Origin of the sequence: Halorubrum sp. CGM4_25_10-8A (genome assembly GCF_005435025.1) — an archaeon.
Lineage (GTDB): Archaea > Halobacteriota > Halobacteria > Halobacteriales > Haloferacaceae > Halorubrum > Halorubrum ezzemoulense.
Genome location: NZ_SGTX01000003.1, coordinates 218,218 through 272,558, shown reverse-complemented (window position 1 = coordinate 272,558; position 54,341 = coordinate 218,218). Strand labels below are relative to the sequence as shown.

Genomic DNA, 54,341 nt, shown 5'->3' with positions numbered 1-54,341 from the left:
TCCGGGAGGACCGCCCGCTGTTCCTCGACGCGGAACTCCCCCTCCCGAACGACGCCGACGGCGCGGGCGCCGACGCCGAGATCGACCGCGGCGTCCTCGAAATCTCCCTCCCCAAGCGAGAGCGCGACGTCTCCCGGACCATCCCCGTCGACGACGCGGACGACGAGGGCGACGCCTGACGGGTGGTCACGCTGGTCAACCTTCACGCCTACTGGCGGTTCGTCGTCGTTCTGCGGCAGTTCTCGCCGCTCATCGTCGCCTACTGGCGTGACCGTCGCCGGTACTTCCTGTTCGGCGGGAGCCGAGAGGTCGACGCCGAGACCCAGCGCGAGCGCGCCGCGGTGCTGCTCGACATCCTGCTCACGCTCGGGCCGACGTTCATCAAACTCGGACAGATCCTCTCGACGCGTCCCGACATCCTTCCCCCGGCGTACATCGAGGTCTTGGAGGGACTCCAAGACGACGTTCCCCCCGCGCCGTGGGAGGAGTCGCGGGTCGTCCTCGAAGACGAGTTCGGGCCGATCGACGAGACGTTCGACGACTTCGACCGCGACCCGATAAGCGGCGCGAGCCTCGGACAGGTGTACACCGCCACCTACGAGGGCGACGAGGTCGCGGTGAAGGTGCGTCGGCCCGGCATCGAGTCGCTCGTCGAGGCCGACCTCCGCACGATCCGCTGGTCGATCCCGCTGGTCAAGCGGTTCACCGGCGCCGGCCGGTCGTTCTCCCTGGAGAACCTCGCCGACGAGTTCGCCAAGACGATCCGCGAGGAGATGGACTACGCCCGCGAGCGGACGATGCTCGAGGAGATCCGCGGCAACTTCGCGGACAACGATCGGATCCGGATCCCGGAGACGTACGAGTCGGTGTCGGGGCCGCGGGTGCTCACCATGGAGTACGTCCCGGGCACGAAGATCAGCGACATCGACGCGCTCGACGAGGCTGGTCACGACCGGACGGCGATCGCGGAGATCCTCCAGGAAGTGTACCTCCAGATGATCATCGACGACGGCGTGTTCCACGCCGACCCGCACCCGGGGAACCTCGCGGTCGCGGACGACGGGTCCGTGATCTTCTACGACTTCGGCATGGCGGGGCGGGTGGACCCGTTCGTCCAGGAGAAGATCGTCGAGTTCTACGTCGCGGTCGCGCGGCAGGATATCGACGCCATCCTCGACACGCTCATCTCGATGGGGACCCTCTCGCCGGAGGCCGACCGCGAGGTGATGGGGAACGTGATGGAGCTCGCCATCGCCGACGTCCGGGGCGAGGACGTCGAGCAGTATCAGGTGAACCAGATCATCGAGCAGGTGGAGTCGTCCATCTACGAGTTCCCGCTCCGGCTCCCGCCGAACCTCGCCTTGGTCCTCCGGGTCGCCACCGTCGTCGAGGGGGTCTGTGTCACCTTAGACCCCGAGTTCGACTTCATCTCGACGGCGACCGACTACCTCCGCGAGGAGGGGTACTACGAGCAGACCGCCCGTGACCTCGCCGAAGACGCCGGCCGACAGGTACAACAGACCACCGAGGCGCTGTTCACGGTCCCGCCGAAGGCCGACGAGTTCCTCGACCGCGCCAACCGCGACGACCTGACGGTCAACGTCGTCTTAGAGGATGACACGAAGGTCTTAGAGAAGCTGGCGATGCGGATCGCCTACTCGGTGCTACTCGCCGTCGGCGTCCTCTCGGCGACGATCCTCTACTCGTTCGCGAACAACTGGCGGCTCGCGCTCGTCGTCCTCGCGCTGGCCTCGCCGCTCGCGATCGCCTTGTACCGATCGTTCCGGAAGAAGCGGGGACTCCGCACCACGCCGCAGTTCACCCGCCAGGGGATGAAACAGCGGCGCGACGACTGACTCGGCGACGGGGCGCCACTCAACGGCACAGCGACCGGACCGGCGGCGCGGCGACCGACTCAGCGGCCTTTTATCGACTCTCCTGTCGCCCGACAGATCCACACATCTTCCGCTTCCTCGACCGCGTACTCCCGCGCCGTTAGCCACTCGCGGAGGGCGGCGGGGTCCGGGCTCATCGTCCCCTCGTCCGCCGCGCCTCCCTCCGCTGACCCCGACTCGTGGACCTCCACGACGAGCAGCGGACGGTACGTCGCGAGCGTCTCCGCCGCGCCCCGGAGGACCGCCCCCTCGCGCCCCTCGACGTCGACCTTCACGGCGTCCGGCGGCGGGACTGTCCCGCCCCCGTCGGCTCTCTCGTCGCCGACGCCCTCGACGAGTTCGTCGAGCCGTCGGACCGGGACCGACTCCGTCCCGGCGACGCTCGCGCCCCACCTCGTCGCCAGATCGCGGTCGAACGCCGAGCACTTCGAGAACGTCGATCGATAGAAGGTAAGCGTCGCGTTCGCGTCGCCCGCGCCCGCCCGCCTGAGGTCGAGCCGATCGCCGAGCCCGTTCCGCTCGGCGTTCCGCGCCAGCCGGTCCGCGCTCTCGCCGTTCGGCTCGAACGCCACTACGCGACGGTCGGTCCCGCGGGTCAGCGGGATCGCGTGCTCGCCGACGTGCGCGCCCACGTCGAGGATCACCGCGTCCTCCGGGAGACGGTCGAGCGCGGCCAGTCCGGGGTCGTCGCCGTGGGGGTTCGTCGGCTCGTAGCTCCAGTACGTGCCGGCGACGGTCCGCTTCGGCGTCGCGACGCCGAGCGCGTACGTCAGGTCGGCGAGCCGGTACAGGGTTCGAAAGCCGAGCCGCTCGACGCGCGACCGAACCAGCGACGGCAGCCGTGCTATCGAGGGCATCGCGGTGTCACGCGCCGATGACCTGAATCGGGACGAGGAGGAAACAGAGCGCGCCGACGGCGAACGTGACGGCCCCGACCGCGATCCGCGGCAGCCCCAGCCCGTCCTCGTCGGCCGGATTCGCGGGTCCGTTGAACGCGATGACCGTCGCGAACACGCCCCAGAACGCCCACAGCCCCACCGACTCGTTCAGGCCGAGCCCCCGCCAGAAGTAGAGGTAGGCGGCGATGGCGAACAGCGCGCCGGGGACGAGCGCCGCCACCGTCTCCTGTCGCGGCCCGAGCATCGCCCGGACCATGTGGCCGCCGTCGAGTTGGCCGACCGGGAGGAGGTTCAGGACGGTGAAGAACATCCCGACCCACCCGCCGATCACCACGGGGTGGGCGGTGAGCCGCGGGTCGCCGTAGCTCGTCGGCTGGCCGAGGGCGCCGGCGATGAAGTCCAAGAGTGGCGGGTTGTTGAACCGGATCACCGCGCCCGACGAGTTCGCGAGCTCCGCCGGCACCTGGATCGGGTCGAGCGAGAGACCGATCGCGGTCACGACGACGGTCGCGAACAGCCCCGCGATCGGTCCCGCCGCGCCGATATCGAAGAGGACCTTCCGCGACGGCATCCGGCCGCGGATGCGGATCACCGCGCCGAGCGTGCCGAACGGGAAGATGAAGGGGATAACGTACGGCAACGAGACGGGGACGCCGTGGTAGCGACCGGCGGCGTAGTGGCCGAGTTCGTGGGTCATCAACACCCCGAGAACGGCGGCCGTGAACGGCCACGCCCGGAGCAGCGTCAGGGGGTTCGACTGGATCTCCGCGAGCGGCACGTAGTACCAGCCGTACGCGCCGACGAACAGTGTCGACAGCAGCGTGGCCGCGAACATGGCGACGTTCACCCACGGGATCCCGTCCCGGCCGCGGTCGAACGGCGTCGCGACGACGACGTGGCCGCCGTCGACGACCTCCACGTCGACCTCGTACCCCGCCTCTCGAAAGTGGGGGGTCAGCTTGCGCAACAGCGTCCGCTCCGGGACGTACGACTCGCCGCGGTATCGCACGCGACCGTCCTCGCGGCGGACCTCGTCGATCCGAAAGAACGTCCGGAGCGGCTCCGGACGCGGCGCGCCGTCGCCGGCCGTCGCCGCGTCCTCGTGTTCTGGCATCGTGGGGTCGTAGCTGGTCGGCGAGTATAAACCCCGCGTCGGCGGGCACGGGTACCGCAAACACGGCGCGGCGCGTGGGCTGGCGGAACTCGACGCGGACGCGCTCGCGGTCAGAAAAGCGCGGGACGGGGACCGGTTCGTGAACCGAGTGCGCCTCGGAGCGGTACTGCGTTCGTCGGTCGGCGGAGCGCGTCCCTCAGGCGGGTTCGACGCGCCAGGTCGTCGCGCCCGTGTACGACCACTTCTCGACGGTGAGCTCCGTCGCCGAGTCGCGGAGCTTCACCATCAGGGCGCCGATCTCCTTCGGCGAGAGGTCGACGTCGTCGGAGATGAACTTCCCCTTGAAGTACATCTCGCCGTCTTGTGCGCGGTCGAGCAGGTACTGCTTCAGCCGCTCTTCCTTGCTGCGGTCGTCGTTCGCGCTCGCGTTCGTGGAGGGGTTCGCAGTCGCGCTCATAGTACACCTCACCCTTGCTCCCGGAGGGTGTTATAAAGGCGTCACCGTTGGGCGACGTTCAGGGGGTTTCAGGGCGTTTCACCGAACTCGCCGGGGTAAAACGTGTCTGACGGACTCTTTACAACGCTTCTAGAACACGCTAGAAATTTTATAACCCGTTTTGAACACGTTTTCTCCGTCGCTGACTCGGTACGCGAGTAACTCGCCGCCGTCCGGTCCGACGGCCGGAAAGAAACAAAAAGCGCCGCGTATTCTCGGTCTCGGCGCGCTCGCGCGTCCTCCCCGCGACCGCCGAGACGACCTCTTGGGACCGATCGCGGCCGCGACGAAACCGGAAGCGGCGACGCCACGCGCCGGTCAGTCCCGGCGGTGGACCCAGAACGTCTCCGACTCCGTCGCCTCTTTCTTGAAGATCGGCACCTCGTCTTTCAGCCGGTCGATCCCGTCTTCGACCGTCCGGAACGCCTCCCCGCGGTGCCCGGCCAGCACGACCACGAAGACGATGTCCTCACCCGCCTCGATCACGCCGGTGCGGTGGTGCATCCGCACGTCGAAGACCCCATCGCGGGCCGCTAGCTCCTCCGCGATGGCGGCCATCCGATCCTCGGCGACCCCGTCGTACTTCTCGAACGCGAGGTGCGTCGTCCGGTCGTCGTCCGGGCTGTCGCGGGCGCGCACGCGGCCGGTGAACGTCGCTATCGCCCCCGCCCGGTCCGCGTCCGGCGACGCCTCGGCGCGGCGCACCAGCGTCTCACGGGTGATCCACGGCTCCGCGCTGTCGAGGTCGGCGACGACGTCGCCGAGGTCGACCCCGTCGGGGGCGGTCGCGCTCGCGACGACCGTCCCCGGGACGCGCTCCGGGTCCGGGTCGGACCCGAGGAGGACCGCGGGCACGCGCAACCGCGGCTCGCCGACCGCCAGCAGGTAGTCGTGGTCGGGGGCGAGCCCGTCGAGCAGGTCGTCGAACCCCTCGACGCTCCCCCGACCGCGCCAGTTCCCGTCTGCGTCGAACGCGACGGCGGTGTCCGCGCCCGAGCGCTGCGCCGGACCGACGACCCCCCCGTCCGCGGCCGGGTCGCTCCGTGTCGAGTCGCTCTCGGGGGCGCCGTTCGGGTCGTCGTCGCGCTCCACGACGGCGACTCGCCCGTCGAGTCGGTCCGCGAGCCGCCGGGCCAGCGTCGCCGCCCCGTCGCCGACGATCGATATCGGTTGCATACCCGAGAGCGGGCCGCGACCGATTTAGGCGTTTCCCGCCCGACGCGCCGGGCCGGATCGGGCTCGGGGCCGCTTCCACCGCGTCCGGGCTTGACAATCCTTAAGACTGCGACAGGGGTACTCCTCGGCAATGAGAATCGTCGTTTCTGTCGGCGGGAGCGTGCTCGCGCCCGACCTCGACCCCGAGCGCGTGGCCGCGTACGCCGAGGCGATCGAACGGCTGGTCACCGACGGCTGTGAGGTCGGGGTCGTCGTCGGCGGCGGCGGCGTCGCCCGCGAGTACATCGAGACGGCCCGCGAGATCGGGGGCAACGAGGTCGAGCTCGACCGGCTCGGGATCGGGACGACCCGGCTCAACGCCCGGCTGCTGATCGCCGCCCTCGGCGAGCGCGCGAGCCTCGCGCCCGCGGTCGACACCGAGGAGGCGGCGGCGGCCCTCCGCCGCGACGAGGTGTCGGTGATGGGCGGCGTCACGCCGGGGCAGACGACCGACGCGGTCGCCGCCGCGTTCGCCGAGTCCGTCGACGCCGACCTGCTCGTGTACGCGACGAGCGCCGACGGGGTGTACGACGCCGACCCCAACGCCGACCCCGACGCGGCGCAGTTCGCGGAGCTGTCGCCGGCCGAGCTCGTCGAGGTCGTCCTCCCGATGAGCCGCGACGCCGGCGCGTCCGCCCCCGTCGACCTCCTCGCGGCGAAGCTGATCGACCGGGCCGAACTCCGGTCGATCGTGCTCGACGGGACCGACCCGAGCGCCGTCGTCGACGCCGTGCTGCGCGGCGATCACACCGGAACGGACGTGGTCCCCCCGGGCGCCGGCGAACCGAGCCGCTGGACGGAGGCACGATGAGCGCGGACGACGCCTCCGACGACGCGTCCGCCGCCCCCGACGACTCCCCGCACATCCTCTCCGGGGGGTCCGCCCTCGACGACGGCGAGGACGCCGCCGAGGAGTCGACCGAGACCTTCCACGCCTTCTGGGCCGACGTCGTCGCCGACGAGGTCGAGGCCCGCGACCCCGACGAGCCGATCGTGATCAAGGGCGGTGTCTCGCCGTCCGGCGTCGCGCACCTCGGGAACTTCAACGAGATCATGCGCGGCTACTTCGTCGCCGAGGTGCTCCGCGACCGCGGCCACGAGGTCCGGCAGGTGTTCACCTCCGACGACAAGGACCCGCTGCGGAAGGTCCCGCGCAAGCTGGCGAACGCGGACGGCGAGATCGTCGGGCTCGGCGAGGTCGACGCGGGCGCGCTCGGCCGCAACCTCGGGAAGCCGTACACCGAGATCCCGGACCCGTTCGGCGAGGCCGAGTCGTACGCGGCCCACTTCGCGGGCCTGCTCAAGGCCGACGCCGACCGCCTGAACGTCCCGGTCGAGATGCTCTCGAACACCGATCTGTACGCCGACGGCGACTTCGACGAGGCGATTCGGACGGTACTCGCCGACGTCGAGCGCGTCCGCGAGGTGCTCTCCCCGTATCAGGACAAAGTTGACGACGAGTACGTCCCGTTCAACCCGGTCTGTGCGGAGTGCGGCAAGGTCACGGAGACGGTGACGGCGATCGACGCAGAGGCCGAGACCGTCGACTACGTCTGTACCGACATGGACGCCGGCGGCAACACGATCGAGGGGTGCGGCCACGAGGGCACCGCGACGTTCCGCGAGGGAAAGCTCCCGTGGCGGTTGGAGTGGCCCGCGCAGTGGGGCGTCCTCGGCGTCGACTTCGAGCCGTTCGGTAAGGACCACGCGGAGGGGTCGTGGCCCTCCGGCGTCGACGTCGCGCGGAACGTCTTCGGCGAGGAGCCGCCCGTGCCGATGGTGTACGAGTGGTTCACGCTCAACGGCGACGCGTTCTCCTCCTCCGAGGGCAACGTCGTCACGGTCCAAGAGCTCCTGGAGCTGATCGAGCCCGAGGTGTTGCGCTACTTCTTCGCGCTCCACCCGAAGAAGGCCCGCGACCTCGACATTGAGCGGCTCGACCAACTGGTCGACCGCTTCGACCGGTTCGAGCGCGCCTACTTCGGCGAGGTCGACGACCCGGATCTGGTCGCCTTCGCCGAGCGCGCCTACCCGTTCGTCGTCGGCCGGCCCGACGACCCGCCGGCGGAGAAGCCGATCCGGCTCCCGTACACGTTCGCGGCGGTGCTCGGCATGGTCGACGACCCCGACTTCCGCGAGCGCCTCGCCCGCGACGAGGGCCATATCCCGGACGACGCCGACGCCGACATCGTCGACGCTGCGCTCGCCCGCGTCGAGCAGGCGCGGAACTGGGCCGAGCGGACGGGGAACGAGTACGACTACCGGCTCCAGACCGACCTCCCCGCGGTCGAGTTCGACGGAGACGTCGCGGCCGCGCTCGACGACCTCGCCGACTTCGTCGCGGCCGGCCACGACGGGGAGGAGATCCAAGGGGCGATGTACGAGACTGCGCGCGACCACGACATCGAGGTGAGCGAGTTCTTCGCGGCGGGCTACCGCCTCTTCTTCGACGACACGCAAGGGCCGCGGCTCGGGGAGTTCCTCGGCGAGCTGGAGCGCGACTACGTCGTCGACCGGCTCCGACGGGAGGCGTAGATGACCGAGGACCGCTCGCTCGACGACTTCGCCGCGGACGACGACGGCGACGAGTCCGCGGAGAGCGCTCCGGACGACGCGGAAGGTGACGGCGTCGACCCCGACGAGGCGACCGACGCCGCTCCCGCGACCGACGCCGCTCCCGCGACCGCCACCTCGACGTGGCACGCCGACGGCGCCGAGTGCGACCGGTGCGGCGAGCGTGTCGACCGCCGCTGGCGCGACGACGACGCCTTCGTCTGTCCTGACTGCGCCTCGTGGTGACCGCGCCGCCGCCGGTCGCCTCCCTGACCGGCGGTCAAAACTTAAGCCGTCGGCCGTCAAGGTGTTCCGTGAACGGAAAATTCGTTTGGAGTTAAACTAGATATAAATGAAATATATTCCGGACCTACTCCACGGGCGGTCGGCGACCGCCCTCACGGCGGCGTACCTGTGTATCGCGGCGGCGTCCGCGGTCGCGGTCGACCTCGCCGTCGCGTCGACGATTGGGGTCGCGGGCGGGTGGACGCCGACGCGTCTCGTCGGGGACTGGCTGCTCGTCGCCGGGTCCGGCGGGCTCCTCTACGGAGCGGTCACGCACCACCGCCAACGGGCGGAGACCGCGCGCCGAAACCTCGAAACCTCTAACCAGCAGATACAGGTTCTGAGTCGTGTGTTTCGGCACAACGTCCGCAACGATCTCAACGTGATCCGGGGGTACACCGACCTGCTGGCCGACCGGATCGACGACGAGCGGAGTCGAGAGTGCTTGGAGACGGTCCGGGAGACGACCGACGACATCGTCGAGATAAGCGAGAAGCTCCGCGTCATCGAGGACGCGTCGCCCGAGCGACCGGACGGCCGCGTCGACCTCGTCGCCGCGGTCCACGAGGCGCTCGACGTCGTCGACGCCGACGGCGCCGCGCTCACCGTCGAGACCCCCTCTGAGGCGTGGATCCGCGCGGACGACACCGTCGAGTTCCCGATCCGCGAGGTGTTCGAGAACGCGGTCACCCACAACGACGGCGCGACGCGCCGCGTGACGGCGACGATCCGCGAAAACGGGACGACCACCTGTCTGGAGGTCATCGACAACGGCCCGGGGATTCCCCCCGACGAGCGTGAGGTCTTACAGGCGGAAGAGGAGACGCCGCTCTCGCACGCGAGCAGCATCGGGCTGTGGCTCGTCAAGTGGATGTGCGAGACGCAGGGGGGAACCGTCCGGTTCGACGCGACCGACGACGGTACGACAGTCCGGCTCCGATTCGAGTCCGCGTCGCCGCCCGCTACTCCAACTCGGTGATCGTCACGGCGTACACCGCGCCGCAGTTCCCGCATTCGACGTGGACTCCCCGGCTCGTCTCGCCGCGGGTGAACTCGGAGATCTCCTCCGAACACGAGCACTCGAACTGGACTTTCATTACCTCTCCTTCATCCTGCTGATATTTAAAAGAAACCGACGCGGAATCAGCGGTGAAAACCGGTGATCGCGGTGCCGTCTCTCACCCGCCGTCGCGCACGGCGTCAGTCGTCGTCGACGATCACTTCGACCGGTCCGTCGCCGTCGTCGGCGGCGTCCTCGTCGGAACCGCCGGACAGGTCGGCGCCGCCGGACTGCTGCTGCTGGTAGTAGAGCCCGCCGGCGACCGCGAGGACGATCCACGACCGCCAGTTGGCGAGGTTCAGCGTGTAGCCGATGCCGAACGGCTTCTCGACGAGCATCCCCTTGCCGGGCTGCCAGTACGACGAGAGCAGCCGACCGAGGCTCGGTCGCTCGAAGTTGTACGGGATCCCGAGAACCTCTCCCGAAGACGGTTTGTCTGCCATATGAGTCTATCTGTCGGCCGACACCATAAATCGTGGCGACCCGGCGCGCCGATCGGAACGGCGCTGCGGCCGTCGCCGGTCAGGGCTCTGACCCCGGCCGAGCCGGCGGTTCGTCACCGGTAGCGGCCGCGGTCCGCCACGTCTCGGAGTCGGTCGAGGACCGCTTCGTCGCCGACGGCCTCGTACCCGCTCTCGAACGCCGCTAGCAACGGGCCGGGTTCCGTCGCGGTCGCTCGGACCGATCCCTCGAACACGTGGAGGTCCATCGCGTGGTCCTCGACGTGGCCCGTGTGGTAGCCGAGCCCGAAGTCGATGAGGTACGTCTCGGGCGGCGGGCTCGACCGCCCGTCGCGTTCCGTGCGCTCGCCGCGCTTCGACACCCGAACGTTCCGCGTCGTCGGGTCGCCGTGGACCATCTCGGCGCCGTGGAGCCGCGCGAGGTGGCGACCGACGGCCTCCGCCGTCCCCTCGTCGAGGGCGGCCGCGAGGTCGCGCTCCCCGACGTGCTGGAGCGTCAACGTCGCCTCCGCGAGGTCGACGTCGTACACGAGCGGCGTCGACACGCCGGCGCGCCGCGCCTCGCTCGTCAGCCGGGCCTCCGCGACGGTCCGGTCGCGCCTGATCGTCCGGTCGAGTTCGGGGTGTCGGTACGACTTCGGCACCCGTCGCTTGACCACGCGCCGGTCGCCGTCCGTCCCCTCGACCGTCACGGTCGCCTCCGCGCCGCGGCGGTCCGCCTCCGCGTCGCGCGCCGCGCTTCGCGACTCGGCCCCCCCGCGTCCGCGCGCGACCGACTCCCCGTCTCGCCACGTCACCGGCACCTGATCCGGCCGGAAGCTCGGGTCGACCGCGGACTCCGCGATCGGGACGGTGTCCCCGGCGGCGGCCATCTTCGCGCCCAACACGGCGATCATCCCGGCGTTGTCCCTGAGGAATCGCGGTTCCGGCGCGTGGAAGTCGGCGCCGCGGGCCTCGCACATCGTCGCCAACATCTCCCGCAGCCGGTCGTTCTGTGCGACGCCGCCGCCCAACACGAGCTCGTCCGCGCCGGTCAGCGACAGCGCGCGCTCCGAGACCTCCGTCAGCATCGCGAACACGTGCTCCTGGAGCGAAAAGCAGATCTCCTCGACGGGGACGCCGCTGTCCGCGGCGTCGTTGGCGGCCGAGCTGATCCCCGAAAACGAGAAGTCCATCCCCTTGACCACGTAGGGGAGATCGAGGAGGTCGGTCTCGGCGGCCGACCCCTCCTCGCCTCCGGCCCCTTCCCCTTCGCTGCCGACCTCGCCCGCGCCCGTCGCGAACTCGGCGGCCGCCGACTCCACCTTCGGTCCGCCGGGGTGGCTCCACCCGACGTGGCGCGTGAACTTGTCTATCGCGTTGCCCACCCCGGCGTCCATCGTCTCGCCGAGGACCCGGTACCGCCCGTCGTGGTAACCGAGCAGGTGCGCGTTCGCGCCGGAGGCGTTCAGACAGACCGGGTTGTCGAAGCCGGAGCGGTGGCGACCGATCTCGAGGTGCGCCACCATGTGGTTGACGCCGATGAGCGGGACGCCGAGCGTCCCGGCGAGCGACCGCGCCGCGGTCCCGACGATCCGGAGGCAGGGACCGAGCCCGGGGCCGCGAGAGAAGGCGACCGCGTCGACCGCGTCCGGACCGTGTCGCTCCTCGGCGGCGGTCAGGACGCTATCGACCACCTCCGGGATCGCCTCCGACATGTGTTCGGCGGCCTCGCGCGGGTGAATGCCGCCGCTATCCGGCTCATATGGGTCTGATTCGATGAGAACTGAGTCGGCCTCGGCGTCGTACAGCGCGGCGCTCGCGCACCACGCGGTACCCTCGATGCCGAGAACGCGCATCCGGCGGAGTTACGCTTCCTCGGCGTCCGCCTCGTCGCCGCCGATCTTGTTGCGCTCGAGCATATGGTCCTGCTCGACATCCAGCGCGTCGGCCGCGGAGTCGTACACCTTCGCGTAGCCGACCGTCTTGCGCATGCCGAACTTCGTGTCGAGCTCGTGGACGACGACCTCCTCGGAGTCCTTGTCGAGCTTCGCCGCCAGCGAGTCGCGGACCGACAGTCGGGAGGGCGTGGCCTCCTCGTGGGTCGTCTCGAAACGGATGTCCGTGCGGTGCAGCATCGGGTTCTCCTCCTCGGAGATGATATCGACGTCCATGGTTCAGTTAGGCGTATATCCCCTCGAAAGCTGTAAAAGGATTTCGAAGCGGGGGTGTCGCCGCCGAACTCCGGACCGACCGCCGACGAGACACACTGTTCGGCGTCAGGGTTTCCCCCCTCCGGTGCGTGCGTACCGTTACCACGCGGATGTCAGACGACACCCGATTCGACCCTACCGACCGGTCGCAGTACGAACTCACTCGGGCGGCGAACGTCGTCGTCCCGCTGTCACCCGTCCGAAAGGCCCGGATCTGCGGGACGCTGGCTCTCTTCGGGGCACTGACGGGCCCGCTCGTCGCGACCCTCCCCCCGGCCGTCCGCGAGGCGAACTTCTCTGGGCCGCCGCTCGCCGCCCACCTCGGCGTCGTGGCAGTCGTGTTGGCGGGGACGGTCGCCGCCGGCGGAGCCGGCCTCGGGCTCGTCGCGCTCCAGCGCCGGCTCGCGCGCGGTCCCGAACCGAGCGACGACCAGGTCTGGACGTTCCTCGCCCTCGAGGACGCGCTGACCGGGATCGGCTTCGTCACCGGCGGACTCGGCGTCGGCGTCGGCTTGGTCCTGCTGGCGAGCGGGCACTGGGGCGTCGAGGCCCTCGAAGCGCTCCGCCGCAACGGCGTCGAGCCGTACCTCTCCATGGGAGCGATTCCGACGACGCCCCTGCTAGCGACGGCGGCCGGACTGATCGCCGGTCTCGGGGTCCTCACGGCGACCGTCGTCGCGGTCGACGGCGAGTGATGCCGGTCGAGGCCGCGTCGCTCGGGCGGCCGTCACGCCGGATCCGTCGGATCTCTCCCGTCCGGGCCACCATCGTCGCTCTCACTCAGCTCGACGCCGAGGGCGTCGTAGCCGGCCGCAGTGTCGCCGGCGAGCCCCTCGAACAGTTCCCGAGCCCGTCGCCGGGCTTCGGGCGTGACCGCGACGCGGACCATCCCCTCGCCGGGCTGTCCGTAGACGACGGTGGACCCGAGCGGGGCCGCGAGCATCGCCGGCAGCGCCGCCAGGTCCTCCTCGCCGGTCACTTCGATCGTCACCGGCTCGTCCGCCGCGAGCGCCTCGGCGAGCGCGTCGAGCAGCGCCGCTGACAGCGCCGCGGCCGGGTTTTCGACCGCGATCCGCCGCTCCTCCGTCGCCGCGAGCGCGGTCTCGATCTCCTCGCGGACCGCCTCGCGCTCCGTCTTCCCGTCGACCAACGCCACGTCCGGGACGCGGCCGGCCTCTCGGAGGTGGTAGGTGACCACGTCGCCGACCGCGATCAGCTGCGGCGGTCCCCCCGCGGACGAGCCGCGTCGCTCGCGGGCCTCGTCGACGGCCTCCAAGAGCGCGCCGGCGTCCGTCGTCACCGGTCCCAGCGGCTCCTTGAAAGCGTCGCGGAGCGATTCGGGGAGGGTGAGAAGTGGGTCGCTCATCGGCTTCGTCCGGCGGCGCGGCGTTGGGTCACCGCACCTTGAGCGCGTACGCGCCCGCCTCGGAGACGTTCATCTCCTCGGCGATATCGCTGTCCTCGGGCTTGGTGATGATGACGTAGCCCGCCCAGTCCTCCGTCAGCGACGACGACCCGCAGAGCGCGCAGGTCTGAGCGTCCGGGTCGTTGACGTGGTGACACTCCCGGCACGCCAGGCGGTCCTCGGCCATCAGTCGGCCTCCTCACCGGTCTGTTCGCGGTGCTTCCGCTGCCCTTCGAGCCAGTCGTGCTTCCCGAGGCCGGGCTGTTTCGCCGTGAGCCCGATCTTCGAGTCCCGGGGGTTGCGCTCGTCGATGCTCTTGGTGACGACGCGGACGCGCACCGCGTCGTCGACCCCGAGCGTCTTGTCGGAGTCCGACGAGGCGAGCTGCTGGTTCGCGCCGTCGAACGTGAGGTACTCGTCGGTGATCTGCGAGACGTGGAGCAGCCCGTCCACCGGTCCGATCCCGACGAAGGCGCCGAACTCGACCGTCTCGACGACGGTTCCGTCGGCGACCTCCTGCATGTCGGGGTCGTAGGTGAGCGCGTCGAACTCCGCCTCGTAGTAGACGCCGGGCCGGTTGTGTAACACCGCCCCCTCGCCGATGTCGTGAACCTCGATGACGCTCACGACGCTGCCGACGTCCTCGTCCATCCGTCCTTCCAGCTTGTCCTGAAGCAGGGCTTTCACCCGCTCGTCGGTGACGTCCGCCAAGTGCTTCGGCGGGACCTCGACCGTGTCCTTGAGTCGAACTCGTTTGTACATGTTGTTGGTTGTCCGCGGCCGCTAGGGTTCCGTTATCGCCAGTGTGTTCCGACCCCTTAAACCGATTACTGGTGCGTCCGCCGCCAGCACCCGTTTCGCGAGGGGGCCGTCGTTGGTGACGACGGCGTCGACCCGGCCGGCCGCGGCCAAGGCGACGAGCGCGTCGTCGGCGTACGATTCGTCCGTCTCCACCGCCTCCGCCCGCTCCGCGAGGTCCGCGCCCACGCTCGCCGCGGTCGCCTCCGCGCCGTTCCCGGCCTGAAGCCCGTCGAGCTCCGCCAGGACCGCCGCCGGCACCACGGTCTCGTAGCCGCCGAGGAGCCGATCCAACTCCTCGAACAGCCGCAGGTCGGCCTCGACCGGCGCCATCAGCGCGCTCGCGTCGAGCGCGACGACGGGAACGCCGCTTCCCCCGAGCCCCTCTGCGCGGTCGTCGTCCGCGGGCGTCGCGTCGGGACCGTCTGCGGGGGCGTCGTCGGCCACGCTACGTGAGCGTTCCGACGCCGATGAGCCGCCAGCGCGCGCCGACGCGCCGGTTGATCGCGATCTGCGCGCCCTCCTCGGCGCAGACGGGCCGCTTGAGGCTCACCTCGCACTCACCGTCGCGCGCGCTCGTCACCGCGCCGACCGTCGTCGCGGTACCGACCGTGAGCATCAGGGGCTCGCCGGTGCTGATCTCCTCGATGTCGCTCTCGCCGCTCTCGTCGTCCTCCTTGCCGACGACGCGCTCGAGCAGGTCGACCGTCATCTCGAACTCCTCGCGGGTCGGGGGGAGCGTCCCCGGCTCGCCGGCGACCTGGCCGGCGAGGGCGTCGCCCTTCGTCAGGCTCGGGTCGAGCCCGGTGCCGACGCCGAGGAGGCCGCCCGGGTGGGCGGTGTCGACGTCGCGGTTGCCGGCTTGGAGCGACCGGACGGTCGTCTCCAGCGGCCGCCACTCCGTCTGGCCTTCCTCGTCCACCTCGCGCCCCGGTCGGATCTCCAGCCCGTCGCCGACCGACAGCTCGCCGCTGACGAGCGATCCGCCGACGACGCCGCCCTTCAGGTCCTCGGCGGTCGCGCCGGGGCGGTTGATGTCGAACGAGCGGGCGGCGTACATCCGGGCGCTCTCGCCCGGGTCGCGGTCCGGCGTCGGGATCTCGGACTCGACCGCGTCGATGAGTAGGTCGAGGTTGACCTCCTGCTGGGCCGAGACGGGGACGATCGGCGCGTCCTCCGCGACGGTTCCCTCGACGAACTCCTGGATCTGCTCGTAGTTGTCGACGGCGCGGTCGCGGCTCACCAGGTCGACCTTGTTCTGCGCGATGACGATGTTCTCGATCCCGATGAGATCGAGCGCCATCAGGTGCTCTTCCGTCTGGGCCTGCGGGACGTCCTCGGTCGCGCTCACGACTAGGACCGCCCCGTCCATGATCGACGCGCCCGAGAGCATCGTCGCCATCAGCGTCTCGTGGCCCGGCGCGTCGACGAACGACACCGTTCGGATCGGTTCGCTCTCGGAGCCGTCCTCGCACTCCTCGTCGACGGTGTAACACTCGGGCTCGTCGACGCCGGGGCAGCGCCGGAACGTCGCGTCCGCGTACCCCAGCCGAATCGAGATGCCGCGTTTCATCTCCTCGCTGTGCTGGTCGGTCCACGAGCCGGACAACGCCTGTACGAGCGTCGTCTTCCCGTGGTCGACGTGACCGACGAGACCGATGTTCACCTCCGGTTGTGTGTTGGCTTCAGTCACTGTTGGACCTCCTAACGGAGTAGTCTTATGCGAATTTCGCCCCGTGCGAGTGATAAAGTTGCTGTTATAGTGGCGTCAGCGCGCGCGACGACCCGGGGCGAGGTCGCGAGCGGTCGCCGTTCGGCGCGGGGCGCTCCACCTTCGACGCGGCTTTACGGCTCACCCGCGAATCTTCGACCGACATGGGATACGCGTGCCCCGTCTGCGACACCCCGCAGCGCGACGGCGAACACCTCGCGCATCACCTCGCGTTCACGGCGATGCTCCACGGCGGCGACCACGAGGCGTGGCTCGACGAACGCGTCGACGACTGGAGCGACCGCGAACCGGCGGAACTCGCGGCCGAGGTGACGCCGCACGCCGACGACGCCGAGTACGACGAGGTGTTCGAGGACACGGTCCCCCGAGGCCGCCCGGACGTCGGAATGGGGTCGGGCGGGGACGCGGCTCCCTCAGACCACGCTCACGACCACGGCCACGCCGACCCCGCTTCCGGGGCCGGCGTCCCGGATCCCGACGCCGTCGACGACCCAGCGGTCGCCGAAGCGCTCCGCGAGGCGCGCGAGATGACCAGAAACGCGGCCGCAGACGACGCCGATGAGGAGTCCGATTCCGCCGACCCCGACCCCGACGCGTAGCGGAACGCCCTTGCCCGCCCCCGGTCAATCGTGTCCATGGAGACCAGAGGCACGTTCGCCCCCCAGACGCGCGCCGAGGCGCTCGAACGGTACGAGGAGGTCGGTCCGGTCGCGCAGGTGGTCGTCCGCGAGGCGACGAAGGCGATGTCGTTCGGCGCCGATGAGTACGACGAGCGCGTCACCCCTGAGGTGATCCGAACCGCCCGCGACGCGACGTTCGCCGAGCTGCTCGCGGTCCACGTCGGCGAGGGCGACGAGTTCGACGCGTGGCTCGCCGACAGCGAGTTCGACGAGGACGCGGTCGTACGGATCGGCTCCGACAGCGTCGACAACGTCGTCTGGCACCCGATTCCCTTCGCGGACACCGTCGTCGCGGCGACGTACCAAGAGGAGCCGGACGCGGCGGCCAGCACCCTCCGGCGCAACGCCTTCGGGCGCGTGTACCGCGAGGAGTTCTACGAGTCGGGGCGGTAATCGGCCGACCGACACGAACGCCGGAGCGGCGGCTCTCCGAGCGGAACGGAAACCGCAAAAACCGGACCGCGGGTGCCGTCCGAACGGCGGCCCCGGCCTTACAGGCGACCGACGTTCTCGACGTTGACGGACTCGACGTCCTCGACCTGCGAGAACGCCTCCTCGACGGCCTCGGTGCCGCCGGCGCCGTCGGGGACGATGACGGTCGGCAGGAGCGCGACCAGCCCGAACGCGACGTCGTCGCGCTCGAAGCCGCGGATCTTCGCGCCCTCGGGGAGGACCTCCTCCAGCCGGTCCTGTAGCTCGTCGAGGTCGACCTCGGGGCTGTTCGGCATGACCTTGATCTTGGCGGCGACGTCGCCCATCTCAGGGCCCCCGGAAGCCGCAGTCGTGGCACTCGTAGAGGTTGCTCTGCTTCCGGCACTTCGCGCACCGGTAGATGGTGGCGCCGCAGTCCGGGCAGGAGAACTGCGCGGCGTTCATCCCGGACACCTGAATCCCACAGGAGACGCACTGCGGGGTGGCTTGAGAGTCGCTCTGGCTCATACACGTACCTACCGGCCGCGACTTTTAACCGTTGTTCTTTGCCTCGGAACCCTCCGTGCGTGACGGTACCGTGCCGCTGCTCGGGCGATCCGCCGCGTCCCGCCGCGGTCTCCGCGACGTCTCACCCGGCGATCAGCGGTCCGATCAACACGCCCATCAGGTGGACGCGCCGCGCGCCGACCCGGGGCGGGGCGAGCCCCAGCGCGCCGGCGACGATCAGGACGCCGACGCCGAACGCCCCGGCGAACGCGTACGAAACGAGCGCGAGCAGCCCCAACACGCCGACAGAGAGCCGGGTGTAGTCGGCGTTCCCGACGTCCGGAGGTACGGGTCGCCGACGAGCACGACCAGCGCGAACCCGAAACACGCCGCGGTCGCGGCCGCGACGAGCAGCAACGGGAGCGCGAACGGCACGCCGGCGCGGTCGATCGCCACGGTCACGCCCGTGCGCGGCGTCCCGAGCGCGACCAGCGCGAACAGCGCAAAGATCGTGTTCGCGGTGTTCGCGCCGCTCGTCGCCACCACGAACCCGCGGTCGACCGACTCGGAGGGCACCGCCGGCATCGCGGCCACGGCGGCGATGGCTGCCGACACGCCCGGCACGTAGCCGACCACCGCGCCGGCGAGCGAGCCGGCACCGGCGCTCGTTCCGAGGTCGCGCGCGTCCATCGCGATCTGCGGGTCGGCCTGCGGCGGGACGCCGTCGCCGCCGAGCGCGTCGACGAGGACCGGAACGCCGAACAGCCCGGCGAAGAGCGGCGCGAGGACGCCGCCGGTCGACAGCGGGGCCGCGGGGTCGGCGTCGAGCGTCGCGAGGCCGAGCGCGGCGCTCGCGAGGAAGGCGACGAGTCCGCCGACCGCCGCCCGCCGCGACGACTCCGTCAGGACGAGCGCGACGACGACGGCGCCGAGCAGCAGCGGGAGGTGCGCCCGCAGCGTCGGGTACCACCGGATCATGAGCCACGTGATCGGGACCGCCAGCGGCACCGCGAGCGCGACCGCCAGCCCGGAGCCGACGGCGGAGAGGCGGACCGCCTCTCTCCCCCGCCCCGCGATCACCAACCGATGACCGGGAAGCGCGGCGACTGCGGTCGCGGCGTCGGGGACGCCCAGCGCGAGCGCGGGGACGATGTCGAGGAACGAGTGGACGACGCCGGCGCCGAGCATCGCGACCCCGACGAACAGCGGATCGGCGGGTACCGACGGCGCGAACCCGGCCAAGAGCAGCGCGAAGTTGTTGGCGTGGAGCCCCGGGACCAGCCCGCTCGCGGTCCCGAGCGCGACCCCGGCGAGGAGGAAGGCGAGCGCCCCGGCCGCGAACGCCGGGTCGACCGTCGGCCGCACGAGCGCGTCCATCGAGGCGGCGTGGCCGCGGCTCCGGACTTAAGCGGTCGGACGGTCGGACCCGTCGGCAGAACCGGACGATTCGAACCGAGCGGTTACGCGTTCTGCGCCGCCTGCGACTTCTTCTGGGTGACGTAGCCGGCGATCCGGTTACGGACGCCCTTCGACTCGACGGTCGTCAGCGCCGTGACGCTCTCCTTGTTCGTCTCGAAGTCCGCGTTGAACGAGTCGGGATACTGCTCCAGCAGGAGGTTCCCGAGCTGTTTGATGTACTTGGGTTTGATGGCCATACCGAGCGGTACCGGCGGCCCGAACTAAAAGGGTTCGTTCCGCCGCGAGCGGCCGCGAGGCGCGCTCCCGGCGGCCGAAGCGAGCCTCGGTCGCTCCCGCCCCGTCACTCGCCGTCGCGCTCGCGCCACCCAGTCGCCTCGTCGATGCGATCGAACGCCTCGCGCTCGGCCGGCCCGCCGCAGCGCTCCACCACGTCGGCGAAGTAGCGGAGCCGGTCGAGCAGCTCGGCCGTGTCGAACGACGGCACGTCCAGCCGCGAGGCGGCCACCGTCGCGTCGACGACCGCGCCGAACCCCCGGTTGACGGTGGGAACGCGCTCGGCGACGACCGCCGACTCGACCGGCGACAGCTCCCACGTCCGGATCGTGGTCTCGCCCTCGGCCTCGGCCGCGACCTCCTCCGCGCGCACCTCGACCCACGCGTCGGCGCTCGGGAGGACGGGGTCGTCCGTCTCCCGGACCGTCAGCGCCGCGTCGACGAACGTCCGCGGGTCGACGGTGAACTGGACCACGCCGCCCCCGCGCTCGGCGAAGTTCCGCCACGTCCGGGTGCGGCCGTAGGTGCGCGCGGTGACCGGCTCGTCCGGCTCGTCCGGGGCGTGAACTCCGAGCGCAGCGACGTTCCACCGGTCGTTCGGCCCGCGCGTCGTCACCACCGACTCCGTGACGCCCCGGAGCGGCACCGGCCACCCGTCCGGGGCTACGCCGACGGGCCCCCCGTCCGGCGCTCCATCGCTCACGGCGCCACCTCCGCGCCGCGCCGGAGCGCGACGAACAGCGCCGCGCAGGTGAGGTCGGCGGTCGTGCCGGGGTTGATCCCCTCGGCGACGAACGCCGCCGCCAGCGACTCCGCGGCGTCGAGGTCGGCGCCGTGAACGGCCTCGGCGTCGACCGCGGAGACGTCTCCGACGGGGTCGCTCGGGTCGCTGCCGTCCGGATACAGGATCTCTCTCGCCCGCGCGCTCGCCTCGCGGGCCGTCTCCGCCCCCCGAGTCGACGCGACGAGGGTGTCCGGCTCCGCGGCGAGCAGCCCGAGGAACGCCCGCGCCGCCCGGTCGGCCAGCGGCCCCTCGTCCGTCAGGATCCACTCGGCCGCGCGGAACGTCCGCGGGAACCCCTCGACCCACTCCGCCGCGTTGCGGTCCGGGACGCGGTCAGAGGCGGCCGAGCCGCCCGCCGCCCCAGCGTCGACCGGGTCCGCTGACAGCGCGAGCACGTCCCGAAGCGTCGCCTCGCGCTCGCGGAGCGCGGGCTCGGCGGCGCCCCCGCGGCGCACGTCGAGGTCGGCCGCGCCCTCCGGCGGGTCGTCGACCGCGACGTCGACGACCTCGAACACCCGGTAGAACGCGACCGCGTCGTCGACGGTCGTCGACCGACAGACCGCGTCCACGCCGGCGGGGGAGAGGTCGCGGTCGGGGTCCGCAGCCGCCCGCACCAGCGGGACGAGCAGCAGGAGACAGCCGAACTGGGTGTTCGTGCCGGCGCGTGCGGCCATCCCCTCCACGGCCCGCTCGAAGGCCGCGCCGACCGCGGGCCGCTCGGCGACGCCGCCGTCGGTCTCGGCAGCCAGTTCGAGCCCCGGCCGGGCGCCGACCGCGCCGCCGAGGAACGCCTCGAACCGGAGGTCGTCGAGGTCGCGGCGGCGGTCCACGTTCCCGGGCTTCGGCGTGCCGGCCACCTCCACCAGGAGCGCGAGCGTCGCGTCGTCGACGGGGTCCGTCGCCCCGCTCGGCGTCACGTCTCCCGCCGGTTTCGTCGCATCTCCTGTCGGGCGCTCGTCACCGCTCACGGCCGCACCTCCGGCCCGGGATCCGCTTCGCCGGCGCGCTCCCGCAGCGATCCCGCCCGCCACTCATCGACAGCGTCCGCGACGCGCGCGAGGACCGGCGGGTCCTCCGTCGGGCGCCCCGCGCTCACCGCGTCGGCCCCGTGCGCGGCGTATTCGGCGACCGTCTCGCGGCCTCGGACGCCGTTGTTGGCGACGACTGTCAGGTCGGCGAGGCGGTCTCCGCCCCCGGATGCCGCGTCGACCGCCGCTGCGAGGTCCGCGATCACCGCCTCCGAGTCCATCGCGTCGACGTGGAGCCAGTCCGCGCCCGCGCTCGCGACGCGCTCCGCGACGGCGACGAGGTCGACCCCGGGCACCTCGGCGCGGACCTTCACGCTCGTCGTCGCGCCCGTCCCGCTCGCGGCGGCGACGTACCGCGTCAACCGGGCCGGATCGCGGAGCAGCGACTCGCCGCAGCCGACCGCGCGGAGTTCGGGCTGCCGACAGTGGGCGTTGACCTCGCAGACCGCGCCGCGGTCGGCGCAGATCCGCGCGGCCTCCCGGACCGGCTCCGGCGCCGCGCTCCGGACGTTGACCCCCGGCCGGACCGGAACCTCGGCGAGCGCGTCGATCTGGTCGGCGACGAACCCGAGCGGGTCGGTCGGGAGGAACTCCGATCGCCCGCGCGCGACGAGATCGCGGGCGGCCGCCCGACTGGCGGGATCGAGCGCGACCCCGCCGAGTAGCGCGGCGTCGACGTGCTCGGCCGCAGCGCGGGCCCACTCGCTGTCGGCCGCGCCGCTGAGGCTCGCGGCGACGAGGAACGGATCGTCGCCCGCGGACGCTCCGGCCGCGTCGGCGCGCCGGGTCACTCCGCCCCCTCCCGCGGCGCCCCCGCGTCCGCCGCGCCGCCGGCGACCGCCGTCAGCGCTCGTTCGCAGGCCCGGGCGACGCGCTCGGCGTCGTCGACGCCGTCGATCTCCGTGTCGGTGCGCTCGACGTGCCGATCGAGGTCGGTCGGGTCGTCGTCGTCGAGGACGAACGCGTCCGCGAAGGGGTACGCTTCGGCCACCCCCGCTGTCGAGGGCTCGCGGCCGACGCCCGCCATCAGCTCCGCGGCCGGGCCGGAGAACACCTCGTCGCCGACGAACGGCGAGACGGCGACCACGGGCGTCTCGCGGAGCGCGCGCTCGAACCCGGGGAGCGCCAGCATCGGGCCGAGGCTCGTCACCGGGTTCGAGGGGCCGATCACGACCGGGTCGGCGAGCGCCGCCAGCGCGGCGTCGGTCGGTTCCGCGTCGGCCGCCCCCCGGAACTCCACGTCGGCGACCGCGGGCTCGGCGCGGCGCGCGACCCAGTACTCCTGGAAGTGGATGGTCTCGCCGCCCTCGGTGTGGACCAGCGTCGCCACCGCGTCGTCGGACATCGGGAGGAGGTCGACGTCGAGGTCGAACGCCGCGGCGAGGACGCGGACCGCCTCGGTGAGCGACTTCCCCTCGTCGAGCAGGCCCGTGCGCGTGAGGTGGACCGCGCGGTCGCGGTCGCCGATCTCCATGAACTCGCCGACCGCGGAGAACCGCCGCCAGCGGGCGATCTCGCGGCCAGCGGTCTGCGTCGCGTCGTCGAGGTAGCGCGGGGTCCCCGGCTCGCCGTCGAGCGCGTCGCCCGCGGCGCTCGCGAGGCGGGAGAGCTCCTCGTGGGTCGCGGTCGTGTCGCCGTCGATCCCCCACCACGTCTCGCGGTCGAGGACGCCGCCGCCCGCGAACAGCACGGTGTCGACGTCGGGGCAGACGAGGTGACCGCCGATCTCGACGTCGTCGCCGGTGTTGGCGACGACCGCGGTCTCGGACGGATCGAACACCCGGGCCGCGCCGTCGAGGAGCTTCGGCGTGCCCGTCCCCCCGGCGAGGAAGGTTACCATACCGGCGCAAGGCGACGGTCGGGCTTGTATCCTCGCCTCCGCGGGCGACGAGGTACGACCGGTGCTACCAGTGGCGGTCCCCTCGAGTCACCGTCGCGGGGGCAGTCGACGGAGGCGCTGAAAGCCGCCAATAGGTGTCGAAAGCTACATATCAGACGAACCGAAAGAACCGTCTCGACACCGTCCTGTCCCCTCATGAATTTCACGACCGAAGCACACCTCGATGAATATATCATCGACGGAGAAAACACGGTCTCGTTTTCTGCGTCCGACGGGGAACTCACCTACCGTCGGCCGTCCGCGGACGAACCCGTCTCGATCCCGGTCCGCGATATCACAAGCGTCGAGTTCGAGCGGGACACGAGCCTCCACCGGCACACGTTCCTCGGACTGTTCTTCCTCGTCCTCTCGCTCGTCCTCACCGTCGGCGCTATCGGGCTGGTGTACACCGGACGCGTCGAGACCCGCCCCGAGATCGCGTTCGCGGCGTTCCTCGGGCTGTTCGCGGTCGGCGGCTGGAACACGACCCGCGACTTCCTCTCTCACTCGGACCGCGACGTGATCGACGTCTACGTCAACACCGAGGCGGAAACCCACGTCCTCTGCGGCGAGGTCGGTCACGCCGGGTTCGTCGACGCCTGCGGACAGCTCATCGACTCCGACGTTCCCACGACGAACCGCAACCGAAAGCTCGCGACCGCCCTCGAATAGCGCGGGTCCGTCGCCCGGCCGGGACGCCGCCTCGCCGCGCCGGACTCGCCGGCGGCTATTCGTGTGCGACGCTCGTCTGCATCCCCTCGGTGTTGAACGCGCTCCCGGCCGCGTCTGCGCCCGCCGCGGTCGGGTCGAGGACGATGACGCCCGCCCCCGACCCGGTCAGCTCCTCGAACTCCGCGATCGCCCGGTCCGCCGCCTCCTGCGCCCCGAGGCCGTCATCGAGGTGGCCGACCGCTCGTCGCGAGAGCGTCACCCGCGCGATGTCTTCGCCGGCGCCCGTCGCGCTCGCCCCGCCGGCCTCGGTACAAAAGAAGCCGGAGCCGACCTGCGGCACGTCGCCGACGCGCCCCGCGAGCGCGAACGACCGCCCGCCGGTCGAGGTGACCGCCGCGACGCGCTCCCCGTCGGTCGCGACCGCGCCGACGGTGTCGTGATCGGAGGCGCGGCCCGACGCCTCGACCCCCGTCCCGTCGCCGTCGTCCGGCCGCTCGCCGGCCCGATCGTCGCCCGACCCGAACCGCGACGCGAGCCAGTCGAGGTGCTCCCGCGGGCCGCCCCGCGGCGGGTCCTCCGCCTCGTATCGCTCCCGCGTCTCGTCGGTGAGCAGGGCGGCGCCCGTCTCGACGCCGAACTCCGCCGCGAGTTCGACGGCGTGTTCACCCGAGACGAAGACGTGCGGCGTCTCGTCACGGACGATCCGGGCGACGCTCGCCGCGTGTTCGACGCCCGGCATCGAGCAGGCCGCGCCGATCTCGCGGTCCGAGGTCATCACGCCCGCGTCGGTGCGGACGACGCCGTCGGACTGGACCGCGCCGCCGACGCCCGCGTTGAACCGGGGGTCCGATTCGAGGACGGCGACTGCCGACTCCACCGCGTCGAGCGGCGTCGCGGCGTCGGCGCCGCGCGCGGCCGCCTCGTCGAGGACCGCCTGCCTGGGCTCCGGGTCGTCCGGGGCGCCGCCGGCGCCGCCGTGAACGATGACTCGCATACCGGAGGCTCCCGCGGCGGCCACATAAGCGTCCGGAAGCCGGCGGCGACCGCTGGGGTCGACCGGCCTCCCCCTCCGCCGCCGCAAGACCTATTCCCGCCGCTGGGCGAGTCGGAGCCATCGTGACGACGGCCGATTCCGCCGGCGGCGCCGCCCCACGCCGCGCCGCGTCCCGGCTCCGCGCCGCGCTCCGCCGGCGACTCGGGATTGACCCCCGCGCGCTCGCCGCGTTCCGGATCGCGCTCGGCGCCGTCCTCCTCGTCGACCTCGCGCTCCGGTCGCGGAACCTCGTCGCCTTCTACACGGACGCCGGCGTCCTCCCGCGGGCGACGCTCACCGACGCGTATCCACTCGGCGCCCGCTTCTCGCTCCACGCCGTCTCCGGCGAGGCGTGGGCCGTCGCGCTGCTGTTCCTCGCCGCCGCGCTCGCCGCTGTCGCGCTCGCGGTCGGCCACCGGACCCGCGTCGCGGTCGTCGCCTCCCTGCTCCTGCTCGCGTCGCTTCAGGCGCGGAACCCCTTCGTCCTCAACGCCGGGGACACCCTCCTCCTCCAGCTGCTCGGCGCCGGACTCCTGTGCCCGCTCAGCGCTCGCTGGTCGGTCGACGCGGTCCGCCGCCGCGCCCCCGATGCCGCGGCCCCGCCCAGCGGCGACGGCCGCGACCGCGTCGCGGGCCCCGCATCGGCGCTTCTCCTGACGCTCGCGGTCGTCGTGTACGTCGCCAACGCGGTCGAGAAGTTCCGAGGGTCGATGTGGCCCGGCGGCGAGGCGGTCGCGCGCGTGTTCCGGCTCACCTACCTCCACGGCCCGCTCGGCGGGCTCGTCCCGGAGTGGCCGGCGCTGCTCTCGGCGGCCACCTACGGCTGGCTCGCGCTGCTCGTCGCCTCCCCGCTGCTGGTCGCGGCCGCCGGCCGGGTCCGGGCCGCGCTCGCGGGGACGTTCGTCGCCGCGCACCTCTCGATGGCCGCCGCGCTACAGATCGGCGTGTTCCCCGCGATCTCCGCGACCTCGCTGCTGCCCTTCTTCCCGCGGTTCGTCTGGGACCGCGTCGAGCGCGCGGTCGCCCCCGCCGCCGACCGGCTCCGCCGCCTCGCGGAGCGTCGGACCGTCTCCGCGGGACGACCGGCCGGTCCGCGGTCGCTCCGGGTCCTCCGCGAGGGAGTTGCGGCCGCGATCCCGGTCCTCGCCGCGGTCCTCCTCGTCGCGGTCGTCGCGTGGAACGGAATGGCGCTCGGGGCCGTCGAGACGCCCGACGCGGTCGCGTCGGTGTCCGACCCGACGGAGGGCGGCTGGACCATGTTCGCGCCGAACCCGCCCTCGACCGACGCGCGCGTGTCGGCGACCGCCGCGACCGCCGACGGCGACCGGATCGACGCGCTGTATGGCGACCGCGTCGCGCGCGACCGACCGCCCTCCGACGCCCGCGCGTACCCGACCGCGCGCTGGCGGAAGCTCCTCACGGCGCTCGCGAACAACCCTGACTCGGCCCGCGTCGACCCGCTGCTCGCGCACCTCTGCGACCGGGCGGGGGGCTTCGCCGAGGGTGGAGACGGCGCGATCCGATCGGTCACGGTGTCGGCCGTCGACGTCGACGTGAGGGACGGGGAGACGCGGGTCGACGAACTCGGGACGCGCTCGTGCTCGGCGCCGTGAACGGGGCGCGAGACTCGATCGCGGACGTTTACTTTCGGACCGCCCGATACCCCTGTCGTGACAGCTCCGGAACCGACCGCGTCGCCGGGAAACTCGACGCCGGTGTCCGTCCTGCTCCCGACCGTCCGCTGGACCGACGCCTGCGACGAGGTGGCGGCCCAGCTCCGCGGGTCCGAGGCGCTCGGCGGTGAGGCGAGCGGCGCGGCCGACGACGACGCGGACGCCGACGAACTCCTCGTGATCTGCGACTCCCCGGACGACCCGGTCGCCGACCGGCGGGGAGACCTGCCGCCCCGCGTCCGGATCGTCATCGCCGGCGAACCGGAGGGGTGTTCCGGCAAGGCCAACGCGATCGCCGCCGGGATGGCGGCGGCCGCGAACGACCGGATCGCCTGGACGGACGACGACTTCCGCCATCCGCCCGACTGGCTGGCGACGCTCGACGCCGACTACGACCGGCAGGGGCCCACCACGGAGGTCCCGGTGTTCGTCGGGCTCGACCCGCTGGCTCGCCTGTTCGAACCCGCGTACGTGATCGGTGGGACGCTCGCGGTGTTCGCGGCCGGCGTCGCGTGGGGCGGCGCGGTAATATTCGAGCGCGAGGACCTCCGCGCCGGGGAGGCGGCGTTCCGCCGGGACCTCCTGCGGACGGTCAGCGACGACGGGACGCTCACCGACCACCTCGACGTGGCGTCGGTCGACCGGACGCGGTACGTCCGGGCGGGCGGGTCGGCCCGGGACTCGCTGGAGCGGTTCGTCCGCTTCCTGACGATCACCCGGTACCACGCCCCCGGGGCGACCGCGTTCAACGCCGCCTTCGGCGTCTCGATGGCGGCGCTCTGCCTGTTCGCGCCGGTCGCCGGGGTGACGCTCGTCACGGCCCTCGCCGGGGCGGCGTACGCCCGGTTCGGGATCCGGCGCGCGACGTTCCTGCTCGCCGCGCCGGGCGTGCTGATCGCGCCCCCGCTGATGGCGTACGCGTTCGCCCGCCGGACGTTCGTCTGGGGCGGGCGCCGCTACCGCTGGCGGTCGCTGTTCGACGTCGAGGTCGAGCCGATCTGACCGCGGGACACCGCGGGGAGGCGTCGGGGCCGCCCGCGGTGAGAACGGGAGAGACTGCGAGAGCGCCCGCGGCGAGAACCGGCAAAGGCTGCGAGCGCGACGCTCACGCCGAAAACGGCAACCACTTTAGGGGGCCACGGAAATCGTCGAACGTTCATGAGTTACGATAAAGTCGATGTCCCTGACGACGGCGAAGCGATCACGCTCGCCGACGAGGAGACCGGCGAGCTGAACGTGCCGTCGAACCCCATCATCCCGATCATCCACGGCGACGGAATCGGCACCGACGTCGGGCCGGCCGCACAGCAGGTGCTCGACGCCGCCGCGGAAGCGACCGGCCGATCCATCTCGTGGATGCGCGTCTACGCCGGTGCCAGCGCCCGCGAGAAGTACGACGAGAACCTCCCCGAGGACACCGTCTCGGCCATCCGCGACCACCGCGTCGCGATCAAGGGCCCGCTGACGACCCCCGTCGGCGCCGGCTTCCGCTCGCTGAACGTCGCCCTCCGCAAGACGCTCGACCTGTTCGCGAACGTCCGTCCCACCTACCACCTCGAGGGCGTCCCGTCCCCCGTCAAGAGCCCCGAGGAGATGGACATGGTCACGTTCCGCGAGAACACCGAGGACGTCTACGCCGGCGTCGAGTGGGAGGCCGGCACCGAGGGCGCGGAGCAGGTACGCGACTTCCTCGAGGACGACATGGGCATCGCGGACGTCATCCACGACGGTCCGGTCGGCATCGGCGTCAAGCCCATCTCCGAGTTCGGCTCAAAGCGCCTCATCCGCGAGGCCGTCGACTACGCGCTCGCGAACGACCGCGACTCGGTCACCCTCGTCCACAAGGGGAACATCATGAAATTCACCGAGGGCGCCTTCCGCGACTGGGGCTACGAGGTCGCCGAGGAGGAGTACGGCGACGACGTGATCACCGAGGACCAGCTCTGGGAGGAGCACGACGGCGAGCAGCCGGAGGGCACCCTCGTCGTGAAAGACCGCATCGCGGACAACATGCTCCAGCAGCTGCTGACCCGCACCGACGAGTACTCCGTCATCGCGACGATGAACCTCAACGGCGACTACATGTCCGACGCCGCCGGCGCGCAGATCGGCGGCCTCGGCATCGCGCCCGGCATCAACCGCGGTCACGGCCGCTGTCTCGCCGAGCCCGTCCACGGCTCCGCGCCCAAGTACGCCGGCGAGGACAAGGTGAACCCCACCGCGATGATCCTCTCGGGCCGCGAGATGCTCGACTACCTCGGCTGGTCCGACGCCGCGGACCTCGTGCGCGACGCTGTCGAGGAGACCATCGCCTCGGGCAAGGTCACCTACGACCTCCACCGGCAGATCGAGGGCGGCGAGAAGCTCGCCACCAGCGAGTTCGCGGACGCCGTCGTCGACAAGATCGACGAACTGGCGTAAGGCTCCGTCGTCGACCCCGCGGTCAACGACTCCTCTTCTCTCCAAATCGTCGCTGCGTCCCCGCCTATCCCAACCGCTCGTCGAGGATGAGCCGCGTCTTCGTCGACTTGACCTCGTCCATCTCTCGGGCCTGCGTGATCAGTTCGTTGACCGCGCGCGTGTCGACCGCGTCGACGACGAGGACGACGTCCTCCTCGCCGGACACCTGCCAGACGAAGTCGACCTCCTCCCACTCCACCATCCGCTGGCCGACCGCGTCCGTGTTGACGTTCATCTCCACCGAGATCTCGATCATGGCCTTCACGTTGCCGGTGCGGGTCGTGACCGTGAACCGCTCGATCACGCCCTCGTCCGTCATCCGGTCGACGCGGTTGCGCACGGTCCCCTCGGAGGTCCCCACCCGGTCCGCGATCTCCGTGTACGGGGTCCGCGCGTCCCGTCGCAGGATCGAGAGGATCCGTCTGTCGAGGTCGTCCATACCGATCCGTCTCGGTCCGCCGACTTACCCGTTACGAATATCGTAACTAACCTTCGAACGACGCATTTATTATCCTTTACGCGTACGTTTCTCGTAATGTCGGACGCCTACATCGCGCTGGCCGACGGTCGCGTGCTCGAAGCGCGCGCCCGTGCGCCGGGGCGGACCCGCGGCGAACTAGTGTTCACGACCGCGTACACCGGCTACGAGGAGTCGCTCACCGACCCCTCCTACGCCGAACAGATCCTCACCTTCTCGTACCCCCTCATCGGGAACTACGGCGTCCGAACCGAGCGGTTCGAGTCCGAATCGGTCCGGCCGAACGCGGCGGTCGCCCGCGAGATGACCGACGACGTCGCCGACTGGCTCGCCGCGGAAGGCGTTCCGGCCGTCGACCACGTCGACACCCGCGAAATCGTCACCACCGTCCGCGAGGAGGGCGCGATGGCCTGCGGGATCGCCGCCGGCCCGGACGCGACCGCCGAGGACGCCGTCGAAGCGATGGAGGCGTGTGAGCCGATGAGCGACCACGTCGATATCGGCGCGCAGGTGTCCGTCGCGGAGCCGACCGTCCACGAGGGGGGCGGCGACGCCGACGTGGCCCTCCTCGACTGCGGCGCCAAAGGATCGATCATCTCCTCGCTCACCGACCGCGGCGCGGACGTCCACGTGCTCCCGTACGACGCGACCCCCGAGGACGTGGCCGCCGTCGGGCCCGACGTGCTCTTCGTCTCGAACGGCCCGGGCGACCCGGAGAACTTCGTCGCGGCCCAGGCGGTCGTCGACGAGTTCGCCGGCGACCTGCCGATGGCCGGCATCTGCCTCGGACAGCAGGTGATCACGAGCGCGCTCGGCGGCTCGACCGAGAAGATGGCGTTCGGCCACCGCGGCGTCAACCAGCCGGTGAAGGACCTCCGCACCGACAAGGTCGTGATGACCACCCAGAACCACGGCTACACGGTCGACGACACCGGCCCGCTGGAGGTGACGCAGGTGAACGTCAACGACGACACCGTCGAGGGGCTCGACAGCGAGGATCTCGACGTGATCACCCGCCAGTACCACCCCGAGGCGAACCCCGGGCCGCACGACTCGCTCGGCTTCTTCGACGAAGTGCTCGACCTGGCGACCTCGTCGCGCCGCGTCGCGGCCGACTGAGCCGGCGGTCCGCCCTCCCCGCTCCCGGCGGTTCCGACGCCCTCTGACTGACCACTCGGAGTACCACTCGGTCGGCGCTCGCGACGCCGTCTTCGCTCTCCGCTCTCACCTCTCGGTCCGTCCTTCGGTCTCCGCGCCCCTCGCCGCGGACCGGCGACGTTTTCTCCCGTCCCCCCGCACACCGTCGTATGCCAACCGAGATCCTGCTCACCAACGACGACGGGATCGACGCCGTCGGGCTTCGGGCGCTCGCGGACGCGCTCTTGCGCGACCACGACGTGACGGTCGTCGCGCCCGCGACGAACCAGTCCGGCGTCGGCGGCGCGCGCTCGTGGTGGGACACGACGGTCGACTACACCGAGACGGACCGCGGCTACGCGGTCGAGGGGACTCCCGCGGACTGCGTCGCGGTCGCGGACGTGGCGCTCGGGCTCGACCCCGACGTGGTCGTCTCCGGCTGCAACCACGGCCCGAACATCGGCGCGCACATCCTCGGGCAGTCCGGCACCGTCGGCGCCGCGATGGAGGCCTCGTTCCTCGGCACGCCCGCGATCGCCGTGTCGCTGTACGACCGCGGGAACCTCCCCGTGCCGCCGACGCTCGACAACGGCGACTTCGCGGTCGCCGGCGAGGTCGTCGCCGACCTGATCGACCGCGCCGAACGCGACGCCGGCGACGGCGCCCTCGAACTCCCGTTCGGCGCCGACGTGTTGAACGTCAACGTCCCGGCGGCGGACGACGAGGCCGCGGAGGACCCCACCTACCGGCTGACCGAGCCCGCCCGCGGCTTCGACGTGATCGAGTTCCGCCCGGGCGAGGAGGGACCCGACGACGAGAACGTCCCCGAGGGCTGGGAGTTCGGCGAGCGCCGCGGCGAGATGGGGATGGAACTGCGGGACCGCTTCTGGCGGGAGTTCCTGCGCGGCGACGTGGCGGACGATCCCGGGTCGGACCGCCGCGCGGCCGTGGAGGGCGAAGTGAGCATCTCCCCGCTGTCGAGTTCGCGCGCCGTCGCGGGCGAAAAGGCGGGCGAACTCGTCGAGCCGGTTCGAGGCGCAGAGACGGGAGCCGATTAACGGCGGTCGTCGGTCGGAGTACGACCACTATCGACCACTTCAGCGGCGCAGTCTGCTGATTTAGCGGCGCGGTCTATCGATTCAGCGACGCCGCCGGGGCCGTCGCCCGCTCCCGCTGAACTCCGCGGCGAGCCGACCGAGGTACCACACGACGACCAGCCCGACGAGGAAGCCGCCGCCGAGCGCGGCGAGCAACTGGAGAGGCGACGGGTCCAACTGGAGGGCGAGGAGCGGCGGCGAGGCCGTGACAATCGCGAGCAACGCGATCCTGATCTTCCGGTTCCCCGCGTCCCGTTCGGACTCGGAGATGGGTCCTACCACCGCGATCCCCTCATCTGTGTTCCGACGACTCCCGGCGCGACGCTCATGCGCCCACCACGTCCCCGGCGAACATCAAGGCGACGAACCGAACCCGTTCGTCCGAGTTCGGTGCCGCCGGAGCGACCGCGGAACTATCGTCGCCCCGGACCGTCCGTCGGACGTGCCCACGTCGACGGTCGATCGGTGCGTTCGGTCCCGCACGGGCAAAAAACTCTCGACCGTTCACGCCGTCTCTGGGCTCTCTCCGCCGTGAACGGTCTGGGTCGTTTAAGACCGTTCGGCGGCTCGTGTCGAGTGCCCCTACCCGCCGTTCCGGTGCGACGGGCGCCGCGGCGACGCCGCCCTCGCCCCGCGTCGCCCGCTCCGCTCCGGGACTCGCCCCTTCCCGCCGTTTCGCGGCGTTTTTGACCCGACCCCGACAAGCGAGCGGCATGGACGACGAACTCCGCGAGCGCGTCGCGGCGGCCGGCGAGGCCGCGGCGCTTTTCAACGCGCTCAAACACGGCAGCGACCCGGACGTGGGCGCGATCATGGGGCCGATCATGGGCGAGAACCCCGAGTTCCGCCCGCACGGCGACGAGATCCCGGGCGTCCTCGCGCCGGTCGTCGAGGAGGTCGGCGAGATGGACGAGGCGGCCCGCCGGGAGCGGCTCGGCGAACTCGCCCCCGATAAGCTCGCGGAGCTGGAGGCCGACGACGAGGACGACGACCGCGTCCTCCCCGATCTCCCGAACGCCGAGGACGGCGAGGTCGTGATGCGCGCCGCGCCGAACCCCAACGGCCCGTGGCACGTCGGCCACGCGCGGATGCCTGCCGTCATCGGGACGTACAAGGAGCGCTACGACGGCGAGTTCATCTGCCGGTTCGACGACACCGACCCGGAGACGAAACGCCCCGACTTAGACGCGTACGACGCCATCCTGGACGACATCAAGTACCTCGGCTTCGAGCCCGACCGCGTGCTCTACGCCTCCGACCGGCTGGAGACGTACTACGAGCACGCCCGCGACCTGATCGACGCCGGCGGCGCGTACACCTGCTCGTGCTCCGGCGACGACTTCTCCGAGCTGAAGAACGCGGGCGAGGTGTGCCCGCACCGCGAGAAGGACGCCGAGACGGTCCGCGAGGAGTTCGCGGCCATGGTCGACGGCGAGTACGGCTCGGGAGAGATGGTCCTCCGCGTGAAGACCGACATCGAGCACAAGAACCCCGCGCTGCGCGACTGGGTCGCCTTCCGGATGATCGACACGCCCCACCCGCGCGAGGCGGCCGCCGACTACCGCTGCTGGCCCATGCTCGACTTCCAGTCCGGCGTCGACGACCACCTCACTGGCGTCACCCACATCATCCGCGGCATCGACCTCCAGGACTCCGCGAAGCGCCAGCGGTTCGTCTACGACTACTTCGACTGGGAGTACCCCGAGGTGCTCCACTGGGGCCACGTCCAGGTCGACGAGTACGACGTGACGCTCTCCACCTCGACGATCAAGGGGCTCATCGCGGACGGCGAGCTGACGGGCTGGGACGACCCGCGCGCCCCGACCATTCGGTCGATGCGCCGTCGCGGGCTCCGGGGGCAGGCCTTGGTCGACTCGATGACGGAGCTGGGGATGTCGACCTCCGACGTCGACCTCGCGATGTCGTCCGTCTACGCGCACAACCGCGACCTCGTCGACGACGAGGCGGACCGCTACTTCTTCGTCCGCGACCGCGACGACGCGCCCGCCGTGGCGCTCCCGGTCGTCGACGGCGACGCGCCCGCGCCCGCGGCCGGCCATCCGCCGCTCCACCCCGACCACGAGGACCGCGGCGACCGCGAGGTGCCCGCCGGCCGGGTCCTCGTCGAGTCCCCCGACCTCCCGAGCGAGGGCGAGCGCGTCTGGCTCAAGGGGTACGGCTGCGTCCGGTACGAGGGCGACGAGCTCGCCTTCGTCGACGACGGCATCGAGGTCGTCCGCGAAGGAGACGTGGACGTAGTCCACTGGGCGCCCGCTGAGGAGGGCCTCCACACGCTCCTCCGGACCGTCGACGGCGACGTGCGCGGGATCGCCGAACCCGCGCTCGCCGACGTCGACCCCGACACGGTCGTCCAGTTCGTGCGCGTCGGCTTCGCCCGGATCGACGGGTTCGACCCCGAGGCGACCGACGAGGAGGACGGCCCGAACGGAACCGAGGACCTGCTGGCGTACTACGCGCACCCGTAGGCCGAGGTCGGCGATGTCCGGCCGCCCGGCGGCGCTGCGCTCGGTCGACCGAATCCGTTCGTCGGGGAATTTAAACCCGCGACCGGCGAAGCGAGGGCAACGATGGCCATCGACTCGAACTTCGAAGCGAACCGCGAGCGGGTCGGCGAGGAGGACGGTGTCGCCGTGTGGGGGCCCGTCGAGCCGCCGGAGAAACAGGGGATCCGCGGCACCCACGTCGCGGTCGACTTCGACATCTGTCTCGCGGACGGCGCGTGTCTGGAGGACTGCCCGGTCGACGTGTTCGAGTGGACGGACACACCCGGCCACCCCGAGTCCGAGCGGAAGGCGAACCCAGCGGACGAGGACCAGTGTATCGACTGTATGCTCTGCGTCGACGTCTGTCCGGTCGACGCGATCGATGTCGACCCCGGACGCGAGAACCGATTATAAGTAGTCGTTCTCGTTGTGGTGGCGGTCTCTGTGTGCCGAGTTGTTCTTTTATAAATGGTCAACAGCGGATCGCCGTCGAACCTCTCCAAAGCCCCAGTCGCGAGGCGGATACACGCTCGCTGCGCTCCTCGTCGCTCACTTCGTTCGCTCCTGCGGTGCTTGCGTCGCCTGCGTCCGCCTCGCGACTGCCCCTTTGAGTCCCGCCCCGACCGCACAGCACGGCACCTCACGCCTCCCCAGCCTCGCGGTTCGCGCTCTCCGAGCGCGAACCGTGTCCCTCGCGCGTGCTCCTCACGCCCTACGGGCGTTCGGAGGCACGCGCCACCGCAGACCTGTTAGCAAGCGGCCGTAGCCGATCCGCTCATTCGCCGGTGAACCGCTCCCGTTCCGCGAGCGCGAAGTCGGTCCCGTACCGCTCCACGAGGGGGGTGTAGGCGTCGCCGAGCGCCCGCATACACGCGCTCGTCGAGGCGAAGCCGAGGTCGTCGGCGACTTCCTCCCACGGCCGGCCTTGGAGGACCTTCCGAACGAGCAGGCGCTCCGCCCGGTCGTCGAGGTCGGTCCCCTCGACCAGCGCCGCGAGCGCGAGGTCGCGGAACGCGCCGGGCGCGCTGTCGTACATCCCCGGCCCGACCGACGCCCCGACGACGGAGCGCCACTCGGTCTCGGTGAGATCGACCGGGACGGAGGCGGAACACGCACCCAGCGCGCCGCGGATCACGTCCGGGTCGACGTCGCGGTGCGCGTCGGAGAGCCCGTCGCGCTCGCGGTCCCGGAAGGCGACCGCGTGGCGGGCGAGCAGGTCGCGCCCGGCCGCGGTCTCCGGGCGCAGCATGATCGCGGAGTGCTCCCCCGAGGCGTCGTTGCGGCTCGTCGAGAGGTGGCCGATCCGGTATCCCGCGCGCTTCCAGAAGCGGAGCAGGCGCGGCGTCGCGCCGTAGCCGACCGAGAAGTAGTCGACCGGCTCTCCGTCGTCGTGAGTCGCTTCGCCGTCGCCCGCCACTTCCCCCCCGAACTCTGCGTGGACCTCGTCGAGCAGCCGCGAGCCGAAGCCGGCGTCCCGGAGCGCGTGGTGGGTCGCGATCCGGACCGTTCGCAGGCCGCGCGGGGCGGCGGCGTCCTCGTCGCGGAGTTGGCTCGTGAGCACGTCAGGCACCATGTTGCCGCGGACGCGCTCGCCCTCGTACATCCGCCGCCGCGTCTCGGCGTCGAGGCCGCCCTCCCGCGCGAGGAGCGCGACCGCGACGACCCGGTCGTCCGCGACGAGCGCGCGCGCGACGAGGTTCGGCGCGTCGAGCAGCCGCGCGAGGTCGTTCGGCTCCGTCCGGTAGTGTGCGGTGACGAGCAGCCCGAACGCCTCGCCGAGCAGCGTCTCGTCCGCGCGCAGTTCCTCCGGGTCGAGCGCCCGATACGTCGCGTCGTCGACCGACGCGTCCGCGACCGCGTCGTCGACCGCCGGGCGAGCGTCCAACAGGAGCGCCCGCGACGCCCACGCCTCCACCGGGTCGTTCCGCGCGTACCGGATCGGCTCGTCGAGCCGCACGTCCCGGACCGCGAACCGCGAGCCGACCAGCCGCTCCCGGAACCGGACCGCGAACCCCCGACCCGCTCCCTCGTAGCCGTGGACCGTCGTACAGAACGCAACCGCGGGCGCGTCGAGGAACCCCTCCAAGAGCCGCACCGGGAGCGCTGCCGCCTCGTCGACGATCACGGCGCCCGCCTCGTCGGCGTCCGCCGCGGCCGCCGCGGGCGACATGAACCGGACGCGACCGCCGGCCGGCGTTCGGAGGTCGCGCTCGTCCGCGTCGCCCCCGCGGTCGTTGCGGTCGGCTTCGCCGCACCCTCCGTCTGTCTCGGTCCCGATCAGCTCTCGGGCCCGCGCGAACACCTCGGCGGCGTTCCGGAACGCGGGCGCGGTGACGAGCACGTCGGCGCCGCCGAGCGCGAGCGCGCCGGCCGCCAGCCCGGCCGCGCTCGACTTCCCGCGCCCCCGGTCGGACTCGACCACGACGGCGGCGCCGGGCTCGGCGAGCGCTTCGAACGCCCGCAGCGCCCGCGACTGGTCGGCGGTGCGGCAGGCGTCGTACGCGGCCGCGGGGAACGTCGCGCCCGGCGGCGCGCTCGGAGCGCGACGGGCGCTCGGGCCGTCGCGCTCGGCGGCCTGCTCGCCGGTGAGCCCGTCCCGTTCGAGGGCGTCGCGCTCCGGCCGGTCGCCGAGCGCGACCACCGCAACGCCGGGATGTGTCCGGAGCGTCGACGCGAGGCGCTCGCGGAACCGTCCCGTCACGTCCCCGACGCCGTACGGGGGGACCGCGAGCGAGTCGTCGAAGCGGTCCCGGACCGCCGGCCAGTTGTCGAGCGGAGGCGTCAGCAGGATCAGGAGCCCCCCGCCGTCGACCGCGCCGACCGCGCGGCCGAGCGCGTTGGGGACGAACCGCTCGTGGCAGTCGAGGACGACCGCCTCGCGGGTGCGTCCGAGCAGCTCGTCGGCGCTCCGCGGGCGGTGCTCCTCGAACCGGAACCCCTCCCGGGTCGAGACGAGCGAGACCGCCTCGTCGTCGACGCCGAGGGACACTATCGCGTCGTAGGCGGCGTCGGTTCCCCGGTCGCGGTCGCCCGCCAGCACGAGGACGCGCCGCTCGTTCGTCCGCTCGGCCTCGGCGCGCAGTTCGCGCGCGACTCCCGCGATCATCTCCGCTCGTGGTTGCCGAGGCGCGGTCATGTGTCTTCCCCTCCGCGCGTCGCCGAGGCGAGTTGCTCGTTCACGACGCTCCGGCGACGCCGGCAAAGGCGGGAGGCTTACGGCCGCGCGGCGCGTCGCTCCCGGCATGACCACGGTCACGCTCATCGGGACTCGGCTCGCGGACGTGGGCCGCGAGTTCGTCTACGAAGGGGAATCGGCCGGCTGCGAAGGGTGTCCCTACCGCGGCCAGTGTCTCAACCTCACCGAGGGGAAGCGGTACCGGGTGACAGACATCCGCGAGAACGCCCAGACGCTCGACTGCGCCGTCCACGACGCGGGCGTCCGCGCGGTCGAGGTCGAGCCCGCGTCGGTCCCGGCGAACGTCCCGTCGAAGCGCGCGTACGCCGGGAGCAAGGCGTCGCTCGCCGGTCCCTGCCCGCACACCGAGTGCCCGAGCCACGGCTACTGCGTCCCCGACGGCGCCGACTTCGACGAGGAGCGCGTCATCGATCAGGTGCTCGGCGACCCCCCGCACGAGACGTGCGCGCTCGACCGCGACCTGACGCTCGTGGAGTTCCGCGCGGAGGAGTGAGTCCGGCCGCGGGGCCGCTCGCTTCGCTTACAGCGAGGTGATCGCGTTCAGCGTGATCCGGATCGCGCGCTCGACGTTGTCCTTCGCCTTCTCCGGTAGTTCGTCGTCGGAGTCTGCCCCCTTCTGCGTGCCCGCGACGAGGTTACCGTCCACCGTACAGATGGCGCCCGCCGCGAGCCCCTTGCGTCGCGCGAGCGAGAAGACGGTCGCCGCCTCCATCTCGATCGCGAGCAGGTTCGCGTCGTTCCAGTCCTCGACGTACTCGTCGTCCTCGTTGTAGAACGCGTCGTCCGAGACGATGGGGCCGACGTGGATCTCCTCGTCGTTGTCCTCGGCCGCATCGACCAAGCCGGTGAGTACGTCGTAGTCCGGGACCGCCGGGTAGTTCGCCGACTCGTACCGCTTGCTCGTCCCCTCCTCCTTGGCCGCGCCCGTCGCGACGACCATGTCGCCGACCTCCATCTCCGGCTGGAGCGCGCCGCAGGTGCCACACCGGACGAACGTCTCCACGCCGACCCGCGAGAGCTCCTCCACGGCGATGGCGGCCGACGGGCAGCCGATCCCGGTCGAGCAGATCGTGAGGTCGACCCCGTCGTAGGTCGCGTTGACGACTTTGTACTCGCGGTTCTGCGCGACGACCTCGCTGTCGTCGCACAGGTCGGCGATCCGGTCGACGCGACCCGGATCGCCCGGGATGACCGCGATCTCGTGGACGTCGCCCTCCTCGACCAGCAGGTGCGGCTGTTTCGCCATACGCGCCGCAACAGCGGCCGCGCGCAAAAACGGACCGGTCGGCGGGCGGGGATCACGCCGCAAACACAATTTGATATCGCGCTATGCGATTTACAACAGCGATCGAACGGCCGCGGTCCCCCCAGGCTGGACCGCCGACTCCACCGGATCGGACCGTTTTATCGCCCGAGGCCGCGACGTTCGACTATGACCGACGCTGACGCCTCCGCCGATTTCGGTTCGACGCTCGGTGCGCTCACCGTCGCGTTCCTCCTCGTGACACTCGTCGCCGGGACGCTGCTTGGCTTCAACTGGACGCAGGCGGTGTTGCTCGGCGGGTTCGCTGGCGTCGTGGCGGTCGGGTCGGCGTGGCTGACCGAGCGACAGACGGGCGGATGATCTCCGGTCTCCGCAGTTGTCGTCCGAGTATCGTGACTGAGAGGTCGACGGAGGCTTTTATACCTGCTCGGCGTCGACACCGCACAATGCGATTCAGTCGCGACCGTCGAGGCCAGTCGGTCGTGGTCGGGACGGTGATCCTGTTCGGGTTCCTGATCGTTGCGCTCGGAATCTTCCAGATTCAAGTCGTCCCGACGGAGAACGCGAACGTCGAGTTCGAACACAGCCAGCAGGTCGAGGACGACTTCGGCGACCTCCGCAACGATGTCCTCCGCGCCGGTTCGACGGGCTCGACCGGGTCGACGCAGGTCCGCCTCGGCACGCGGTACCCGGCCCGGACGTTCTTCATCAACCCGCCGCCCGTGTCGGGGTCGCTCGAAACGGAGCCGACGGGGCCGATACGGGTCTTGAACGCGACGGTCGGAGACGGCGCCCACCAGAACGCCCGCGACTTCTGGAACACGAGTCCCTCGTTCGAGACGCGCTCGCTCCGCTACGACGCGGAGTACAACGAGTTCGACGGCGCCCCCGAACTCGTCTACGAGCACTCCGTCGTCGCCGCCGAGTTCGACGACGCGGTCCTGCTCCGGACCGGCCAGACGGTCGTCTCCGAGGAGCGGATCTCGCTGACCGCGCTGAGCGGCTCGGTGTCGGAAACCGGCGTCGTTCCGCGTAGCGTCGACCCGCGCGCCGTCTCCGCGAGCGACACCACGGTTCCGCTCGAACCGAGAGGCGGGCAGATCACCCTCGAACTCCCGACCGCGGTCGGGAACGCCTCCGCCCTCGCGGAGCGCTGGAATGGTGCGCTCCCGGCGGGCGCGACCGCAACGCGGAACGCGACCGGCGAGGCGATCAACGTCACGCTGGCGAACGGTTCGGATCCTTATCGGCTGGCGCTCTCCGAGGTGTCGCTCGACGCGACCGGAAAGACGGAGCCGGCGTACGTCGTGCCGGTCGGCTCCGAGAGCGCCGCGGTCGGAGAGACGGTCACAGTCGAGGTGCGCGACCGGTACAACAACCCGGTGCCCGACGCGACGGTCGCGTTCGACGGCGCGAACCGCACCACCGGCGACGGGGGGCGCGCGTTCTTCGAAGTTAACGAGACCGAGGCCCTCATCGCGACGATCAACGGGACCGGCGGGCCGACCTACGAGCGGGTCACCTTCGACGTGTCAGAGGGCGGCGGCACAGCCGGAAATCAGACGTTCGATGTCAGGTGGATACCATCCTCGCCGGTGAACGCCACTGAGAACACCGATACGGATCTCGAAGTTCAGATATTTGACCGACAGAGCGGGGACCTGATTAACGACGCCACAATAGATTATTCTTTCGCACCGCTACAAAACGGGGGCTCTCCGAGTTTGAACCCACTATCATCTCCAGAACACGACGGCTCTGACACCCTCGTCTTCTCCCCGAACAACGCGGACGTCGGTGATGAATTCCACGTGTACGCAGCAGCGGGTGACGATGTCGATAGACTCCTGGTGCGAGTCATCGAGAGCGGTCAAGGAACGATGGCCGACCGCACGACTGTAACCGGAGAAGACACGGCGGGTGGAAACAACGATGTCACGTTCACCATCGGATCGTCCGGTCCGGACACACAAAGCATCGAAATAACCGACATCACAGTTGAGTCAGTTGAGACCAACACAGGGAATACCGATGTCGATAACGTCGAAGACACCGAAGGTGACACGTTCGTCAATGCTGGAACTGACACCACGTTAGTCAGCGGGCAAATTGATGTCGGCACTACGGCGACGCTGAGCCCTACGCTCCAGATCACGGGCGGAAACAGCGCGGACGTCCGGCTCGGCCAGTTCAGGGACGGTAACCAGAACGCGAACATGAACAAGGCAAACGTCGAACTAACTCTCCAATTTAGTGATGGGAGCAGTAAGACATTCCTGCTGACCCTCTAACCGAACGGCCTCAGCTGACGGGATTATATCGGGCCATCTCTCCATGACCGACGTATTTTATCAAAAGGTAATTCAAGTTCACGAGCGATCAATTGCGACCGCGGTAAAGAACGCGGTATTAAGATCTAACCGAGTAGCTGAGACTATGCGTAAAAACGGCTGATCTTGAAATAAATTGGCTGGGATCAAATCGTTATTTAACAGGAAGTCGACACCAAACTCGGTTCGCGAACACTGACTGAATGGGACTCAGATACCTCTCTCGATCTGAAAAGAATCGATTCCAACAGAACGTCACAGTCTGATACGAGGCACGCCGGAACAGCGATGAACTCTCAGTGGGCTACCAACGGCTAGTTGGGTAGCAGTAAGTCTCAGTTTCTACGCTTATCGCTGTTGATATCTGCGACCGCATAATAAAATACCGCACCGGAAATAGTTGACCTGACTGTTCTCTCTATGCCTCGCCCCGCAACCGCCCGCGCTCAGTCCGAGACGGTCGGAATCATCCTCCTGCTCGCCGTCTTCGTCGTGAGCGCCAGCGCGATCGGGGTTGCCTACGTCGGCGGCGTAGGATCTAACGTCGACGAGGTTGTCGTCTCCGCGGACTTGAGCGCGGACGGGAGCGACCTCCGGGTCGACCACTTGGGAGGCGACGCGCTCCCGAACGACGAGCTGACGGTCGTCGTCAGGACGGACGGCAACGCGACTCGCTACCCGTTCGCGCCCCCGCCGGGCGAGTTCGGTCCGGGCGACCGCCGCACGTTTTCGGACGCGCTCGTCGCGAACGCGTCGAACGAGGTCCGGCTCTACCACGACGGTTCGGGCGGGGAGATCGAGCGGGCGACGCTGACGCCGGCGCCCGAACCGAGCGTCGAGACCGGCGCGATCGAGGGGACCGTCCTCGGCCCCGGCGCGAGGTCGATGCGGGTCGCCTCGGGTGCGTCGCTCGGACTTCGGCAGGTGGCCACTCCCCTCTCGGGCGCGACGGTCGTCGTCGACGGCGCCGGTCGCGTCGCCGAGACCCGGACCGGATCCGGTGGGGGATATCGTATCGACGGGCTCGCACCGGGCGAGTACGACCTCTCAGTGACCGCGCCCGGTTTCCTCGCGGTGACACGGTCCGTCACCGTCGAAGCCAACCGGACGAAGACTGTCAACGTCACGCTCGATCCCATCGAACCCGCCGAGTTCGAGGTCCGGATCGACGATACCGAGGCTCGCGTCGTCGGTACCGAGCCGGTCACCGTGAACGCGACCGTCGAGAACGTCGGCGACGAGGAGGGGACCCAGCGGATCGATTTTTCCGTGGCCGGCGCTGTCGTCGAGTCAGAGCCACTCACGCTCCCCGGCGGCGAGCGGCGAGAGCTCTCCATCACGTGGCGTCCCGACCCGACGGACGTCGGAACGGTCGAACTCGCGGTCGCGAGCGAGAACGACACGGCGACGACGACCGTCGAAGTGCTTGCTCCCGAGAGCGACGGCGTCGCGTACGTCGACCGTGACGGGGACGGGACCGCCGACGAGACGTTCTCTGCGGCGGAGTTGGCGGATCGCGGTGAGTTTGACGGCCACCTCGTCATCTTTGACGACGCAGAGATCCGTGGGGAATTCTCTGCTGAGGCCGACCGCATCACGGTTCGAGATGGGGTCTTGCTGTCGGCGGAGTCGGTCGACCTTGACGCGGACGGGGATGTCTCAATCGCTGGCGCGAGGATAGACGCCTCGTTCACCGGCTGGCTCGGTCTGTCCGGCGGCGACATCGATATCGACTCGGGCGGCCGAATCGCCGCCCGCGGGGCTACGGTCACCACTACGGCGCTCGTGGCTCCCGGCGACGTCGACCTGTCCGCCGCGGACGATATCGACCTCACGAACGGCGTGTTCAGCGCCCAGGCGACCGCGCTCGGATCCGACGGCGCGATCGCGATCGCGTCTGACGGCGGAACCGTCACGACCGACGGCGCGTGGTTCGCTCCCGATCCGACCGTTGAAGCCGGTGACGAGGACTGAGGCCGATCGCCGCGCTCGCATCCCGCTTCCTCGCTAGAGTCTCCGCCTGTGTTCCACAATCAACGTACTTCTCATCGACAAAGCCATATGCCGGCCGCATGAACGTCCGTGTATGACCGCAGTCGGGATCGACGGCATCGAGATCTGGACCGGGAAGCTCAAACTCGACCTGCCGGGCACGTTCGCGCCGGAGAAGGGCGACGACCCCGAGAAGTACACGAAGGGGCTCGGGCTCACCAACTCCTCGTTCCCCGACGTGTACGAGGACATCGTCACGATGGGCGCGAACGCCGCGAAGGGGCTGATGGACCGGAAGGGGCTCGAACCCGAGGACGTCGGCCGGATCGACGTCGCCACCGAGTCGGCGTTCGACCACTCGAAGCCCGTGTCGACGTACATCGCCGGCTGCCTCGAACAGGTGTACGACGGCGACTTCACCCACGCCAACAAGGGCGAGCGCAAGTTCGCCTGCCTCGCCGGAACGCAGGCCATTGACGACGCGTACAACTGGATCCGCGCCGGCCGGAACCGTGACCGCCCCGCGCTCGTCATCACCACGGACACGGCGCTGTACGCTCGCGGTGACCCCGGCGAGGCGACGCAGGGCGCCGGCGCCGTCGCGATGCTGATCGACGAGGACCCCTCGATCGTCGAGCTCTCGACGGACCAGGGGTACGGCTCGAAGGACGAGACTGACTTCCTCAAGCCGAACCAGCAGTTCCCCAGCGTCGACGGGAAGCGGTCGGTCCAGGTGTACCTCTCCCGGATGCGCGAGGCCCTCGAAGACTACGAGTCCGTCACGGACGACATCGAGCTGGAAGACTTCGCGTACGCGCCGTTCCACACGCCGTTCCCCGGCATGGTCCGGAAGGCGGCGCTCCTCGCCTACCGTCACGTCATCCGCGATACAGCACACGAGGACGCGCTCGCCGACGAGATCGGCCGCCAGCCCCGCGAGGGCGAGTACGACGACCGGGAGGCCTACGAGGAGGCGATCCGCGGGTACATGGACGAGCTGAAGACGACTGAGCAGTACCGGACGTGGTACGACACGGCCGTCGAGCCGACGCTCGGGCTCTCGCGCGAGGTCGGCAACTGGTACACGAGCTCGGTCCACATCGCCCGCGTGAGCGCCCTGCGCGACGCCCTGACCCGCGACCGCGAGTTCGTCGGCGACACGCTACTCGTCGCTTCCTACGGCTCGGGCGCGCAGGCCGAGATCCACGCCGAGACGATCCGAGAGGGGTGGCGCGCCGAGATCGAGAGGCTCGACATCGACGACCAGCTCGACGCCCGCTACGACCTGACGTGGGAGGAGTACGAGGACGTCCACGACGTCCACGAGTACGACGCCGACCTCGGGCGCGAGGTCGAGGAGTTCACCCAGCCCGACGGGGAGTTCGTCTTCACCGGCTGGGGGCGGATGAACGAGCGCCAGTACGAGTACGCCGAGTAGCGCCGCGACCGCCGCTGACCGGCACGCTCACCGAACCGTGAGTCATCCGCAGCGGCCCGCAATCCCGTGAAAACGGCTCACACGGGTCGTTCGCGATACGATGCTTTTAAACGACGCTGGCGTGAATCGACACACAATGGTGACCATCTACGACGTGCCGGCCGACGACCTCATCGAGGCCGTCGCCGCCCGCCTCGAGGACCGGATCGAAGAGCCCGACTGGGTCGAGTTCGCCAAAAGCGGCGCAGGCAAGGAGCTCCCGCCGGAGCAGGACGACTTCTGGTACGTCCGATCCGCGAGCCTCCTGCGAAAGGTCGCGCAGAACGAGCCGATCGGCATCGAGCGACTCGCGACCGAGTACGGCTCGAAGAAGCGCGGCTCCAATCGCTACATCGTCCGCCCCGGCGAGCACGAGGGGGGCTCGCGTAAGCTCATCCGTTCGTCGCTCCAGGCGCTCGAAGAGGACGGGCTCGTCACGACCGCCTCCGGCGAGGGTCGCCGCCTCTCCGACGAGGGCGAGGCGTTCCTCTCCGAGGTCGCGACCGAGGTCTTCGAGGACCTCGACCGTCCGGAACTCGAACGCTACGCGTAAACCGATATCTCTGTTTCTGGCCGCTTTACCGCCGTAGCGACTGCTTTCTCGGTCACATCGCACGCGTCTCGCAAGCGGCTGCTTCGTCTCGCGAGTTCGCCCGTTGCGCACGTCGTAAACCAAACACCGCTATACAAAATCTGATATCGGGTAAATCGACACATACGCGTCGGCCTTCTTCTCCTCGGACGCTCTCCTTCGGTCGCTCCCCCGCTACCTTCTTGATCCCGCGTCTCGGAGTGCCGGCGTGAGTCGCGCATGACGGAGTCACGCGTCGGCACGGTCGAACGAATTCACGTCGCCTCTGGGACGGGCGGCGACCCGGAGCCCCGGGAGGCGGTCGAGGCGGTCGCGGACCGCGGGCTCCGCGGCGACCGCTACTTCGACGGCGACGGGATCTACAACGAGCAGTCGGAGTTGGAGCCGAGCGACATCACGCTGATTGAGGCCGAGACGCTTGCGGCCGCGGCCGCCGAACACGGCGTCGACCTAGAGGCGGGCGCGCACCGGCGCAACGTCACGACGCGTGGTGTCGACCTCGGGGAGCTCGTCGGCGAGCGGTTCCGGGTCGGCGAAGCGACCGTCGAGGGGACGGGTCGCTGCGAGCCCTGCGGCTACATGGCCGATCTCGCGGAGGAGTCCGACGCGGTGACCGCGCTCGACGGTCGCGGCGGGCTCGACGCCCGCATCGTGGAGTCGGGAACGGTAGCGGTCGGCGACGAGATCGTCTGGTAGCGACCGACCCCGGGTTATCCGGTGTTTTTCATCCCGGCGGCGATGCCGTTGACGGTGAGCCGCAGGGTGCGCTCCTCCTCGTCGGTGCGGTGGGTGCGTCCGAGCAGGTTCGCCTGGAGGAGGTTCAGGGGGTCGACGTAGGGGTTCCGGCGGTCGAGGCTCTCTTCGAGCCACTCGCGGCGGAGCAGCTGGTCGCGGCCGCTGATCGACAACACTAGCTCGCGGCCGCGCTCGTACTCGTCGACGAGTTCGGGGAAGAAGCGCTCGCGGAGCTCGTCGTCGGCGAGGTCGGCGTACTCGGCGGCGATCTCCGGCTCAGTGCGCGCGAGCGCCAGCGAGGCGTTGTCGAGCGTGGTCCGGAAGAACGGCCACTCGTCGAACATCTCGCGGAGCGTCTCCATCCCCTCCTCCTCGCCGACCTCGTCGAGGTAGGCGTCGATCCCCGAGGCGATCGCGTACCAGCCGGGGAGGATGAGCCGCGTCTGGGTCCACGAGAACACCCACGGGATCGCGCGGAGGTCCTCGACGCTGCGCTCGCCGGAGCGGGAGGCGGGCCGGGAGCCGAGGTTGAGGTCCTCGACGACGCTGATCGGCGTCGCCTGCTCGAAGTAGGAGACGAATCCGTCGCTGTTCAGCAGGTCCCGGTACGTCTCCCGGGCGGCGGGCGCCATGACCTCCATCGCCTCCACCCAGCGGTCCGGCACGTTCTCGACCGGCTCCTCGTTCGCCTCCTTCCGGGCGCGGATCTGGGCGTCCAGCATCTGTTCGAGCTCGCGCTCGGCGATCCGCGGGTTGGCGTACTTCTCGGCGATCGCCTCCCCCTGCTCGGTGAACTTCACCTGTCCGGTGACGGTCTCGTTCGGGAGCGCGGTCAGCGCCTCGTTCATCGGGCCGCCGCCGCGCGAGATGGAGCCGCCGCGGCCGTGGAACAGCCGGAGGGTGACCTCCTCCTCGCGGCAGAACCGGGCGATCCGGCGCTGGTTCTCGTAGAGGTCCCAGTTCGCGGCGAGGAACCCGTTCTCCTTGTTGGAGTCGGAGTAGCCGAGCATGACCTCTTGGACCTCGTCGCGTGCCTTCAGCGCGGCCGCGTACGCCTCGTTCTCGAAGAGGGTACCGAGGATGCGTTCGGCCCCGTTGAGCGCCGATTCGGTCTCGAGCAGCGGGACGACGTCGACCGCGCAGTGGTCGGGTAAGGAGACGACGCCGACCTGGTCGGCCAGGAAGAGCACCTCCAGCACGTGGCTGGGTTCCTCCGTCATCGAGATACAGTAGGTGTCTATCGCCTGCTGGCCGTACTCGTCCTGCCAGCCCGCGAACGACGCGAACCGGCGGAGGACGCGCTCCGTCGTCTCGGAGACGTCGCCGGGTTCGTCGACGTCGACGACCGGGTCCTCTTGGAGGATCGCCTCGGTGAGGAAGTCGACGCGCTCGTCTTCGTCCATCTCGGCGTAGTCGACGCCCTCGGCCGCGACCGCCTCGGCGACGGCCTCGGTGTGGTTCTCGCGGTGGTCGCGCAGGTCGAGCGACGCCAGCGTGAGCCCGAACGTGTCGACCTGCCGGCGGAACGGCTCGACGAACGACTCCAGCACCGACTCCTGTCCGTCCTCGCGGAGCGACTCGGCGATCACGTCGAGGTCGTCGAGGAACGCGTCGCCGTCGGGGTACTCGCCCGGCCGGACGTCGTTGACGCGGTCGAGGCGCTCGCGCATCAGCCGGAGCTTCTGCCGGTACGGCTCGTCGGGGTACCGCTCGCGCGCCTCCTCGACGACGGTCGGGAACCGCTCGGCGTCGGCCGCGAGCGACTCCGCGAGCGCGTCGCCGTCGGCGTACCGGTCGCCGTCCTGGCTCAGCACCGCGGAGAGCCGCTTACAGCGGTCCCGGTACTTCTCGACGGCGACCTCGCGCTGGCGTTCGAGCGTCTCGTCGGTCACCTCGGGGGTGACGAACGGGTTGCCGTCGCGGTCGGAGCCCGCCCACGAGCGGAACTCGAAGAGCTTGGGGCAGTCGACGTCGTCGTACTCCTTCGAGATGGTCTCCTCGAACTCCTCGTAGGCGTCACCGACGACGTCGAACAGCGTGTTCTCGAGGTACCACTGGACGTTGCGCGCCTCGTCTTCCGGCTCGGGGGCCCGCTGGCGGACCTGTCGGGTGCCCCACAGGCTGGTTACCTCGGCGGTGACGTCGCGCCAGACGGCGCGCCGCTCGCGGTCGGTGAGGTTGCGCTCGTCGAGCTCGCCGAGGTGGTTCGCGATCGAGCGGAGCTTGGACTTCACGGTTGACCGCCGGGCCTCCGTGGGGTGAGCGGTGAACGTCGGCTCGATGAGCACGTCGGCGAGCAGCTCCTCCAGTTCGTCTGCGTCGACGCCGGCCTCGGCGAACTCGGCTATCGTCGCGTCGAAGGAGTCGTGGAGGGCGGTCCCGTCGTCGGCGTTCCGGACCGCGCGGACGCGCTCGCGCTCCTCGGCGAGGTTGATGAGCTCGAAGTACGTCGTGAACGCGCGGGCGACGACCTCCTCGCGTGTCGTCGAGAGGTCGGCGACCGCCTCGTGGAGGGCGGCCCGGTCCGCGGCGTCTCCCCGCCGGTAATCGATCGCCGCGTTCCGCAGCGTCTCGACCGTCTCGTACGCGTCCGTCGACGCCTGTGCGGCCAGGACGTCTCCCACCAGCGCCCCGAGTTCTCGAACGTCCGTCCGCACGTCCCGATTATGCAACTTCATACCACAGACAGTTCGGTCGGGATCGGTTAAATCCGTGGGCTAGACGAATGCTTGCCCCGGTTCCGAGTAAATTCGATCACGAACGTTCCTTGCCGACCCCGGCCGGAGGCGATGGCGGCGGCGACTCGTCGGTCCCGGGCGCGGCCCGGTTCCGAAGCGTCGCCGTCGACCCGGAATGGCTCCGATTCTCGCCGCTGTGGAGGGTTCGTCACCCTTTTTACCGATCCAACCTCAGTAGCGAGCATGAGTGCGTCCGATAAGTATCCGTCTGAGTCCGGGCGGCGACGCTTCGTGAAGGGCGTCGTCGGCGGCGCGGCCCTCGCTGGGGTCGGCGCGATGGGGTCGGCGACCGTGAACACCCTGACGACCGCCGGCGGCGTCGGCGGCGGGTCGACGATCGCGAAGACCATCGCGCAGACCGGCGGTCCGGCGCCCCGCGGGCTCCCGCAGATCCCGGTTCAGGTCAACGACGACGGGTACATTGAGGGCATCTGGCCCGAGACGACGACCATCACCCAGGAGGGACAGGAGATCGAGGTCGCACAAGAGGAGCTCGGCGGGACGACCTACTCCGGCGCGTGGTTCCAGTACTGCGGCGTCGAGTCGCAGGAGAACGTCCAGCCGAACTTCGAGTCCGACAACCTGTTCCGCGCCGCGAGCGGCCCGCCGTACGACTGGCAGTCGAACACCTACTCGGGCGGCGACCGGATCCACATCGACGACTTCGACGACTACGAGGAGTGGGGGAACGGGATCGGCAGCGACGGCGTCGGCAAGCCGGCGATGACCACGTGGCGCTCCGAGGACTCCGATACGAACCTCAACGCGATCGTGATCCGCTCGCCGGAGATCGAGGAGGCGGCCCAGAACGACGAGTGGCTCCAGGCCTCGACCGATCAGGGGTTCATGGCGTACCTCAACGTCTGTACCCACTTCTGCTGTATTCCGGGCTACAAGGAGCTAGAGGAGTCGGCCCGCTACGACGCCGCCGACGGCTCGTACTGCGTTTGCCACCAGTCGACGTACGACCCGTTCACCATCGAGGAGGCGCTGTTCATCGCGCGTCCCCGACCCGAAGAGTAATCCCAGCCCGAGGAGTAACCCCGCCCTGTCGCGGCTCCGCCCTCCTCTCCGCTCGTCCCTCGGACGTCTCGTGTAAGTCGTCGCCGCGCTTTTCACCTCGCTCGTCCGAGGGAATGACATGAGCGACGACCCCGCTTCCGACGAGTCCGTCTCCAAGGCCGCCGGCGACGACGACCGATCCGCGGCCGCCGGCGGTGCGGACGCCCCCGCGAGCGACGACTTCGAGGCGGAATTGGCCCGCGCCCGCGACCTGCTCGACGGCGACGACATCGACGCGGTCCACGTCGGCGTCGTCCGCGACGGCGAGGTCGACACCACGTTCGCCCAGCGCACCGACGACGACCCGGAGGGGGCGGGACTCCGCGCGCTCGCGCTGCTCGCCGCACACGTCAGGCTGGTCGCGGGCGAGGCCGGCGTCGAGCCCTCCACCGTCGCCGGCGACGCCGCGACGCTCGCGGGGCAGGTGGAACAAATCCCGACGGACACCGAGCAGATCCCCGATGAGTAGCGGGCCGGCTCGTCGTCGCCGGCTGTCTCCGGCGCCGGTCTACTCGGACCCGCCGGACTCCGCCGAGCGGATCCGACGGAGCTGGTGGGCCACGCCCGCGAGCGCGACGAGCAGGACCGCGAGGTTGAACACCGCGAGCGCCACGGACTGGTAGGCCGGATCGAACCACGTGCGGATCGCGTTGCCGGACTGGCTGTAGAACCCCCAGCCAGCCACGACCGCGAGCAGCGACAGCACTGCCAGCCCGACGCGGTCGAGCAGCCCGCGGAGGTCGTCGGTCGAGAGGCGGCCGAAGCCGCCGGAGCCGGCCGGCTCTGTCCAGTAGTCTGTGTCGGTCTCTTCCGGGTCCGTCCGGTCGGGACCCGTTTCCGTGCGGTCGGTCGCGTCGGTGTCGTCTGTCATTGGCTGTGGTGGGTCGCGGGTGCGGTCGCCGTCGGCAGTCGCGCGGTCGTCGCTCGGGCCGTCACGTGGCGGTTCGTCGGTCGTATCAGCACGCGGCGGTTCGTCAGTCATCGTCGCCTCCGTGCGAGCAGCGCCGTGACGACGAGCGCGACGAGCGCGACGAGCGGGCCGAAACCGGGCGTCGCGTCGCCGCTGGCGCCGCCGTCTCGCGTCGCTCCGTCGTCACCGGCACTGTCGCCGCCGACGCCCCCCTCGCCGCGCTCGAAGTCCTCGACGGTGAACTGTACGTCGCGGACCGTCTCGTTCGCGGAGAGGGTCTCCTGCGGGTTCAGGTTCGCGACGCCCTGCGTCTCGTCGACGAGCACGTCGTCGTCGAACAGCGCGGCGTCGACGTAGTAGTTGTAGCCGTTCGGCACCTCGACGGTCGCCGTCACGGTGTCGGTGCGACCGGGGCGGACGGTGCCGACGGTCTCCGTCGCCTCCCCGGCGATCACGTTCGACTCCGCCTGCCGGAGGTAGAGCCGGAGGTCGACGTCGTCGCTCGGCTCGTCGCCGCGGTTCGTCACGGAAATCGACGCCGACAGCGTCGCCGTCTCGTTGTCGGCCTCGGTGACGCTCACGGCGACCGTCGGCCAGACCGTCCCGTCGGTGAAGCCGACCCTCGTGTCCGCGTAGTCGGGCGTGAGCGCCGCGACGCCGCCGACGCGAGTGGTCTGTTCCTCGCGGCGCTGGCCGTCCGCGAAGACGACCGTCTCGATGCGGTAGCCCCCCTCGCGCTCGACGTCGACCGTGCCGTTGACCGTTTGCTCCCCCTCGAAGTCGACGTCGCCCACGTCGACCGTGGTCTCGTCGACGAGGAGGCCGGACTCGCTGCCGATCGCGCGGTGGCGGACCGTGACGTTCTCGACCGTCGAGCCGCGGTGGCGGAGGTCGGTGCCGAGCCGGAGCTCGGCGGTCTCGCCGCGCACCTCGCCGGGCGCGACGGTCGCGCCGGCGACGTCGATCCGGCCGGGCGGCTCGTTCGTCTCCCGCGGGTCGGTGATCGCGCCGGGGACGGCGACGGCGCCGACCGCGCTCGCGACGAGGAGGGCGGCGGCCGCCGCCAGGAGGGCCGTGCGGGTGTCCATACGCGACCCCTCACGAGCGTCATATAAGTGCTTTGTCCAGTCGGCGTCTGCGCTTGGAACCGAGCTCAGAGGAGGCGATACCGCCCGTTCGACTCGGTGAGTTCGCCGCGGTGCGCGAGGCGGGTCAGGATCTCGCGGGCCGCGTCGGCGGGGACGCCGTCGGCCGCGGCGCGATCCACGACGGCCGCCTCTGTCGGGTCGTCGAGGGCGTCGACCGCGTCCCGGACGACCTCGGTGCGGCTCCGGGAGCCGCCCCCGCCGCCCTCGGCGCGCGAGGCGGCCTCGTCGACGGCGTCGGCGTCGATGCCCGACGACTCGAGGTACTCGCGGTCGCCGATGCCGGCGTCCTCGACGGCGGCCTCGAGGTCGGCGACGTGGTCCACCTCGGCGAACGCCGCGCTGTCGCCGCGCTTCTTGGCGAGCAGCGCGGACCGCGCCTGGCGGGCCGCCGCGCGCTCCTCGGACTCGAAGAAGCGCTTGAGCTTGGCGGTCCGGTGGGTCTTGCCGCACCGCGAGCACTTCGCCGTCTCGCTCGTCTCCGGGTCCGTGACCAGCCACATGTTGGCGCACTCGTTACAGCCGACGACCGCGTACATGCGACGGGGTTCGCCGGCCCCGAAGTTGAACCCTCGGCTCCGAGACGCGGCCGGGCCCTCGACAACCCAACACGATGCCGTGGCGCGTGCCTCCGAGTGGCCGCCTCCGGCGGCCGCGAGGAGCACGCGCGAGGGAGTCGCGAGCGAAGCGAGCGACGAGGCTGGGGAGGCGTGAGGCGCGGTGCGGGGCGGGACTCGAAGGGGCAGTCGCGAGGACGACGCAGGCGACGTAAGCACCGCAGCGAGTGAACGAAGCGAACGAGCGAGGAGCGCAACGAGCGTGCGTCGTCCTCGCGACTGGGGCTTCGGCGGTGTTCGCCGTCGATCCGCCACCAGTCATTTATAAACAAGCGACTGTGGCTTCGGCGGTGTTCGCCGTCGATCCGCTATCAGCCAGTTATAACTGAACGGATACGGCGGCTATCCACCGATCGGCGACCTCGATTTATCACCTAACGACTCGGCACTGACCAGCAACGACTACGGACTCCGCTTATCAGTCTGATTCGATCTCGTTCGCGGCCGCGAGCACCTCGTCGTGGAGTGCGCCGTTCGAGGCGACCAGCCCGGTCGAGTCGTGCCGCCAGCGGTTCCCGTCCAAGTCCGTCACGCGCCCGCCGGCCTGTCGGATCGCGAAGACGCCCGCCACCGTGTCCCACGGGTTCGCCGCGACGTTCGTGATCGTCCCCTCCAGCCCGCCGGCGGCGACGGTGGGCAGGACCACCTGCGCCGCGCCGAGCCGGCGCATATCGCCGAAGCGGGTGACAATCGCCTCGCAGGCGCGGGCGTACTCGTCGCGGGCGTCGTATTCCCACCAGATCGTCGGGTCGACGGTCGCGTGCCGGGTCTCGGTCACGCCGCTCACCGCGATCGGTTCGCCGTTGCGGTACGCGCCCTCGGCGTCGGCGATGTAGGTGTCGCCGAGCGCGGGCGCGACGATCGCCGCCGCCACCGGCTCGCCGTCGACGACGGCGGCGACCGCGGTGGCCCACACGCGGATGTCGCGGACGTAGTTGTGGGTTCCGTCGATGGGGTCGATCACCCACGCGGGGCCCGACTCGGGGACCGTCTTGCGCTCGTCCTCTTCCTCGCCGACGACCGCGTCGTCGGGGTACGACTCGCGGATCGACTCGATGACGGCGCGCTGGGCGGCGCGGTCCGCCTCGGTCACCACGTCGTCCTCGCCTTTCGTCTCCACCGCGATGTCGCTCCGGAAGCCCTCGTTCGCCACCGCGGCGCCCGCCTCCGCGGCACGCTTCGCGACCGCGGCGCGTTCGTCGACGTCGCCCGCGCGGGCCGCGGGAGCGGGGACTTCCTCGCGCCCGCCCGAATCGGCGCCGCGCTCGTCTGCGTCGGTCATGCGCCCAGTCGACGCCGCCGCGGAGTATAAACGTCGGTTCGACGCGGGGCGCGAGTCGAAATTAACTCAGTTCCGAATCCGAGTACATTTAAGTAGGTCGGAGTCGGACAATTGGATATGAAACCCGAGGAAGCGGTCCGTCAGCTCGAGTACACCATCGACGCCTCGCTCGACGAGATCGGTCAGCGCGCCGCCGCCGGCTACCGGCCCACCTTCGAGCGCGTCGCCGAGCGCGCCGACGGGGCCGCGGTGTACGACCTCGCGGGCGAACTCTCTGAAGAGGTCGTCGACGGCTCTTGCCCCTCCCCGGCGGAGGCGAACGCGGCCGCCGAGCGCGTCCTCGACGACTGGGCGTACACCGACGGCGGGGAGTAGGAACGTTAGCCTCGCGGTCCGGCTCTTCTCTCGCGTCTCTTGTCTCGACCGCTACCCACGGCGATCACCGCGGCGCGCGCCGAACTAGGAATAGCGTCGCGAGGACGATCCCGACGAGCGCCGCGAGCCCCGCGAGGTCGCTGAGATCGAACTCGGACAGCTCTGGATTCGACCCGCCGCCGTCGTCCGCCGATCCCGGCGCTCCATCGTCGCCGTTCCCTACTCTGTCTCCGGCGTCAAACTCGGTTCCGTCGTCGCCCGAGCCCTCCGCTTGATCCGTCACCGTGACGGATCCGAGGATCGGACCGTCCCCGGTCGCTCTCGTCTTGACCGCCTCGCCCGCGAGAACGAGGTCGTACTCCCCCGGCTCACTGAACCGAACCGTCACCGACTCGGTCGCCGTCGCGCCCGGGCCGATATCGACCGCGACCGCTTCGTCGCTCGCGACCGCCTCGGCGTCGGCAGTCTCGACCCGGATCGTCTCGT

The 54,341-nt window shown here is 70.6% G+C and carries 58 protein-coding genes and 1 pseudogene (2 of these 59 only partly in view); 27 read left to right on the top strand and 32 right to left on the bottom strand.

All coding sequences use genetic code 11. The annotated features are described in order from the left end of the window. Together EXE52_RS05540 and EXE52_RS05535 are read left to right on the top strand one after the other, a co-directional pair. Window positions 1–179, top strand: the 3' end of a protein-coding gene (locus EXE52_RS05540) for an Hsp20/alpha crystallin family protein (protein WP_049930239.1). The gene continues 196 nt to the left of window position 1, outside the view; the window shows 179 of its 375 coding nt (coding positions 197–375); the start codon falls outside the window, past its left edge; the stop codon is at window positions 177–179. Between the two features lie 3 nt (window positions 180–182). Further along, window positions 183–1,856, top strand: coding sequence for an AarF/ABC1/UbiB kinase family protein (locus EXE52_RS05535; RefSeq protein WP_089308348.1), 1,674 nt, complete (start codon window positions 183–185; stop codon window positions 1,854–1,856). A gap of 59 nt (window positions 1,857–1,915) precedes the next feature. On the opposite strand, the gene EXE52_RS05530 is transcribed toward EXE52_RS05535, so the two are convergent. The 4 genes from EXE52_RS05530 to EXE52_RS05515 all read right to left on the bottom strand — a co-directional run bounded on the left by EXE52_RS05530 (window position 1,916) and on the right by EXE52_RS05515 (window position 5,580). Beyond that, complete coding sequence (locus EXE52_RS05530; protein WP_086219245.1) at window positions 1,916–2,752, bottom strand: FkbM family methyltransferase; 837 nt, start codon at window positions 2,750–2,752, stop codon at window positions 1,916–1,918. A 7-nt stretch (window positions 2,753–2,759) separates the two neighbouring features. Continuing rightward, window positions 2,760–3,908, bottom strand: a complete 1,149-nt coding sequence (locus EXE52_RS05525) for a site-2 protease family protein (protein ID WP_049930244.1) — start codon at window positions 3,906–3,908, stop codon at window positions 2,760–2,762. Window positions 3,909–4,104: 196 nt separating this feature from the next. Then, on the bottom strand, window positions 4,105–4,365 hold the full coding sequence (locus EXE52_RS05520) for a hypothetical protein (RefSeq protein WP_049930246.1): 261 nt from the start codon (window positions 4,363–4,365) through the stop codon (window positions 4,105–4,107). Window positions 4,366–4,722: 357 nt separating this feature from the next. Next, window positions 4,723–5,580, bottom strand: coding sequence for a molybdopterin synthase (locus EXE52_RS05515; protein WP_089308347.1), 858 nt, complete (start codon window positions 5,578–5,580; stop codon window positions 4,723–4,725). Window positions 5,581–5,710: 130 nt separating this feature from the next. On the opposite strand from EXE52_RS05515, the gene pyrH reads away from it, so the two are divergent. From pyrH to EXE52_RS05495, 4 genes are all read left to right on the top strand, one after another. Beyond that, on the top strand, window positions 5,711–6,430 hold the full coding sequence (gene pyrH / locus EXE52_RS05510; protein WP_089308346.1) for a UMP kinase: 720 nt from the start codon (window positions 5,711–5,713) through the stop codon (window positions 6,428–6,430). After that, window positions 6,427–8,154 (top strand): lysine--tRNA ligase, encoded by a 1,728-nt coding sequence (lysS, locus tag EXE52_RS05505; protein WP_089308345.1) that lies wholly within the window; start codon window positions 6,427–6,429, stop codon window positions 8,152–8,154. Before pyrH ends, lysS begins: the two co-directional genes overlap by 4 nt. Further along, complete coding sequence (locus EXE52_RS05500; protein WP_049930252.1) at window positions 8,155–8,418, top strand: hypothetical protein; 264 nt, start codon at window positions 8,155–8,157, stop codon at window positions 8,416–8,418. A 106-nt stretch (window positions 8,419–8,524) separates the two neighbouring features. Further along, the gene (locus tag EXE52_RS05495) at window positions 8,525–9,436 is read left to right on the top strand and encodes a sensor histidine kinase KdpD (RefSeq protein ID WP_086219241.1); all 912 of its coding nucleotides are present in this window, start codon (window positions 8,525–8,527) and stop codon (window positions 9,434–9,436) included. On the opposite strand, the gene EXE52_RS18985 is transcribed toward EXE52_RS05495, so the two are convergent. The 4 genes from EXE52_RS18985 to EXE52_RS05480 form a co-directional block, all read right to left on the bottom strand. Next, window positions 9,420–9,554, bottom strand: a complete 135-nt coding sequence (locus tag EXE52_RS18985) for a hypothetical protein (protein ID WP_004597316.1) — start codon at window positions 9,552–9,554, stop codon at window positions 9,420–9,422. The two genes, EXE52_RS05495 and EXE52_RS18985, sit on opposite strands and share 17 nt — an antisense overlap. Window positions 9,555–9,657: 103 nt before the next feature. Continuing rightward, a complete protein-coding gene (locus EXE52_RS05490; RefSeq protein ID WP_049930257.1) occupies window positions 9,658–9,960 on the bottom strand; it encodes a DUF5808 domain-containing protein in 303 nt (100 codons plus the stop codon). 113 nt (window positions 9,961–10,073) lie between these two features. Next, window positions 10,074–11,816: a bifunctional N(6)-L-threonylcarbamoyladenine synthase/serine/threonine protein kinase gene (locus EXE52_RS05485; RefSeq protein WP_089308344.1), complete on the bottom strand. Its 1,743-nt coding sequence runs from the start codon at window positions 11,814–11,816 to the stop codon at window positions 10,074–10,076. A gap of 9 nt (window positions 11,817–11,825) precedes the next feature. After that, window positions 11,826–12,131: a 30S ribosomal protein S24e gene (locus EXE52_RS05480; RefSeq protein ID WP_049930261.1), complete on the bottom strand. Its 306-nt coding sequence runs from the start codon at window positions 12,129–12,131 to the stop codon at window positions 11,826–11,828. 149 nt (window positions 12,132–12,280) lie between these two features. On the opposite strand from EXE52_RS05480, the gene EXE52_RS05475 reads away from it, so the two are divergent. Beyond that, window positions 12,281–12,865, top strand: coding sequence for a hypothetical protein (locus EXE52_RS05475; protein ID WP_049930263.1), 585 nt, complete (start codon window positions 12,281–12,283; stop codon window positions 12,863–12,865). Window positions 12,866–12,897: 32 nt separating this feature from the next. Here the strand turns inward: EXE52_RS05475 and EXE52_RS05470 are convergent, their stop codons facing one another. Genes EXE52_RS05470 through EXE52_RS05450 form a run of 5 tightly spaced genes read right to left on the bottom strand, consistent with a single transcriptional unit; the run spans window position 12,898 to window position 16,066 of the window. After that, window positions 12,898–13,536 carry a GTP-dependent dephospho-CoA kinase family protein gene (locus EXE52_RS05470; RefSeq protein ID WP_049930264.1) on the bottom strand — a complete coding sequence of 213 codons (639 nt, stop codon included), beginning with the start codon at window positions 13,534–13,536 and terminating at the stop codon, window positions 12,898–12,900. A 28-nt stretch (window positions 13,537–13,564) separates the two neighbouring features. Further along, window positions 13,565–13,762 (bottom strand): transcription elongation factor subunit Spt4, encoded by a 198-nt coding sequence (gene spt4, locus EXE52_RS05465; RefSeq protein ID WP_006114409.1) that lies wholly within the window; start codon window positions 13,760–13,762, stop codon window positions 13,565–13,567. Beyond that, the gene (locus EXE52_RS05460) at window positions 13,762–14,337 is read right to left on the bottom strand and encodes a DNA-directed RNA polymerase (protein ID WP_006114408.1); all 576 of its coding nucleotides are present in this window, start codon (window positions 14,335–14,337) and stop codon (window positions 13,762–13,764) included. The genes spt4 and EXE52_RS05460 overlap by 1 nt, the downstream gene beginning before the upstream one ends. 21 nt (window positions 14,338–14,358) lie before the next feature. Continuing rightward, window positions 14,359–14,820 (bottom strand): DUF188 domain-containing protein, encoded by a 462-nt coding sequence (locus tag EXE52_RS05455; protein ID WP_049930267.1) that lies wholly within the window; start codon window positions 14,818–14,820, stop codon window positions 14,359–14,361. Between the two features lies 1 nt (window position 14,821). Continuing rightward, complete coding sequence (locus EXE52_RS05450; protein WP_049930268.1) at window positions 14,822–16,066, bottom strand: translation initiation factor IF-2 subunit gamma; 1,245 nt, start codon at window positions 16,064–16,066, stop codon at window positions 14,822–14,824. 182 nt (window positions 16,067–16,248) lie between these two features. Between EXE52_RS05450 and EXE52_RS05445 the strand changes: the two genes are divergently transcribed. Beyond that, complete coding sequence (locus EXE52_RS05445; RefSeq protein ID WP_049930271.1) at window positions 16,249–16,704, top strand: DUF5810 domain-containing protein; 456 nt, start codon at window positions 16,249–16,251, stop codon at window positions 16,702–16,704. 36 nt (window positions 16,705–16,740) lie between these two features. Next, entirely contained in the window at window positions 16,741–17,178 is a 438-nt protein-coding gene (locus EXE52_RS05440) for a DUF5809 family protein (RefSeq protein WP_049930273.1), read from the top strand. A 98-nt stretch (window positions 17,179–17,276) separates the two neighbouring features. Here the strand turns inward: EXE52_RS05440 and EXE52_RS05435 are convergent, their stop codons facing one another. The 8 genes and pseudogenes from EXE52_RS05435 to cofD form a co-directional block, all read right to left on the bottom strand. Further along, a complete protein-coding gene (locus EXE52_RS05435; RefSeq protein ID WP_049930274.1) occupies window positions 17,277–17,543 on the bottom strand; it encodes an elongation factor 1-beta in 267 nt (88 codons plus the stop codon). A gap of 1 nt (window position 17,544) precedes the next feature. Continuing rightward, window positions 17,545–17,724: an HVO_2753 family zinc finger protein gene (locus EXE52_RS05430; protein WP_049930276.1), complete on the bottom strand. Its 180-nt coding sequence runs from the start codon at window positions 17,722–17,724 to the stop codon at window positions 17,545–17,547. A 121-nt stretch (window positions 17,725–17,845) separates the two neighbouring features. After that, window positions 17,846–19,080, bottom strand: a pseudogene (locus tag EXE52_RS05425) (tripartite tricarboxylate transporter permease). Between the two features lie 83 nt (window positions 19,081–19,163). Then, window positions 19,164–19,358 carry a 30S ribosomal protein S17e gene (locus EXE52_RS05420; RefSeq protein WP_049930279.1) on the bottom strand — a complete coding sequence of 65 codons (195 nt, stop codon included), beginning with the start codon at window positions 19,356–19,358 and terminating at the stop codon, window positions 19,164–19,166. Window positions 19,359–19,462: 104 nt separating this feature from the next. Beyond that, window positions 19,463–20,098 carry a DUF447 domain-containing protein gene (locus EXE52_RS05415; RefSeq protein WP_089308343.1) on the bottom strand — a complete coding sequence of 212 codons (636 nt, stop codon included), beginning with the start codon at window positions 20,096–20,098 and terminating at the stop codon, window positions 19,463–19,465. Beyond that, entirely contained in the window at window positions 20,095–21,096 is a 1,002-nt protein-coding gene (locus tag EXE52_RS05410) for a triphosphoribosyl-dephospho-CoA synthase (RefSeq protein WP_089308342.1), read from the bottom strand. Before EXE52_RS05410 ends, EXE52_RS05415 begins: the two co-directional genes overlap by 4 nt. Window positions 21,097–21,143: 47 nt before the next feature. Next, window positions 21,144–21,998 carry a tRNA-dihydrouridine synthase gene (locus EXE52_RS05405; protein ID WP_086219230.1) on the bottom strand — a complete coding sequence of 285 codons (855 nt, stop codon included), beginning with the start codon at window positions 21,996–21,998 and terminating at the stop codon, window positions 21,144–21,146. Further along, the gene (gene cofD, locus EXE52_RS05400; RefSeq protein ID WP_049930284.1) at window positions 21,995–23,047 is read right to left on the bottom strand and encodes a 2-phospho-L-lactate transferase; all 1,053 of its coding nucleotides are present in this window, start codon (window positions 23,045–23,047) and stop codon (window positions 21,995–21,997) included. The genes EXE52_RS05405 and cofD overlap by 4 nt, the downstream gene beginning before the upstream one ends. Before the next feature lie 195 nt (window positions 23,048–23,242). Here cofD and EXE52_RS05395 point away from each other — a divergent pair, with 195 nt between their 5' ends. After that, entirely contained in the window at window positions 23,243–23,758 is a 516-nt protein-coding gene (locus EXE52_RS05395) for a hypothetical protein (protein ID WP_086219228.1), read from the top strand. A 55-nt stretch (window positions 23,759–23,813) separates the two neighbouring features. On the opposite strand, the gene EXE52_RS05390 is transcribed toward EXE52_RS05395, so the two are convergent. Then, entirely contained in the window at window positions 23,814–24,752 is a 939-nt protein-coding gene (locus EXE52_RS05390; protein ID WP_049930288.1) for an isoaspartyl peptidase/L-asparaginase, read from the bottom strand. 122 nt (window positions 24,753–24,874) lie between these two features. Between EXE52_RS05390 and EXE52_RS05385 the strand changes: the two genes are divergently transcribed. The 3 genes from EXE52_RS05385 (at window position 24,875) to icd (ending at window position 28,885) form a co-directional block, all read left to right on the top strand. After that, a complete protein-coding gene (locus EXE52_RS05385) occupies window positions 24,875–26,404 on the top strand; it encodes an HTTM domain-containing protein (RefSeq protein ID WP_089308341.1) in 1,530 nt (509 codons plus the stop codon). Window positions 26,405–26,461: 57 nt separating this feature from the next. After that, window positions 26,462–27,466, top strand: coding sequence for a glycosyltransferase (locus EXE52_RS05380; protein ID WP_049930293.1), 1,005 nt, complete (start codon window positions 26,462–26,464; stop codon window positions 27,464–27,466). Between the two features lie 156 nt (window positions 27,467–27,622). Beyond that, on the top strand, window positions 27,623–28,885 hold the full coding sequence (gene icd / locus EXE52_RS05375) for an isocitrate dehydrogenase (NADP(+)) (RefSeq protein WP_089308340.1): 1,263 nt from the start codon (window positions 27,623–27,625) through the stop codon (window positions 28,883–28,885). 64 nt (window positions 28,886–28,949) lie between these two features. Here icd and EXE52_RS05370 read toward each other — a convergent pair whose 3' ends face one another. Continuing rightward, window positions 28,950–29,363 carry an Lrp/AsnC family transcriptional regulator gene (locus EXE52_RS05370; RefSeq protein WP_006114390.1) on the bottom strand — a complete coding sequence of 138 codons (414 nt, stop codon included), beginning with the start codon at window positions 29,361–29,363 and terminating at the stop codon, window positions 28,950–28,952. A gap of 96 nt (window positions 29,364–29,459) precedes the next feature. Between EXE52_RS05370 and carA the strand changes: the two genes are divergently transcribed. After that, the gene (gene carA, locus EXE52_RS05365) at window positions 29,460–30,521 is read left to right on the top strand and encodes a glutamine-hydrolyzing carbamoyl-phosphate synthase small subunit (RefSeq protein WP_049930296.1); all 1,062 of its coding nucleotides are present in this window, start codon (window positions 29,460–29,462) and stop codon (window positions 30,519–30,521) included. Between the two features lie 188 nt (window positions 30,522–30,709). Then, the gene (gene surE, locus EXE52_RS05360; protein WP_089308339.1) at window positions 30,710–31,597 is read left to right on the top strand and encodes a 5'/3'-nucleotidase SurE; all 888 of its coding nucleotides are present in this window, start codon (window positions 30,710–30,712) and stop codon (window positions 31,595–31,597) included. An 81-nt stretch (window positions 31,598–31,678) separates the two neighbouring features. Here the strand turns inward: surE and EXE52_RS05355 are convergent, their stop codons facing one another. After that, window positions 31,679–31,918 carry a hypothetical protein gene (locus tag EXE52_RS05355; protein ID WP_080508553.1) on the bottom strand — a complete coding sequence of 80 codons (240 nt, stop codon included), beginning with the start codon at window positions 31,916–31,918 and terminating at the stop codon, window positions 31,679–31,681. Window positions 31,919–32,349: 431 nt separating this feature from the next. Between EXE52_RS05355 and EXE52_RS05350 the strand changes: the two genes are divergently transcribed. Both EXE52_RS05350 and EXE52_RS05345 read left to right on the top strand, forming a co-directional pair. Beyond that, complete coding sequence (locus EXE52_RS05350) at window positions 32,350–34,122, top strand: glutamate--tRNA ligase (RefSeq protein WP_089308338.1); 1,773 nt, start codon at window positions 32,350–32,352, stop codon at window positions 34,120–34,122. A 102-nt stretch (window positions 34,123–34,224) separates the two neighbouring features. Next, a complete protein-coding gene (locus EXE52_RS05345) occupies window positions 34,225–34,554 on the top strand; it encodes a ferredoxin family protein (RefSeq protein ID WP_086216421.1) in 330 nt (109 codons plus the stop codon). Between the two features lie 361 nt (window positions 34,555–34,915). On the opposite strand, the gene tmcA is transcribed toward EXE52_RS05345, so the two are convergent. After that, window positions 34,916–37,246 (bottom strand): tRNA(Met) cytidine acetyltransferase TmcA, encoded by a 2,331-nt coding sequence (tmcA, locus tag EXE52_RS05340; RefSeq protein ID WP_089308337.1) that lies wholly within the window; start codon window positions 37,244–37,246, stop codon window positions 34,916–34,918. Between the two features lie 136 nt (window positions 37,247–37,382). Between tmcA and EXE52_RS05335 the strand changes: the two genes are divergently transcribed. Further along, a complete protein-coding gene (locus tag EXE52_RS05335) occupies window positions 37,383–37,829 on the top strand; it encodes a UPF0179 family protein (protein ID WP_049930303.1) in 447 nt (148 codons plus the stop codon). A gap of 27 nt (window positions 37,830–37,856) precedes the next feature. Here the strand turns inward: EXE52_RS05335 and EXE52_RS05330 are convergent, their stop codons facing one another. After that, window positions 37,857–38,582, bottom strand: coding sequence for a nucleoside phosphorylase (locus tag EXE52_RS05330; protein ID WP_049930305.1), 726 nt, complete (start codon window positions 38,580–38,582; stop codon window positions 37,857–37,859). Between the two features lie 186 nt (window positions 38,583–38,768). Here EXE52_RS05330 and EXE52_RS05325 point away from each other — a divergent pair, with 186 nt between their 5' ends. The 6 genes from EXE52_RS05325 (at window position 38,769) to EXE52_RS05300 (ending at window position 45,687) form a co-directional block, all read left to right on the top strand. Further along, window positions 38,769–38,960, top strand: coding sequence for a hypothetical protein (locus EXE52_RS05325; RefSeq protein ID WP_089308336.1), 192 nt, complete (start codon window positions 38,769–38,771; stop codon window positions 38,958–38,960). Between the two features lie 86 nt (window positions 38,961–39,046). Next, on the top strand, window positions 39,047–40,891 hold the full coding sequence (locus tag EXE52_RS05320; protein ID WP_089308335.1) for a hypothetical protein: 1,845 nt from the start codon (window positions 39,047–39,049) through the stop codon (window positions 40,889–40,891). A 459-nt stretch (window positions 40,892–41,350) separates the two neighbouring features. Further along, window positions 41,351–42,904, top strand: a complete 1,554-nt coding sequence (locus tag EXE52_RS05315; protein WP_089308334.1) for a carboxypeptidase regulatory-like domain-containing protein — start codon at window positions 41,351–41,353, stop codon at window positions 42,902–42,904. Between the two features lie 112 nt (window positions 42,905–43,016). Then, entirely contained in the window at window positions 43,017–44,360 is a 1,344-nt protein-coding gene (gene hmgB / locus EXE52_RS05310) for a hydroxymethylglutaryl-CoA synthase (protein ID WP_089308333.1), read from the top strand. Between the two features lie 136 nt (window positions 44,361–44,496). Beyond that, window positions 44,497–44,952, top strand: a complete 456-nt coding sequence (locus EXE52_RS05305) for a 30S ribosomal protein S19e (protein ID WP_049930313.1) — start codon at window positions 44,497–44,499, stop codon at window positions 44,950–44,952. Window positions 44,953–45,210: 258 nt separating this feature from the next. Further along, a complete protein-coding gene (locus EXE52_RS05300; RefSeq protein WP_049930314.1) occupies window positions 45,211–45,687 on the top strand; it encodes an MOSC domain-containing protein in 477 nt (158 codons plus the stop codon). Window positions 45,688–45,701: 14 nt separating this feature from the next. On the opposite strand, the gene ppc is transcribed toward EXE52_RS05300, so the two are convergent. Further along, a complete protein-coding gene (gene ppc, locus EXE52_RS05295; RefSeq protein WP_089308332.1) occupies window positions 45,702–48,404 on the bottom strand; it encodes a phosphoenolpyruvate carboxylase in 2,703 nt (900 codons plus the stop codon). 243 nt (window positions 48,405–48,647) lie between these two features. On the opposite strand from ppc, the gene EXE52_RS05290 reads away from it, so the two are divergent. Beyond that, window positions 48,648–49,487, top strand: coding sequence for a cytochrome B (locus EXE52_RS05290; protein WP_089308331.1), 840 nt, complete (start codon window positions 48,648–48,650; stop codon window positions 49,485–49,487). Between the two features lie 118 nt (window positions 49,488–49,605). After that, window positions 49,606–49,995: a hypothetical protein gene (locus EXE52_RS05285; protein ID WP_049930320.1), complete on the top strand. Its 390-nt coding sequence runs from the start codon at window positions 49,606–49,608 to the stop codon at window positions 49,993–49,995. A gap of 39 nt (window positions 49,996–50,034) precedes the next feature. Here EXE52_RS05285 and EXE52_RS05280 read toward each other — a convergent pair whose 3' ends face one another. The 4 genes from EXE52_RS05280 to EXE52_RS05265 form a co-directional block, all read right to left on the bottom strand. Next, window positions 50,035–50,508, bottom strand: coding sequence for a hypothetical protein (locus EXE52_RS05280; RefSeq protein ID WP_089308330.1), 474 nt, complete (start codon window positions 50,506–50,508; stop codon window positions 50,035–50,037). Next, on the bottom strand, window positions 50,505–51,524 hold the full coding sequence (locus EXE52_RS05275) for a PGF-CTERM sorting domain-containing protein (protein ID WP_086220236.1): 1,020 nt from the start codon (window positions 51,522–51,524) through the stop codon (window positions 50,505–50,507). Before EXE52_RS05275 ends, EXE52_RS05280 begins: the two co-directional genes overlap by 4 nt. A 65-nt stretch (window positions 51,525–51,589) precedes the next feature. Next, complete coding sequence (locus EXE52_RS05270; protein WP_049930326.1) at window positions 51,590–52,120, bottom strand: DUF5817 domain-containing protein; 531 nt, start codon at window positions 52,118–52,120, stop codon at window positions 51,590–51,592. A 496-nt stretch (window positions 52,121–52,616) separates the two neighbouring features. Continuing rightward, the gene (locus tag EXE52_RS05265; RefSeq protein ID WP_089308329.1) at window positions 52,617–53,480 is read right to left on the bottom strand and encodes an inositol monophosphatase; all 864 of its coding nucleotides are present in this window, start codon (window positions 53,478–53,480) and stop codon (window positions 52,617–52,619) included. A gap of 117 nt (window positions 53,481–53,597) precedes the next feature. Between EXE52_RS05265 and EXE52_RS05260 the strand changes: the two genes are divergently transcribed. Next, window positions 53,598–53,855 (top strand): hypothetical protein, encoded by a 258-nt coding sequence (locus tag EXE52_RS05260; protein WP_049930330.1) that lies wholly within the window; start codon window positions 53,598–53,600, stop codon window positions 53,853–53,855. Between the two features lie 64 nt (window positions 53,856–53,919). Here the strand turns inward: EXE52_RS05260 and EXE52_RS05255 are convergent, their stop codons facing one another. Continuing rightward, window positions 53,920–54,341: the 3' end of a DUF1102 domain-containing protein gene (locus EXE52_RS05255; protein WP_089308328.1), read on the bottom strand. The gene runs 1,156 nt beyond the window's last position; the window shows 422 of its 1,578 coding nt (coding positions 1,157–1,578); the start codon falls outside the window, past its right edge; it ends in the stop codon at window positions 53,920–53,922.

What these genes read in the sequence shown, in the direction of transcription:
- EXE52_RS05530 (WP_086219245.1), bottom strand. Translation starts at nt 2,752, where the DNA reads ATGCCCTCGATAGCACGGCTGCCGTCGCTGGTTCGGTCGCGCGTCGAG.
- EXE52_RS05525 (WP_049930244.1), bottom strand. Translation starts at nt 3,908, where the DNA reads ATGCCAGAACACGAGGACGCGGCGACGGCCGGCGACGGCGCGCCGCGT.
- EXE52_RS05520 (WP_049930246.1), bottom strand. Translation starts at nt 4,365, where the DNA reads ATGAGCGCGACTGCGAACCCCTCCACGAACGCGAGCGCGAACGACGAC.
- EXE52_RS05515 (WP_089308347.1), bottom strand. Translation starts at nt 5,580, where the DNA reads ATGCAACCGATATCGATCGTCGGCGACGGGGCGGCGACGCTGGCCCGG.
- pyrH (WP_089308346.1), top strand. Translation starts at nt 5,711, where the DNA reads ATGAGAATCGTCGTTTCTGTCGGCGGGAGCGTGCTCGCGCCCGACCTC.
- lysS (WP_089308345.1), top strand. Translation starts at nt 6,427, where the DNA reads ATGAGCGCGGACGACGCCTCCGACGACGCGTCCGCCGCCCCCGACGAC.
- EXE52_RS05500 (WP_049930252.1), top strand. Translation starts at nt 8,155, where the DNA reads ATGACCGAGGACCGCTCGCTCGACGACTTCGCCGCGGACGACGACGGC.
- EXE52_RS05495 (WP_086219241.1), top strand. Translation starts at nt 8,525, where the DNA reads ATGAAATATATTCCGGACCTACTCCACGGGCGGTCGGCGACCGCCCTC.
- EXE52_RS18985 (WP_004597316.1), bottom strand. Translation starts at nt 9,554, where the DNA reads ATGAAAGTCCAGTTCGAGTGCTCGTGTTCGGAGGAGATCTCCGAGTTC.
- EXE52_RS05490 (WP_049930257.1), bottom strand. Translation starts at nt 9,960, where the DNA reads ATGGCAGACAAACCGTCTTCGGGAGAGGTTCTCGGGATCCCGTACAAC.
- EXE52_RS05485 (WP_089308344.1), bottom strand. Translation starts at nt 11,816, where the DNA reads ATGCGCGTTCTCGGCATCGAGGGTACCGCGTGGTGCGCGAGCGCCGCG.
- EXE52_RS05480 (WP_049930261.1), bottom strand. Translation starts at nt 12,131, where the DNA reads ATGGACGTCGATATCATCTCCGAGGAGGAGAACCCGATGCTGCACCGC.
- EXE52_RS05475 (WP_049930263.1), top strand. Translation starts at nt 12,281, where the DNA reads ATGTCAGACGACACCCGATTCGACCCTACCGACCGGTCGCAGTACGAA.
- EXE52_RS05470 (WP_049930264.1), bottom strand. Translation starts at nt 13,536, where the DNA reads ATGAGCGACCCACTTCTCACCCTCCCCGAATCGCTCCGCGACGCTTTC.
- spt4 (WP_006114409.1), bottom strand. Translation starts at nt 13,762, where the DNA reads ATGGCCGAGGACCGCCTGGCGTGCCGGGAGTGTCACCACGTCAACGAC.
- EXE52_RS05460 (WP_006114408.1), bottom strand. Translation starts at nt 14,337, where the DNA reads ATGTACAAACGAGTTCGACTCAAGGACACGGTCGAGGTCCCGCCGAAG.
- EXE52_RS05445 (WP_049930271.1), top strand. Translation starts at nt 16,249, where the DNA reads ATGGGATACGCGTGCCCCGTCTGCGACACCCCGCAGCGCGACGGCGAA.
- EXE52_RS05440 (WP_049930273.1), top strand. Translation starts at nt 16,741, where the DNA reads ATGGAGACCAGAGGCACGTTCGCCCCCCAGACGCGCGCCGAGGCGCTC.
- EXE52_RS05435 (WP_049930274.1), bottom strand. Translation starts at nt 17,543, where the DNA reads ATGGGCGACGTCGCCGCCAAGATCAAGGTCATGCCGAACAGCCCCGAG.
- EXE52_RS05430 (WP_049930276.1), bottom strand. Translation starts at nt 17,724, where the DNA reads ATGAGCCAGAGCGACTCTCAAGCCACCCCGCAGTGCGTCTCCTGTGGG.
- EXE52_RS05420 (WP_049930279.1), bottom strand. Translation starts at nt 19,358, where the DNA reads ATGGCCATCAAACCCAAGTACATCAAACAGCTCGGGAACCTCCTGCTG.
- cofD (WP_049930284.1), bottom strand. Translation starts at nt 23,047, where the DNA reads ATGGTAACCTTCCTCGCCGGGGGGACGGGCACGCCGAAGCTCCTCGAC.
- EXE52_RS05395 (WP_086219228.1), top strand. Translation starts at nt 23,243, where the DNA reads ATGAATTTCACGACCGAAGCACACCTCGATGAATATATCATCGACGGA.
- EXE52_RS05390 (WP_049930288.1), bottom strand. Translation starts at nt 24,752, where the DNA reads ATGCGAGTCATCGTTCACGGCGGCGCCGGCGGCGCCCCGGACGACCCG.
- icd (WP_089308340.1), top strand. Translation starts at nt 27,623, where the DNA reads ATGAGTTACGATAAAGTCGATGTCCCTGACGACGGCGAAGCGATCACG.
- EXE52_RS05370 (WP_006114390.1), bottom strand. Translation starts at nt 29,363, where the DNA reads ATGGACGACCTCGACAGACGGATCCTCTCGATCCTGCGACGGGACGCG.
- carA (WP_049930296.1), top strand. Translation starts at nt 29,460, where the DNA reads ATGTCGGACGCCTACATCGCGCTGGCCGACGGTCGCGTGCTCGAAGCG.
- surE (WP_089308339.1), top strand. Translation starts at nt 30,710, where the DNA reads ATGCCAACCGAGATCCTGCTCACCAACGACGACGGGATCGACGCCGTC.
- EXE52_RS05350 (WP_089308338.1), top strand. Translation starts at nt 32,350, where the DNA reads ATGGACGACGAACTCCGCGAGCGCGTCGCGGCGGCCGGCGAGGCCGCG.
- EXE52_RS05345 (WP_086216421.1), top strand. Translation starts at nt 34,225, where the DNA reads ATGGCCATCGACTCGAACTTCGAAGCGAACCGCGAGCGGGTCGGCGAG.
- tmcA (WP_089308337.1), bottom strand. Translation starts at nt 37,246, where the DNA reads ATGATCGCGGGAGTCGCGCGCGAACTGCGCGCCGAGGCCGAGCGGACG.
- EXE52_RS05335 (WP_049930303.1), top strand. Translation starts at nt 37,383, where the DNA reads ATGACCACGGTCACGCTCATCGGGACTCGGCTCGCGGACGTGGGCCGC.
- EXE52_RS05330 (WP_049930305.1), bottom strand. Translation starts at nt 38,582, where the DNA reads ATGGCGAAACAGCCGCACCTGCTGGTCGAGGAGGGCGACGTCCACGAG.
- EXE52_RS05325 (WP_089308336.1), top strand. Translation starts at nt 38,769, where the DNA reads ATGACCGACGCTGACGCCTCCGCCGATTTCGGTTCGACGCTCGGTGCG.
- EXE52_RS05320 (WP_089308335.1), top strand. Translation starts at nt 39,047, where the DNA reads ATGCGATTCAGTCGCGACCGTCGAGGCCAGTCGGTCGTGGTCGGGACG.
- EXE52_RS05315 (WP_089308334.1), top strand. Translation starts at nt 41,351, where the DNA reads ATGCCTCGCCCCGCAACCGCCCGCGCTCAGTCCGAGACGGTCGGAATC.
- hmgB (WP_089308333.1), top strand. Translation starts at nt 43,017, where the DNA reads ATGACCGCAGTCGGGATCGACGGCATCGAGATCTGGACCGGGAAGCTC.
- EXE52_RS05305 (WP_049930313.1), top strand. Translation starts at nt 44,497, where the DNA reads ATGGTGACCATCTACGACGTGCCGGCCGACGACCTCATCGAGGCCGTC.
- EXE52_RS05300 (WP_049930314.1), top strand. Translation starts at nt 45,211, where the DNA reads ATGACGGAGTCACGCGTCGGCACGGTCGAACGAATTCACGTCGCCTCT.
- ppc (WP_089308332.1), bottom strand. Translation starts at nt 48,404, where the DNA reads ATGAAGTTGCATAATCGGGACGTGCGGACGGACGTTCGAGAACTCGGG.
- EXE52_RS05290 (WP_089308331.1), top strand. Translation starts at nt 48,648, where the DNA reads ATGAGTGCGTCCGATAAGTATCCGTCTGAGTCCGGGCGGCGACGCTTC.
- EXE52_RS05285 (WP_049930320.1), top strand. Translation starts at nt 49,606, where the DNA reads ATGAGCGACGACCCCGCTTCCGACGAGTCCGTCTCCAAGGCCGCCGGC.
- EXE52_RS05280 (WP_089308330.1), bottom strand. Translation starts at nt 50,508, where the DNA reads ATGACTGACGAACCGCCGCGTGCTGATACGACCGACGAACCGCCACGT.
- EXE52_RS05275 (WP_086220236.1), bottom strand. Translation starts at nt 51,524, where the DNA reads ATGGACACCCGCACGGCCCTCCTGGCGGCGGCCGCCGCCCTCCTCGTC.
- EXE52_RS05270 (WP_049930326.1), bottom strand. Translation starts at nt 52,120, where the DNA reads ATGTACGCGGTCGTCGGCTGTAACGAGTGCGCCAACATGTGGCTGGTC.
- EXE52_RS05265 (WP_089308329.1), bottom strand. Translation starts at nt 53,480, where the DNA reads ATGACCGACGCAGACGAGCGCGGCGCCGATTCGGGCGGGCGCGAGGAA.
- EXE52_RS05260 (WP_049930330.1), top strand. Translation starts at nt 53,598, where the DNA reads ATGAAACCCGAGGAAGCGGTCCGTCAGCTCGAGTACACCATCGACGCC.